Source organism: Shewanella scandinavica, assembly GCF_031932065.1.
Lineage (GTDB): Bacteria > Pseudomonadota > Gammaproteobacteria > Enterobacterales > Shewanellaceae > Shewanella > Shewanella baltica.
Window position 1 is genome coordinate 1 of the sequence record NZ_JAUOES010000012.1, and the last position, 57,671, is coordinate 57,671.

The 57,671-nt window shown below is 46.5% G+C and carries 52 protein-coding genes, 1 rRNA gene and 1 other RNA gene (1 of these 54 running past the window's edge); 36 read left to right on the plus strand and 18 right to left on the minus strand.

All coding sequences use genetic code 11. The features are described from left to right. Positions 1–9 precede the first annotated feature (9 nt). Positions 10–125: ribosomal RNA gene (gene rrf / locus Q4Q50_RS12030) — 5S ribosomal RNA — on the plus strand. A gap of 310 nt (positions 126–435) precedes the next feature. Then, the gene (locus Q4Q50_RS12035; RefSeq protein WP_259214572.1) at positions 436–1,710 is read left to right on the plus strand and encodes a CinA family nicotinamide mononucleotide deamidase-related protein; all 1,275 of its coding nucleotides are present in this window, start codon (positions 436–438) and stop codon (positions 1,708–1,710) included. A gap of 124 nt (positions 1,711–1,834) precedes the next feature. On the opposite strand, the gene Q4Q50_RS12040 is transcribed toward Q4Q50_RS12035, so the two are convergent. Both Q4Q50_RS12040 and ppc read right to left on the minus strand, forming a co-directional pair. Beyond that, entirely contained in the window at positions 1,835–2,380 is a 546-nt protein-coding gene (locus Q4Q50_RS12040) for a YceB family lipoprotein (RefSeq protein WP_006083555.1), read from the minus strand. Continuing rightward, the gene (ppc, locus tag Q4Q50_RS12045) at positions 2,380–5,049 is read right to left on the minus strand and encodes a phosphoenolpyruvate carboxylase (protein WP_006084518.1); all 2,670 of its coding nucleotides are present in this window, start codon (positions 5,047–5,049) and stop codon (positions 2,380–2,382) included. Before ppc ends, Q4Q50_RS12040 begins: the two co-directional genes overlap by 1 nt. Positions 5,050–5,673: 624 nt before the next feature. Between ppc and argC the strand changes: the two genes are divergently transcribed. The 5 genes from argC (at position 5,674) to argH (ending at position 11,161) form a co-directional block, all read left to right on the plus strand. Next, positions 5,674–6,654, plus strand: a complete 981-nt coding sequence (argC, locus tag Q4Q50_RS12050) for an N-acetyl-gamma-glutamyl-phosphate reductase (protein ID WP_311899491.1) — start codon at positions 5,674–5,676, stop codon at positions 6,652–6,654. A gap of 31 nt (positions 6,655–6,685) precedes the next feature. Further along, a complete protein-coding gene (argB, locus tag Q4Q50_RS12055) occupies positions 6,686–7,468 on the plus strand; it encodes an acetylglutamate kinase (RefSeq protein WP_311899492.1) in 783 nt (260 codons plus the stop codon). Between the two features lie 12 nt (positions 7,469–7,480). Beyond that, on the plus strand, positions 7,481–8,386 hold the full coding sequence (locus tag Q4Q50_RS12060; protein WP_106649099.1) for an ornithine carbamoyltransferase: 906 nt from the start codon (positions 7,481–7,483) through the stop codon (positions 8,384–8,386). A gap of 59 nt (positions 8,387–8,445) precedes the next feature. Further along, entirely contained in the window at positions 8,446–9,684 is a 1,239-nt protein-coding gene (locus Q4Q50_RS12065; protein WP_311891934.1) for an argininosuccinate synthase, read from the plus strand. Between the two features lie 109 nt (positions 9,685–9,793). Next, on the plus strand, positions 9,794–11,161 hold the full coding sequence (argH, locus tag Q4Q50_RS12070; RefSeq protein WP_311899493.1) for an argininosuccinate lyase: 1,368 nt from the start codon (positions 9,794–9,796) through the stop codon (positions 11,159–11,161). 100 nt (positions 11,162–11,261) lie between these two features. Here the strand turns inward: argH and Q4Q50_RS12075 are convergent, their stop codons facing one another. Then, positions 11,262–13,796, minus strand: a complete 2,535-nt coding sequence (locus tag Q4Q50_RS12075; protein ID WP_311899494.1) for a penicillin-binding protein 1A — start codon at positions 13,794–13,796, stop codon at positions 11,262–11,264. Between the two features lie 188 nt (positions 13,797–13,984). Here Q4Q50_RS12075 and Q4Q50_RS12080 point away from each other — a divergent pair, with 188 nt between their 5' ends. The 9 genes from Q4Q50_RS12080 to Q4Q50_RS12120 all read left to right on the plus strand — a co-directional run bounded on the left by Q4Q50_RS12080 (position 13,985) and on the right by Q4Q50_RS12120 (position 23,020). Then, positions 13,985–15,064, plus strand: a complete 1,080-nt coding sequence (locus Q4Q50_RS12080; RefSeq protein WP_311899495.1) for a pilus assembly protein PilM — start codon at positions 13,985–13,987, stop codon at positions 15,062–15,064. Next, positions 15,052–15,636 (plus strand): PilN domain-containing protein, encoded by a 585-nt coding sequence (locus Q4Q50_RS12085; protein ID WP_006083546.1) that lies wholly within the window; start codon positions 15,052–15,054, stop codon positions 15,634–15,636. The genes Q4Q50_RS12080 and Q4Q50_RS12085 overlap by 13 nt, the downstream gene beginning before the upstream one ends. Then, on the plus strand, positions 15,633–16,259 hold the full coding sequence (locus tag Q4Q50_RS12090; protein WP_311899496.1) for a type IV pilus inner membrane component PilO: 627 nt from the start codon (positions 15,633–15,635) through the stop codon (positions 16,257–16,259). Before Q4Q50_RS12085 ends, Q4Q50_RS12090 begins: the two co-directional genes overlap by 4 nt. Then, positions 16,259–16,774, plus strand: a complete 516-nt coding sequence (locus Q4Q50_RS12095) for a pilus assembly protein PilP (protein WP_259214582.1) — start codon at positions 16,259–16,261, stop codon at positions 16,772–16,774. The genes Q4Q50_RS12090 and Q4Q50_RS12095 overlap by 1 nt, the downstream gene beginning before the upstream one ends. A 21-nt stretch (positions 16,775–16,795) precedes the next feature. Next, positions 16,796–18,847: a type IV pilus secretin PilQ gene (locus Q4Q50_RS12100; protein WP_311899498.1), complete on the plus strand. Its 2,052-nt coding sequence runs from the start codon at positions 16,796–16,798 to the stop codon at positions 18,845–18,847. A 216-nt stretch (positions 18,848–19,063) separates the two neighbouring features. Then, positions 19,064–19,579 (plus strand): shikimate kinase AroK, encoded by a 516-nt coding sequence (gene aroK, locus Q4Q50_RS12105; RefSeq protein ID WP_006083542.1) that lies wholly within the window; start codon positions 19,064–19,066, stop codon positions 19,577–19,579. 9 nt (positions 19,580–19,588) lie between these two features. Next, on the plus strand, positions 19,589–20,665 hold the full coding sequence (aroB, locus tag Q4Q50_RS12110) for a 3-dehydroquinate synthase (protein WP_259563706.1): 1,077 nt from the start codon (positions 19,589–19,591) through the stop codon (positions 20,663–20,665). A gap of 18 nt (positions 20,666–20,683) precedes the next feature. After that, positions 20,684–22,132, plus strand: coding sequence for an AAA family ATPase (locus Q4Q50_RS12115; protein WP_311899499.1), 1,449 nt, complete (start codon positions 20,684–20,686; stop codon positions 22,130–22,132). Positions 22,133–22,180: 48 nt separating this feature from the next. Next, positions 22,181–23,020 (plus strand): Dam family site-specific DNA-(adenine-N6)-methyltransferase, encoded by an 840-nt coding sequence (locus Q4Q50_RS12120; protein WP_311899500.1) that lies wholly within the window; start codon positions 22,181–22,183, stop codon positions 23,018–23,020. Positions 23,021–23,038: 18 nt separating this feature from the next. Here the strand turns inward: Q4Q50_RS12120 and Q4Q50_RS12125 are convergent, their stop codons facing one another. Beyond that, entirely contained in the window at positions 23,039–23,224 is a 186-nt protein-coding gene (locus Q4Q50_RS12125) for a DUF2970 domain-containing protein (protein ID WP_311899501.1), read from the minus strand. Further along, the gene (locus Q4Q50_RS12130; RefSeq protein WP_311899503.1) at positions 23,224–23,589 is read right to left on the minus strand and encodes a hypothetical protein; all 366 of its coding nucleotides are present in this window, start codon (positions 23,587–23,589) and stop codon (positions 23,224–23,226) included. The genes Q4Q50_RS12125 and Q4Q50_RS12130 overlap by 1 nt, the downstream gene beginning before the upstream one ends. Before the next feature lie 276 nt (positions 23,590–23,865). Between Q4Q50_RS12130 and rpe the strand changes: the two genes are divergently transcribed. The 3 genes from rpe to trpS are packed head-to-tail and all read left to right on the plus strand — an operon-like array spanning position 23,866 to position 26,278. Further along, positions 23,866–24,540, plus strand: a complete 675-nt coding sequence (gene rpe / locus Q4Q50_RS12135; RefSeq protein WP_006084504.1) for a ribulose-phosphate 3-epimerase — start codon at positions 23,866–23,868, stop codon at positions 24,538–24,540. Between the two features lie 2 nt (positions 24,541–24,542). Beyond that, a complete protein-coding gene (locus Q4Q50_RS12140) occupies positions 24,543–25,220 on the plus strand; it encodes a phosphoglycolate phosphatase (RefSeq protein ID WP_311899504.1) in 678 nt (225 codons plus the stop codon). A 59-nt stretch (positions 25,221–25,279) separates the two neighbouring features. Then, positions 25,280–26,278: a tryptophan--tRNA ligase gene (gene trpS / locus Q4Q50_RS12145; protein WP_259582929.1), complete on the plus strand. Its 999-nt coding sequence runs from the start codon at positions 25,280–25,282 to the stop codon at positions 26,276–26,278. Between the two features lie 63 nt (positions 26,279–26,341). Here trpS and Q4Q50_RS12150 read toward each other — a convergent pair whose 3' ends face one another. Beyond that, a complete protein-coding gene (locus tag Q4Q50_RS12150) occupies positions 26,342–27,214 on the minus strand; it encodes a LysR substrate-binding domain-containing protein (protein WP_006084499.1) in 873 nt (290 codons plus the stop codon). Between the two features lie 120 nt (positions 27,215–27,334). Between Q4Q50_RS12150 and Q4Q50_RS12155 the strand changes: the two genes are divergently transcribed. Next, a complete protein-coding gene (locus tag Q4Q50_RS12155) occupies positions 27,335–28,219 on the plus strand; it encodes a DMT family transporter (protein ID WP_106649114.1) in 885 nt (294 codons plus the stop codon). Between the two features lie 92 nt (positions 28,220–28,311). On the opposite strand, the gene dolP is transcribed toward Q4Q50_RS12155, so the two are convergent. The 4 genes from dolP to Q4Q50_RS12175 form a co-directional block, all read right to left on the minus strand. Further along, entirely contained in the window at positions 28,312–28,878 is a 567-nt protein-coding gene (dolP, locus tag Q4Q50_RS12160) for a division/outer membrane stress-associated lipid-binding lipoprotein (RefSeq protein WP_106649115.1), read from the minus strand. Then, positions 28,875–29,468, minus strand: coding sequence for a phosphoheptose isomerase (locus Q4Q50_RS12165; protein ID WP_006083530.1), 594 nt, complete (start codon positions 29,466–29,468; stop codon positions 28,875–28,877). Before Q4Q50_RS12165 ends, dolP begins: the two co-directional genes overlap by 4 nt. 109 nt (positions 29,469–29,577) lie before the next feature. Further along, positions 29,578–29,904, minus strand: a complete 327-nt coding sequence (locus Q4Q50_RS12170) for a YraN family protein (protein WP_006084496.1) — start codon at positions 29,902–29,904, stop codon at positions 29,578–29,580. After that, the gene (locus Q4Q50_RS12175) at positions 29,901–31,805 is read right to left on the minus strand and encodes a penicillin-binding protein activator (protein WP_311899506.1); all 1,905 of its coding nucleotides are present in this window, start codon (positions 31,803–31,805) and stop codon (positions 29,901–29,903) included. The genes Q4Q50_RS12170 and Q4Q50_RS12175 overlap by 4 nt, the downstream gene beginning before the upstream one ends. A gap of 88 nt (positions 31,806–31,893) precedes the next feature. Between Q4Q50_RS12175 and rsmI the strand changes: the two genes are divergently transcribed. The 5 genes from rsmI (at position 31,894) to Q4Q50_RS12200 (ending at position 34,598) form a co-directional block, all read left to right on the plus strand. Beyond that, complete coding sequence (rsmI, locus tag Q4Q50_RS12180) at positions 31,894–32,736, plus strand: 16S rRNA (cytidine(1402)-2'-O)-methyltransferase (protein WP_006084494.1); 843 nt, start codon at positions 31,894–31,896, stop codon at positions 32,734–32,736. A 65-nt stretch (positions 32,737–32,801) separates the two neighbouring features. Next, positions 32,802–33,153, plus strand: an RNA gene (gene rnpB / locus Q4Q50_RS12185) — RNase P RNA component class A. Between the two features lie 360 nt (positions 33,154–33,513). Continuing rightward, positions 33,514–33,837, plus strand: coding sequence for a DUF883 C-terminal domain-containing protein (locus tag Q4Q50_RS12190; protein ID WP_259512494.1), 324 nt, complete (start codon positions 33,514–33,516; stop codon positions 33,835–33,837). A gap of 9 nt (positions 33,838–33,846) precedes the next feature. Beyond that, entirely contained in the window at positions 33,847–34,356 is a 510-nt protein-coding gene (locus Q4Q50_RS12195; protein ID WP_311899508.1) for a hypothetical protein, read from the plus strand. Further along, positions 34,350–34,598 (plus strand): hypothetical protein, encoded by a 249-nt coding sequence (locus Q4Q50_RS12200; RefSeq protein WP_220776805.1) that lies wholly within the window; start codon positions 34,350–34,352, stop codon positions 34,596–34,598. Before Q4Q50_RS12195 ends, Q4Q50_RS12200 begins: the two co-directional genes overlap by 7 nt. 65 nt (positions 34,599–34,663) lie before the next feature. Here the strand turns inward: Q4Q50_RS12200 and Q4Q50_RS12205 are convergent, their stop codons facing one another. Together Q4Q50_RS12205 and Q4Q50_RS12210 are read right to left on the minus strand one after the other, a co-directional pair. After that, positions 34,664–36,310, minus strand: coding sequence for a BamA/TamA family outer membrane protein (locus Q4Q50_RS12205; protein ID WP_311899509.1), 1,647 nt, complete (start codon positions 36,308–36,310; stop codon positions 34,664–34,666). A 191-nt stretch (positions 36,311–36,501) separates the two neighbouring features. Further along, positions 36,502–37,722 (minus strand): threonine/serine exporter family protein, encoded by a 1,221-nt coding sequence (locus Q4Q50_RS12210; RefSeq protein WP_006083522.1) that lies wholly within the window; start codon positions 37,720–37,722, stop codon positions 36,502–36,504. A 157-nt stretch (positions 37,723–37,879) separates the two neighbouring features. Between Q4Q50_RS12210 and Q4Q50_RS12215 the strand changes: the two genes are divergently transcribed. The 3 genes from Q4Q50_RS12215 to gntR all read left to right on the plus strand — a co-directional run bounded on the left by Q4Q50_RS12215 (position 37,880) and on the right by gntR (position 42,303). Continuing rightward, complete coding sequence (locus tag Q4Q50_RS12215; RefSeq protein WP_063884632.1) at positions 37,880–38,290, plus strand: MAPEG family protein; 411 nt, start codon at positions 37,880–37,882, stop codon at positions 38,288–38,290. A gap of 215 nt (positions 38,291–38,505) precedes the next feature. Beyond that, the gene (locus Q4Q50_RS12220; RefSeq protein ID WP_259544928.1) at positions 38,506–40,914 is read left to right on the plus strand and encodes a YgiQ family radical SAM protein; all 2,409 of its coding nucleotides are present in this window, start codon (positions 38,506–38,508) and stop codon (positions 40,912–40,914) included. Positions 40,915–41,304: 390 nt separating this feature from the next. Next, a complete protein-coding gene (gene gntR / locus Q4Q50_RS12225; protein ID WP_259521855.1) occupies positions 41,305–42,303 on the plus strand; it encodes a gluconate operon transcriptional repressor GntR in 999 nt (332 codons plus the stop codon). 53 nt (positions 42,304–42,356) lie between these two features. Here gntR and gntU read toward each other — a convergent pair whose 3' ends face one another. Beyond that, positions 42,357–43,700 (minus strand): gluconate transporter, encoded by a 1,344-nt coding sequence (gene gntU / locus Q4Q50_RS12230; protein ID WP_006083518.1) that lies wholly within the window; start codon positions 43,698–43,700, stop codon positions 42,357–42,359. A gap of 85 nt (positions 43,701–43,785) precedes the next feature. Between gntU and Q4Q50_RS12235 the strand changes: the two genes are divergently transcribed. Beyond that, positions 43,786–44,346, plus strand: a complete 561-nt coding sequence (locus Q4Q50_RS12235; RefSeq protein ID WP_006084481.1) for a gluconokinase — start codon at positions 43,786–43,788, stop codon at positions 44,344–44,346. A gap of 459 nt (positions 44,347–44,805) precedes the next feature. Here Q4Q50_RS12235 and Q4Q50_RS12240 read toward each other — a convergent pair whose 3' ends face one another. The 4 genes from Q4Q50_RS12240 to speFL all read right to left on the minus strand — a co-directional run bounded on the left by Q4Q50_RS12240 (position 44,806) and on the right by speFL (position 50,085). Continuing rightward, positions 44,806–45,960, minus strand: a complete 1,155-nt coding sequence (locus Q4Q50_RS12240) for a porin (protein ID WP_012588781.1) — start codon at positions 45,958–45,960, stop codon at positions 44,806–44,808. 118 nt (positions 45,961–46,078) lie between these two features. Continuing rightward, on the minus strand, positions 46,079–47,398 hold the full coding sequence (potE, locus tag Q4Q50_RS12245; protein WP_311899514.1) for a putrescine-ornithine antiporter: 1,320 nt from the start codon (positions 47,396–47,398) through the stop codon (positions 46,079–46,081). Positions 47,399–47,484: 86 nt separating this feature from the next. Beyond that, on the minus strand, positions 47,485–49,647 hold the full coding sequence (speF, locus tag Q4Q50_RS12250; protein ID WP_012197746.1) for an ornithine decarboxylase SpeF: 2,163 nt from the start codon (positions 49,645–49,647) through the stop codon (positions 47,485–47,487). 321 nt (positions 49,648–49,968) lie between these two features. Beyond that, complete coding sequence (gene speFL, locus Q4Q50_RS22385; RefSeq protein WP_100199882.1) at positions 49,969–50,085, minus strand: leader peptide SpeFL; 117 nt, start codon at positions 50,083–50,085, stop codon at positions 49,969–49,971. A 470-nt stretch (positions 50,086–50,555) separates the two neighbouring features. On the opposite strand from speFL, the gene Q4Q50_RS12255 reads away from it, so the two are divergent. The 7 genes from Q4Q50_RS12255 to Q4Q50_RS12285 all read left to right on the plus strand — a co-directional run bounded on the left by Q4Q50_RS12255 (position 50,556) and on the right by Q4Q50_RS12285 (position 56,975). Next, the gene (locus Q4Q50_RS12255; protein WP_311899517.1) at positions 50,556–51,095 is read left to right on the plus strand and encodes a YbhB/YbcL family Raf kinase inhibitor-like protein; all 540 of its coding nucleotides are present in this window, start codon (positions 50,556–50,558) and stop codon (positions 51,093–51,095) included. A 24-nt stretch (positions 51,096–51,119) separates the two neighbouring features. Next, entirely contained in the window at positions 51,120–51,878 is a 759-nt protein-coding gene (locus tag Q4Q50_RS12260; protein WP_259567062.1) for a helix-turn-helix transcriptional regulator, read from the plus strand. 49 nt (positions 51,879–51,927) lie between these two features. Next, complete coding sequence (locus Q4Q50_RS12265) at positions 51,928–52,284, plus strand: YkvA family protein (protein ID WP_311899520.1); 357 nt, start codon at positions 51,928–51,930, stop codon at positions 52,282–52,284. Between the two features lie 187 nt (positions 52,285–52,471). Beyond that, positions 52,472–53,869: a hypothetical protein gene (locus Q4Q50_RS12270; protein WP_311899521.1), complete on the plus strand. Its 1,398-nt coding sequence runs from the start codon at positions 52,472–52,474 to the stop codon at positions 53,867–53,869. Positions 53,870–53,871: 2 nt separating this feature from the next. Continuing rightward, complete coding sequence (locus tag Q4Q50_RS12275; RefSeq protein ID WP_006083507.1) at positions 53,872–54,909, plus strand: acyltransferase family protein; 1,038 nt, start codon at positions 53,872–53,874, stop codon at positions 54,907–54,909. A 95-nt stretch (positions 54,910–55,004) separates the two neighbouring features. Continuing rightward, positions 55,005–55,610, plus strand: coding sequence for a hypothetical protein (locus tag Q4Q50_RS12280; RefSeq protein WP_311899522.1), 606 nt, complete (start codon positions 55,005–55,007; stop codon positions 55,608–55,610). Positions 55,611–55,838: 228 nt separating this feature from the next. Next, a complete protein-coding gene (locus tag Q4Q50_RS12285) occupies positions 55,839–56,975 on the plus strand; it encodes a GGDEF domain-containing protein (protein WP_256613132.1) in 1,137 nt (378 codons plus the stop codon). Positions 56,976–57,159: 184 nt separating this feature from the next. Here Q4Q50_RS12285 and Q4Q50_RS12290 read toward each other — a convergent pair whose 3' ends face one another. Next, positions 57,160–57,671, minus strand: the 3' portion of a protein-coding gene (locus Q4Q50_RS12290; protein WP_006083498.1) for a YSC84-related protein. The gene runs 73 nt beyond the window's last position; only the last 512 of its 585 coding nucleotides appear in the window; its start codon lies beyond the right edge, outside the window; its stop codon occupies positions 57,160–57,162.

The window sequence follows — 57,671 nt, forward strand, 5'->3', positions numbered from 1 at the left end:
CAGAATTTGCTTGGTGACAATAGCCTTGTGGAACCACCTGATCCCATCCCGAACTCAGAAGTGAAACGCAAACGCGCCGATGGTAGTGTGGGGTCTCCCCATGTGAGAGTAGGTCATCGCCAAGCGCCTAATTATCTCATTGAGATGTAACGAAGCCAGCTGAATAAGCTGGCTTTTTTGCGTCTGCAATTTGTGAAATCAACCTAGTTTGTTTTCAATTTATAAATTTCTCTCCTATTTTCTTTCCAAAACTCCCTCTTTCACGCTCCACGACATTAATAATCCATGCCGTTTGGATTTTATTTCAGCAGTTATTCTGACAATGCTTCGATTTCGCTACAGCGATCTGAGTTCTAGATCGCGCCTAGCTATTGCTATTAGTTAAGCGGTTACTTACCTTATGATTTAATTTGTTGGGGTAGATAAGGATCTGAGATGAAGTTAGAGATGATTTGTACTGGGGAAGAGGTGTTGGCGGGACAGATTGTTGATACCAACGCCGCTTGGTTTGCCAGTACTATGATGGAGCATGGTGTCGAGATCCAGCGTCGAGTGACTGTCGGCGATCGCCTCGAGGATTTGATTGCAGTTTTCCAAGAACGTAGCTTACATGCCGATGTTATTCTCGTTAATGGTGGTCTCGGGCCGACGAGTGATGACATGTCAGCTTTAGCGATGGCGAAGGCAAAGGGCGAACCTTTGGTCGAGAATGCGGAGTGGCGTGAGCGTTTAGAAGACTGGTTTACCCGCAATAACCGTGAAATGCCCTTAAGTAATCTCAAGCAAGCTATGCTGCCAGCCTCAGCTGTGATGGTTGATAACCCAGTGGGAACCGCCTGTGGCTTTAGAGTTAAGCTTAACCGCGCGTGGTTATTCTTTACACCGGGCGTGCCTTTTGAGCTTAAGCACATGGTTACAGAGCAGTTTGTGCCTTTTATTCGCGATGAGTTTAATCTTGATTCCAAGGTCGCATTAAAGAAATTATTAACGATAGGCCAAGGTGAGTCGGCGTTGGCGGATAAGTTAGAGCCATTAGAGCTGCCAGAAGGCATTACTATTGGTTACCGTTCTTCTATGCCGCATATTGAGATTAAGATTTTTGCCCGTGGCGAGAAGGCGATAGCGGTATTACCTCGCGTCGCAGGGCACATCAAAATGGTGCTGGGCACTGCGGTAGTCGCGGAAGACAAAGCCACTCTTGCCGAAGAAATTCATTATAAGTTACTCAACTCAGGCTTGACCTTAAGTGTTGCAGAATCCTGCACTGGCGGCATGATCACCAGTCAGTTAGTTGATTTCCCTGGTAGTTCATCTTACTTACAGCATGGATTAGTGACTTACAGTAATGAATCTAAAGTGCGCGTATTAGGCGTCAATCCTTCAACATTAGATGATCATGGCGCTGTCTCCATTGCGACTGTGGAAGAAATGGCAAAGGGGGCAAGGCAAATATTGGACAGTGACTATGCGCTGGCAACCAGTGGTATTGCGGGACCCGATGGTGGCACAGACGAGAAGCCTGTGGGCACTGTGGCGATTGCCTTAGCAACTCGCGGCGGCGTTTATAGTCAGATGATCAAGCTACCACGACGTTCGCGGGATCTGGTGCGTAGCCTAAGTGCTGCGGTGGCTTACGATATGTTAAGACGTGAGCTTTTAGCTGAAGCCGTGATTGTCGATTATCAGTCGATTGGGCGATTCAGTAAATAACTTTTTATACAAGCTTGAAGATTATACAATCTTTAATATTATTGGTTTACGTCAGTTTAAACGTATTAACAAAAATGCTCCCGAGGGAGCATTTTTTATGGCGGATGATCCACAAAATAATCAGTTATTTAGTGAACTTAAGCACTAATTTGCCTGGGGCAACTTGAATGCTTTCGGTCATCTTCGCCATCAGTGCTTGGTTACTGTCCTTAGTATCAAGCACATATACAGGCTGGTTTTCTAAGAATTGTCTTAGATAACCCATCACCTGCGGTGTGGCACTGCTGATCGCTTTTTCAATATCTTTTGGTGTTGACTCCACTTTAACTAATTCGAGCTGGCGCAGATAGACACTGTGCGTTGCGCTGTCATACCAAGGCTTGGCCTCAAAAGTCGTCGTGAGTTTGGCACTCAATGGAAAGATTGGATTCTTAATTGATACTTGAGTTGCAGCACTTACGCTCATAGTGTCAGGTTTTGCACCTAGCCTGACACTGATGTCGTTAATGCGCACTTCTGCGCCAACTAATTGATTGCCTTGTTTAATCTCAAAATGAATCTCTTTACTGAGGTACTGCTCCATTTCGTGCTCGCTGATACTGTACTGCGAGACGCAGCCGCCAAGCAGTACAGTCAGTCCCAAGCAAATCGTGCGGGAAAGTTTTTTCATTAACCAGTGTTTCTCATTCCCGCTGCCACACCTGCAATAGTCAGCATTAGCGCTAGCTGCACATGTTCAGACGCGGGAGTTTCTGTTGTTTCCTTACGTGTCCGCGCTAATAGCTCGGTTTGTAAGAAGTTTAATGGATCGATATACGGATTTCGCAGTTTTACTGACTCGCGATTCCACGGCGTATGCGCCATTAAGCTATCTGATTTTGTCAGTTCAAGCACGACTTTAATGCCCAGATCTAAGCGTTGGCGCAAGGTTTCGCCTAAGTGATGCAAGTCTTTCGGTACTAAACAGGTTTCGTAGTAGCGGGCCAAATTAGGTTCCGCTTTGGCGTAGACCATTTCTAGCATTGAAATGCGAGTGCTGAAGAAAGGCCATTCCCGTTCCATCTCTTGTAATAAGCCCATTTCGCCGCGTTCACAGGCGGCTTGTAGCGCTTCACCGGCGCCAAGCCATGCAGGTAACATCAAACGGTTTTGCGACCAAGCAAAAATCCATGGAATAGCTCGTAGGCTTTCAATCCCACCATCGACACGACGTTTAGCTGGGCGGCTGCCGAGTGGCAGTTTTCCTAATTCCACTTCTGGTGTTGCCGCGCGGAAATAAGCCACAAAATCAGGTTCATCACGCACTATGCCACGGTAAGCGCCCACTGATTCTTCAGCGATACGTTGCATGCAATCGCGCCATTCTTGTTTAGGCTCTGGCGGTGGTAGTAGGGTTGCTTCCAATACGGCCGAGGTATACAAGGCCAAGCTTTGAACCGCGAGTTTTGGCAAGCCAAACTTGAAGCGGATCATTTCGCCCTGCTCAGTGACACGAATACGGCCATCTACCGACCCCGGAGGTTGGGATAGAATCGCTTTGTGTGCTGGACCGCCGCCGCGACCAATGCTACCGCCACGGCCATGGAATAGTGTGAGCTTGACGCCCGCTTGTTTACAGACCGCCACTAACTGCTCTTGAGCGTGATACTGAGCCCAAGCCGCCGCCATTACGCCGGCATCTTTAGCAGAGTCAGAGTAGCCAATCATCACTTCTTGCATGCCCTTGGTATAACCACGATACCAGTCGATATCGAGTAAATCGGTAATACAGGCAGCGGCGTTGTTTAAGTCGCTTAAGGTTTCAAATAGCGGCACCACGCGCATTGGGTGCGAACAGCCCGTTTCTTTGAGTAACAGTAAAACCGTTAATACATCCGATGGCTTACCCGCCATCGAAATCACATAGGAGCCAAGTGCTTTAGCCGGATGTTTAGCAATTAAACGACAGGTATTAAGCACTTCGGCCACATCGGCTGACGGCTGCCAGTTACTTGGGATCAGTGGACGACGGTTGCTAAGTTCGCGTAATAAGAAGGCTTGCTTCTCAGTTTCATCCCAATGGTTGAAATCACCCATGCCGAGATAGCGAGTTAATTCGGCGAGCACATCGCTGTGACGGCTGGCGTCTTGGCGAATGTCGAGTCTGAGCATGTGAATGCCAAAACAGGCGAGACGACGGAGAATATCAAGTAATAGACCGTTGGCTATTAAGCGCATACCGCAGTCGGTCAAACTCTTATAAAGCATTTCTAACGGCGCTTTGAGATCGCTTTCTTGCCAAATCAGGCTCGACTTATCGACTTCAGGATTGTGGCCTTCGATGCGTGCATTTAAATAATCTATGGTGTCACGCAGTCTTTGACGAATAGATCGCAACACGTGGCGGTATGGCTCGCAGCTGTTGTTGGTGTAAGCCTTTAACTCATCATTGGCTTCTTCCATCGACAGCTCGCCAACCAGTAGGACTATGTCTTTTAAGAATAATCTGGCGGCGGCATGGCGGTTGCGATCGAGCACCTCTTGGGTGACTTTCGCGGTAACAAAGGGGTTGCCGTCGCGATCGCCGCCCATCCAGCTTGAAAAGCGCACTGGCGCGATATCAATCGGTAATTGCTGACCCGTGCGTTGTTGCACTTGGTCGTTAAGCTGTCTTAAGAAGTCTGGCACCGCATGCCAGAGTGACTCTTCAATGGTTGATAATCCCCAGCGGGCTTCATCAACAGGTGTTGGGCGCTCACGGCGGATCTCATTGGTGTGCCAAATTTGCGCGATTAATTGGCGAAGGCGCAGACTGATTTGCTGACGCTCTCTATCTGATAATTGATCGTTTTCTTGCTCAGTTAAGCAGTCGACAATGGCGGCGTACTTTTGGATCAAGGTGCGACGTGAAATTTCTGTGGGATGCGCTGTCAGCACTAGATCGATATCCAGTGTCTTAAGGCAGTCGAGCATTTTCGTTTGGTCTACACGGCCATTTAACATGCGGCCTAGCAGCTGTTCCACGGGATCAGGCACGCAGACGAGTTCGTCACAGTTGCGGCTAATTGTATGAAATTGTTCAGATAAATTAGCTAAGTTGAGGAACTGGTTAAATGCCTTTGCAAACGGAACTAATTCTTCGTCTGGCAGGGCGGTGAGTAACTCGAGCATTTGCTCTCTAGCGGCTTGATCGCCCCGGCGTGAATCTTTAGCAAGTTTACGGATCTGTTCAACCTTCTCGAGAAAAGAGTCCCCGAGGTGGGTGCGCATAGTGTCACCGAGGATTTGTCCTAACATACTCACGTTCGATCTTAATGACGCATACATATCGGTCATATTGTCTGCCTTGGTTACAACCATAGTTACTCCGAATAGAAAAACATGAAAATCCTGCCGTACATTTAGCCCGTTAGCACAATACCTATCACTTGGGGCAATGGTCAACAGCAGAACTTATAACTTATACGACTGGCTTATCTAATATGCAACTAATCGCATTGATCGTTGAGGAATATTCAATATAAATGCGAAGCTACGCAATATTTTTTGATGATTAGCGTAAGTGAATATGAAGTGCATCATTTTCTGTTTTGCAGGCATGTATCTTAGCTGTTAATAAAAAGGACTGATTTTGGCGCAAATTTGCCCTAGATAACTGAGTTATTAACGAGTTAGCTGAACGGATGATAGGCGGGCGAGATCTGCATTTTAGTAAGAAATACAAAAATAAATTAAAAATATATATTCACATATATTGCATAAGTAGATCTTTGTGGTAGTCTAGCCTGCAGTTGAGATGAGTCACCCCCTGTGACCTGTAGAGTAAATATCATGATTCAGAGCATTAACCTGACAGTGAATAAAATAACAACCAATTACGATTTCCTGCGACGATAATCTTGTCATCATAGATACGCGCAGTTGCGTGTACGCTATTCATCTATTCTTTAAGTTTGTTTGATTCGGTTAATAAGACAACAACACATGAAAAATATCGCCATTATTGGCGCCAGTGGTTACACAGGCGCACAACTGACCGCTTTAATCCATGCAGAAGCAGAACTGACGATTCAGGGTTTGTATGTTTCTGAAAACAGTTTAGATAAAGGTAAGCCTTTAGCGGATTTGTACCCTAGCTATAGCCATATCGCATTAACGCTGTCGCCATTGTCCGATGACGCTAAGGCAAAAATCGTTGCCGAAGCCGATGCCGTGGTATTAGCGACTGAGCATTCAGTGAGCTTACATTTAGCCGCTTGGTTTTATAGCCAAGGGTTAGCGGTATTCGATTTAAGCGGTGCTTATCGTTTCAGCGATGTGGCGCAATATCCTAAGTGGTATGGCTTTGAGCATGAATATCCTGAAGTTTTAACCAAAGCCGTATATGGCCTTGCCGAATGGAATGCTAAAGAAATCGCGGCGACTAAGATGATTGCCGTGCCAGGTTGTTATCCAACCGCATCACTTACAGCGTTAAAACCGCTGGCGAGTTTACTGACATCGGCTTATCCGGTGATCAATGCCGTAAGCGGCGTAACGGGTGCGGGCCGTAAGGCGCAGTTACACACCAGTTTTTGTGAAGTGAGCCTGACACCTTACGGCGTATTAGGCCACAGACATCAACCCGAAATCGCCACTCAGCTTGGTCAAGAAGTGATATTTACCCCGCATCTTGGCAACTTTAAGCGTGGCATTTTAGCGACTATTACCGTGCAGCTAAAACCAGGCACTACGACTGCCGATGTGGCAGCGGCCTATAGCGTATATGCCCAGGCGCCATTGGTCACCGTGAAGCATAATCAGTTCCCTAAAGTGGACGATGTGGTGCTGACACCTAACTGCCACTTAGGTTGGAAGTTTGATGAGAATAGCGGTTACTTAGTGGTAGCCAGTGTAATCGATAATTTGATGAAAGGTGCTGCCAGCCAAGCGCTGCAATGCATAAAGATTCATTTTAACCTTTAATTGTTCATCCTTATTTAAGAGAGTCGTCAAGATGTCTACAAACAACTCAGTATTAGTTCTTAAAGTTGGTGGCGCGCTGCTGCAGTGTGAAATGGGGATGGCGCGGTTAATGGATACGGCTGCGGCTATGTTAGCCAATGGTCAGCAAGTGTTGATGGTGCATGGCGGTGGCTGTTTGGTGGATGAACAGTTAGCGGCTAACGGCATGGAAACCGTCAAGTTAGAAGGTTTACGGGTGACTCCGCCTGAGCAAATGCCGATTATTGCCGGCGCACTTGCGGGCACTTCGAACAAGATCCTCCAAGGCGCAGCCACTAAAGCTGGGATTGTGAGTGTGGGCATGAGCCTCGCCGATGGCAATACTGTATCGGCAAAGATTAAAGATGAACGTTTAGGCTTAGTGGGCGAAGTCACGCCAAACGATGGCACTTATCTTAAGTTTATCCTCGCCCAAGGTTGGATGCCGATTTGTAGCTCTATCGCCATGATGGACGATGGCCAAATGCTTAACGTCAATGCTGACCAAGCTGCGACGGCCTTAGCCAAATTAGTGGGCGGCAAGTTAGTGCTGCTGTCGGATGTGTCTGGTGTGCTCGATGGTAAAGGCCAGCTCATTCACAGTTTAAATGGCAAGCAGATAGCAGACCTTGTTAAACAAGGTGTGATCGAAAAGGGAATGAGGGTCAAAGTTGAAGCTGCGCTCGAAGTTGCACAGTGGATGGGGCAGGCGGTTCAAGTTGCCTCGTGGCGTGATGCAAGCCAATTAATCGCATTAGCAAAAGGTGAAGCCGTAGGAACACAAATCCAACCATAAGTGGAGTAGGTTATGAAGCATTTACTATCGATAAAAGAGTTAACCCAGCAGCAGTTACTCGATCTGATTGCCTTGGCAAAAACGATCAAAGCTAATCCGGCTGAGTACCGCCACGCGCTGGATGGCAAGAGTGTGGTGATGTTATTTGAAAAGCCCTCGCTCAGAACACGCGTTAGCTTTGATATCGGTATTAATAAGCTCGGTGGCCACTGTTTATACCTAGATCAACAAAATGGTGCGCTAGGTCAACGGGAATCGGTTGCTGACTTTGCTTCTAACTTGTCTTGCTGGGCCGACGCAATTGTGGCGAGAACCTATTCGCACACCACCATTGAACAATTAGCCGAGTTTGGCACAGTGCCCGTGATCAATGCCTTGTCGGATCTTTATCATCCTTGCCAAGCCTTAGCTGACTTTTTAACACTGGCAGAGCAGTTTGAGGATGTCAGCAAAGCTAAATTAGCTTATGTTGGTGATGGTAATAATGTCACTCACTCGCTGATGTACTGTGCGGCTATTCTCGGTGCCACCATGACAGTGATCTGCCCAGCGGGTCACTTTCCTGATGGCTACGTAGTGGCAGAAGTGCAAGAGCTTGCTAAGCGATATGGCGGTAAGCTGGTACTGACTTCAGATATCGATGCGATTGAAGGTCACGACGCTATTTATACCGATACTTGGATTTCAATGGGCGATCCCACTCCGCTAGCGGATATCAAAGCGAAGTTTGCACCATACCAAGTCAACAAAGCTTTGATGGCGAAAGCGGGCGCTAACTTCTTTATGCATTGTTTGCCCGCCCACCGTGGTGTAGAAGTAACAGATGAAGTGATGGACGGTGCAGGCTCCTTAATTCTGCAACAAGCCGAAAATCGGATGCATGCCCAAAATGCGGTACTGGTAACCTTATTTAGTTAAATTAACCCTGTTTAGCAGCCTGTTTTCTCCTTGAGAGAAACGAGTCATAGGAATTTAAGATGTCTATCGAGATAAAAAATACTGGCGTGAAAAAAGTGGTTTTAGCCTATTCGGGTGGTCTAGATACCTCGGCCATTATTCCTTGGTTAAAAGAAAACTACGATAACTGTGAAATCATCGCATTCTGCGCCGATGTCGGCCAAGGCGAAGAAGAGCTGGTTGGCTTGACTGAAAAAGCCTTAGCTTCGGGTGCTTCTGAATGTCATATCGTCGATCTAAAAGAAGAATTCGTTAAAGAATATATCTACCCAACGATTGCGAGCGGGGCGATTTACGAGGGCACTTATTTACTCGGAACATCAATGGCGCGTCCTATCATTGCTAAGGCGCAGGTTGAAGTGGCGCGTAAAGTAGGCGCCGATGCTCTGTGTCACGGTTGTACCGGTAAAGGGAACGATCAAGTGCGTTTCGAAGGTTGCTTCGCCGCATTAGCACCTGATTTAAAAGTGATTGCACCATGGCGTGAATGGACCATGCAGAGCCGCGAAGATCTACTGGCCTATTTAGCTGAACGTGACATCAAGACGTCAGCCTCAGCGACTAAAATCTATAGCCGTGATGCCAACGCTTTCCATATTTCCCATGAAGGTGGTGAGTTAGAAGATCCATGGAACGAGCCAAGCAAAGGCGTATGGACGCTGACAGCCGATCCTGAAGATGCACCGAACAAGCCTGAATATGTGTCGCTAGAAGTAGAACATGGCCGTGTGACTAAAGTGAATGGTGAGGCATTAACACCTTATGCTGCGCTGATGACATTAAACGCCATTGCTGCACCCCATGGTGTGGGTCGTATCGATATCACCGAGAACCGCTTAGTGGGTATGAAGTCCCGTGGCTGTTACGAAACACCCGGCGGCACTGTGATGTTCGCAGCACTACGTGCGATTGAAGAGCTGGTACTCGACAAAACTAGCCGTAACTGGCGTGAGCAAGTTGCCGCACAAATGGCGCATTTAGTGTATGACGGCCGTTGGTTCACGCCTCTGTGTAAGTCACTGCTGGCGGCATCTGAGTCATTGGCTGAGTCAGTTAACGGCGAAGTTGTGGTTAAACTCTACAAAGGCCAAGCGACGGCAGTGAAGAAACGTTCACCTAACAGCTTGTACTCTGAAGCATTTGCCACTTTCGGTGAAGATCAAGTGTACGATCAAAAACATGCAGAAGGCTTTATCCGCTTGTACTCGTTAGCGAGCCGCATCCGCGCACTCAACGCTAATGACGTTAAGGGTAAGTAATAGGCCGTTAAAGAGGGCGCCTAGCGCCCTTTTTTGTTTCTAGGTTTTGATCCGGTTTTTTGATTCAGATGAGTCGATTTCAAATCAGCAGTGTGTAAGGGGAGTTAGCATGGCTTTATGGGGTGGAAGATTTCAGGGCGAAACCAGCGCGCTATTCAAATTATTCAACGATTCGCTACCCGTGGATTATCGCCTGTTCGAACAGGATGTGGTCGGTTCTATCGCTTGGGCCGATGCGATTGCTAGCGTCGGTATTATTACTGCCACTGAATGCAGCGACTTGAAAAAAGCGCTCAATGATTTGCTGGTGGAAGTGAATGGCGATCCAGCGATTATTCTCGCCTCGGGCGCCGAAGATATTCACAGTTTCGTCGAGTCTGCCTTGATTGCCAAAGTGGGCGATCTCGGTAAGAAGCTGCACACTGGCCGTAGCCGTAACGATCAAGTTGCCACCGATTTAAAGCTTTGGTGTCAATCCGAAGGCAAAGCATTACTCGCGCGCCTTCACAGCTTACATGCTGAATTACTGGCGTTGGCTGAGCGTGAGTTTGATGCGGTAATGCCTGGTTACACTCACTTGCAGCGCGCCCAACCTGTGACATTTGGCCACTGGTGTTTAGCCTATGTAGAAATGACTGAGCGGGATATCAGCCGTTTAGCCGATGCGTTAACCCGTGCGAATACCTGCCCATTAGGTTCTGGCGCCCTTGCTGGCACCGCCTATAAAATGGATCGACATGCACTGGCTGCCGCGCTGAACTTTGCCTCGCCGACGCTCAATAGTTTAGACAGTGTGTCAGACAGAGACCACGTGGTAGAGCTTTGCTCAACGGCATCGATCAGCATGATGCACTTAAGCCGTATGGCTGAAGATTTAATTTTCTTTAACTCGGGCGAAGCGAACTTTATTTCCCTTAGTGATGAAGTGACCTCGGGTTCATCTTTGATGCCACAAAAGAAAAATCCTGATGCATTAGAGCTTATCCGCGGTAAAACGGGTCGGGTTTATGGCAGTTTAGTAGGCATTCTCACCACCATGAAAGCGCTGCCTTTGGCATACAACAAAGATATGCAGGAAGATAAAGAAGGCCTATTTGACGTAGTTGATAGCTGGGCAATTTGCCTCGATATGGCGGCGTTAGTGTTATCGGGTCTGAAAGTTAATCGTCCTAATGCGCTGTTAGCTGCGCAGCAAGGTTATGCCAATTCTACTGAGCTTGCTGATTATCTCGTATCTAAAGGTATGCCATTCCGTGAGGCGCACCACGTTGTGGGTGAAGTAGTTGTTGCCGCGATAGCGAAGCAAATTCCGCTGGAGGATTTCTCCTTGGCAGAGTTAAAAACCTTTGCCGCTATCATTGAAGATGATGTCTATCCCAACCTGACTATTGAAGCCTGTTTAGCGAAACGCGATGTGCTTGGTGGTACAGCTCTGCCGCAAATTCAGCAGGCGATCGCGGCTAAAAAAGCCCGCTAAGGCAAGTTGTTCAAATCAACAAGCCAATAAAAAACGCGACTTTAAGTCGCGTTTTTTATTGGGTCATTATCCGTATAGGCAATGACTTTCTATGAGTCGTTTATTGGAATAGATCGTCAGTTGGCGCATCGATGAAGATGTTATTTTCATCCTGAGTTTCGCTGATGTATTCCTTCGGCTCAGTGCCCGAGATGAAGTATTCGAATGCGCTGGTATAGTCGGTTTTACGCGTGAGTTTACCTGTCGCTAAATCGATCCGTACCGATACAATGCCTTCTGGTGGAATCGATGTGGTTTCAGGTGTGCCTTGTAAGACACTGTTCATAAACTCGTTCCAACCCGGACCTGCCGTTTTCGCGCCCGCTTCGGCGCCGGTGATCTGATCTTTCTCTGCGCTTGCATTCCATGCAGTTCTGCCCAGTTGTCGACCGTGATCGTCGAAACCGACCCAGAACGTACTGGTGAGCACAGGGCTAAATCCACTGAACCACGTATCGCGAGATTCGTTGGTTGTACCTGTTTTACCCGCAATATCATGGCGTTTAATCAATCTTGCAGCACGCCAAGCCGTACCTTGCCAACCAGTGCCGTGACTCCAGTCACCGCCACCCCAGATCACGCTTTTTAACGCTTCGGTGATGAGGAATGCCGTTTGCTCTGAAATGATCTGTGGTGCAAAGCGACCCGTTTGCTCGAAACACTGGGCAACGGGCGCACTCGGTTCTGTGCTACTATCTCCACTAACACTGAACGCCATAGGATCGCTCGGTGTAACAGGTTGGCTAAGGCTTTGGCTAGGTTTACAGGCCAATGTTGGATTGGCTTTTTCAATCACATTGCCGTAGGCATCTTCGACGCGATCGATATAGAAAGGCTCGAGTAAGAAACCGCCGTTAGCAAACACGTTAAACGCAGTAACCACTTGTAATGGTGTTACTGAAGACGAACCTAAAGCTATCGACTCGTTACGCGGTAAGTCATTAGGATCGAAACCAAACTTAACCAATTCTGCAATGGTGGCATCGAGCCCAACATGGCGCATTGCACGTACAGACATCACGTTAATTGACTGCGCTAAGCCAACACGTAAACGGGTTGGGCCGCCATAGATATCTGGCGAGTTTTTAGGGCGCCATGCAGTACCTTGGCTGATATCGGGTTTATTGATTGGTGCATTGTTAATTAGGGTTGTTAAGGTAAAGCCTTTCTCTAACGCTGCAGCATAAATAAAAGGTTTAATGTTTGAGCCTAATTGCCGTTTCGCTTGAGTGACGCGGTTGTATTGGCTTTGGCTAAAGCTATATCCGCCAACTAGAGATCGAATCGCACCATTTTGTGGGTCGAGTGACACAGTCGCGCTGGCAACTTCTGGTACTTGCGATAACTGCAAATATTGGCCGTTATCACGGATCCAAATACGTTCACCGACCTTGAGCATGTCAGAGGCTGACTTAGGAACGCTGCCTTGACGCTTATCGGTAATAAATTTACGCGCCCACTTCAGACCATCCCAAGCAATGATTTTAGTTTCGCCCTTGGCGGTCATGACGCTGGCTTGTTGATCTGCCACGCTGATGACGGCTGCGGGTTGCAGTTCTTGAATCGAAGCCACCTTAGCCAGTTCAGCCTTGATTTGAGCTTGTTCTGGTTTCTCGTCTGTCCACAACACAGCGGCAGGACCACGATAGCCATGACGCTCATCATAGGCATAAACGTTATTGCGTAGCGCTTGTTGAGCCTTCAGTTGTATATCCGATGAAATGGTCGTGTAGACGTTGTAGCCATTGGTATAGGCTTCTTCTTCACCGTACTTTTGTACCATATAATCCCGTGCCATTTCTGAAATATACGGGGCATAGAGATCAATTTCGGCGCCATGGTATTTAGCAACCAGCGGTTCTTGTAGTGCGGCTTGGTATTCGGCTTGGCTGATGTAACCTACTTCATTCATACGCATGAGGACGACATTACGGCGAGCGACGGCACGAGAAGGTGAGGTCACAGGGTTGAGTGTTGAAGGCGCTTTGGGTAAGCCGGCGATCATACTCATTTCTGAGAGTGTAAGATCTTTAACATCTTTACCAAAATAAACCTGTGCAGCGGCACCAACACCATAGGCGCGTTGGCCTAAGTAAATGCGGTTCACATAGAGTTCTAAAATCTCATCTTTGGTAAGTAATTCTTCAATGTGATAGGAGATAAAGATCTCCTTCACTTTACGAATAATCGTTTTGTCGCGGGTTAAGAAGAAGTTACGTGCGACCTGCATGGTAATGGTACTCGCACCTTGCTTCTTCTCTCCTGTGGTTAGCATAACTAATGCTGCACGAAGTACGCCAACAGGATCAATACCACCATGTTCGTAAAAACGCGCATCTTCAGTTGCAATAAATGCTTGAAGCAAGGGTTTTGGTACTTCGTCTAGCTTCAATGGAATGCGACGCTTCTCACCAAATTGTGAAATAAGTTTGCCGTCACTGCTGTAAATGCGTAAAGGTGTTTGAAGTTGCACATTTTTTAGTGTTGAAACATCCGGCAAATCCGGCAAAACATAAAAGTATGCTGCCACAATGGCGCCTACGCCTAAAAGGGCTAGACTGAATAGTGCTATAACAATACGTTTTAACCACTTCACCAAAATTTATCCTAATGTTCCGTTAAGTGCGACAGTATATAAGGCGTACACCTCTTGGTGAAGTAAAAACGTGAGAAGCCTAAAATAGCGTTTGTAAAATGACGAAACATTCGATACAAGTAAGTATAACAAGTTGATTTTGTGCTAATCTCTTTTACTGAAATATAAATAAAAAAGTGACAATGGATATGCTTTCAAATTTATGGAAGCGTCAGGCTCCGCAGATGGTCGGAATCGATATCGGTTCCCATGAAGTTAAGGCCATTTTGTTGAGTAAGACTGCTGATGGATACAAGATAGTGAGTCATGCGGCGGTACCTATTAAAAAGGGGGCCGTTAACGATCATGATATTCGTGATGCTGATGCCGTTGTCGAATGCCTTAGGCAAATAAAACGTAATTTACCTAAATCGGTTAAATATGCTGCGGTTTGTGTTTCAGGCTCTGCTGTGATGACCAAAGTGATCTACATGGATGCTTCGCTGAGCGAGGAAGAAATGGAGGCGCAGATAGAAATTGAAGCCGACAACCTTATTCCGTATTCACTCGATGAAGTCAGCATAGATTTTGAAACCCTCAGCGTAAATAGTACAGATCCAACCAAGGTAGATGTGTTGTTGAGCGCATGCCGTACTGACAACATTGATGTCAGAGTCGATGCGCTCGATAGTGTTGAACTTGAGGCCAAAGTTGTTGATGTCGAGGGTTATGCTTTAGGCCGCGCAGCAGAATTGATTCTGGCACAACTACCCGAAGGGGCGAAACATAAGGCCGTCGCTATGGTTGATATCGGCGCGAATATGACCACTTTCTCTGTAGTTGAAGCGGGTGAGACGACTTTTATTCGCGAGCAAGCCTTCGGTGGTGAGCAATTTACTCAGTCAATTTTATCTTTCTATGGCATGTCCTACGATCAAGCTGAGAAAGCAAAAGTTGAAGGCGACCTACCACGAAATTATATGTTTGAAGTCTTGTCACCTTTCCAAACTCAGCTATTACAACAAATAAAACGTACGCTACAAATCTATTGTACTTCGAGCGGTAAAGATAAAGTCGACTATCTCGTATTATGTGGTGGGACATCTAAATTAGAAGGTATGGCAAACTTACTGACTAATGAATTAGGGGTTCACACTATTATCGCCGATCCATTTCAAGGATGTTTGCACGCCGATGAGTCGGTTAAAAGTATGCTGCAACCTACAATCAGCAAATATATGGTTGCTTGTGGCTTAGCATTGAGGAGTTACGGTCAATGGCGAACATAAACCTACTCCCTTGGCGAGAAGAGGCGAGAGAAAAACAAAAGCGCGATTATATTGGTATTTTAGCTGCGGTATTTTTAGCGTCGGCGATTTTAGTCTATGTTGCAGTATCTCTATTGGACGTTATGACTGATGAGCAAAAAGCGCGTAATAGTTATTTGCAATCGGAGATTGGCCTGCTCGAGACACAAATTTCTGAGATTAAGAAAATTACCGAGCGCAAGAAAGACATCGAGCGCCGCACTGAAATTATTCTGAATTTACAACAATCCCGTAATTTGCCTACTCATGTGCTAGATGAGCTAGTGCGAATAGTGCCCCCTGGAATATACCTTTCTAGCTTAGAGAAAAAGGGCAGTTTGTTGTTGATAGAAGGGCGTAGCGAATCAAATAATAACGTTGCCAATATGATGCGTAAGGTGAAAACCTCTGAATGGCTAACCGATCCGAATATGCAATCGATCGTGACCCAAAATGAAGAATTACGGCAATTACAGCGATTCAGTTTAAGAGTCACGATTAAAGGCGCGAATGTGGGTGAGCCTGAGAAAATGACAAAAGGAGCGAGTAAATGAAACTCGATCTAAGTCAGTTCAATGATATCGACTTTGAAAATATTGGTGGCTGGCCAAACCAAGTTAAAACCTTTTTCGCGGTCCTATTAGCACTTTGTGTTTTTACTGCGGGTTATTTCTTAGTCGTTTCAGATTCGGTTGATACTTATACCGCAGAGCAAGATAGGGAATTACAACTCAGAGATGACTTTAAGAATAAGTATCAACTTGCTGCAAATTTAAAGCTCTATCGTGAGCAGTTAGCAACGATGGAAGTGCAATTTGCCGAGTTACTGAAGATGCTGCCCTCTGAAAATGAAATGCCTGGTTTGCTGGACGATTTAACCTTCGTCGCTACCGATGCAGGTCTTCGAATTCAGAGTTTAGATTGGGAGCCTGAAATTCAGCGGGATTTCTATATTGAGTTTCCCATTAAAATGTCCGTAACGGGCGATTATCACCAACTAGGTAATATGGTGAGCGGTGTAGCAAAACTTCCGCGTATTGTCAGCCTTCATGATTTTACCATTAAGCGCGATGATGCTGGCAACTTAGCAATGGACATTTTAGCCAAGACCTATCGCTTTAAAGAAGGGGCTGAATTACCGCCTGAAAACGCTGCTAACAAACAGGGGAAGAAATAATGAAATTCTTACCTCTATTAGCTTTGAGCATTTTTTTAATGGGTTGTGTTGGCGATCGCAGTGATTTAGAGCTATTTGTTACTACAACCAAAGCACAACACGTTGCTCATATTCCTCCTTTAAAAGAGCCGCCGAGATTTGAGCACTTCGCCTATCAAGCTGAGTTAATGCGTAGCCCTTTTGTACCTCCTTCGCGTGAATTAACGGAAGAGGTTGTCGATACCAGCAAAGATTGTTTACAACCGGATTTAAAGCGTCGAAAAGGGCGGTTAGAAACTTATCCTTTAGATAATTTAAAAATGCGCGGCACCTTAAGTGAAGCTGATACGACTTGGGCGTTAGTTGAAACAAATGACGGCAGTGTTTATCGGATGGGTGCTGGTGAGTATTTAGGTCTGTTTAATGGACGCATTTCTAAAGTTACTTCACAAAATGTCGAAGTAGTAGAATTAATTCCAGATGGTTCTGGTTGTTGGTCCGAAAGGACAAGCAATTTAGAACTTTCTGGAGAATAACGAGCGAAGGATGAGGGAATAATGAAATCTTCTGCCGCGATAAAAGTCCCGTTATTATCTTCAGGCTTAATCAAGTCTGTCATAGGGATCGCACTGGTATTTGGAATTTTGCCATCGAGTTTTGCGGCAAATCGATTAATGGATGTTAAATACCACGCCTTGGTTGACCATCAATTGGAGCTAGAGCTGGTCTTTGAAGATGCGGTCACTACGCCTGCAATAGACTCAAATGCCTCGCCCGCAGAGCTAGTGCTGACCTTCGATAATAGTATCTCGGGTTTATCTAAGGATCGTTTACCTATTAATCAGGTTGGGGTTGCAGATATCACCACTGAGCAGCAAGATACCCAACTAAAAGTCATCTTAGGTATGTCCAAAGTGAAACCTTACCAAGGTTCAGTAATGGGCAATTCATACCGGCTTACGATTAACGATGAAGTGTCAGGGACTCAAGCCCAAGCTGAAAACCCCTTCGTTAATAGCATTAAAAATATCGATTTCCGTCGTAATGATAATGGTGGCGGTGAGTTATTGGTCTATCTAAATAATCGCTCTGTTGCGGCTAATGTCGAGCAAGTGGGCGCTAAGCTTGAAGTGAAGTTGTATAACACAGATATTAATAACGATCTTCTGTATGTTATGGATGTGAAAGACTTCTCCACACCAGTAAAAAGCTTCGAGACATTTAAAGAAGATTTAACAGCGCGTATTGTCGTTGATATTGCGGGTGAATATGATTTCACTTACAAGCAAGAAGATAATCTCTTTAGACTTTCAATGAATAAAGTCGAGAGAGTCGCCGCCAAGAAAGATGTTAAAAAATACAATGGCCGTGCCTTGTCGCTTAACTTTCAAAATATCCCTGTACGGACTGTGCTGCAAATCATTGCCGACTATAACAATTTTAACTTAGTCACCAGTGATACTGTGGAAGGCAATATCACTTTAAGATTGGATGATGTGCCTTGGGATCAAGCTTTAGAACTAATTCTTCAAACCAAAGGATTAGATAAGCGTATCGAAGGTAATATCTTAATGGTGGCGCCGAGCGAAGAACTGGCAATTCGTGAAAGCCAAAACCTCAAAAACAAACAAGAGGTTAAAGAGTTAGCACCGCTCTATTCCGAGTATTTACAAATTAACTACGCGAAAGCGGTCGATATTGCAGAGTTATTAAAAAGTACGGATTCAAGCTTACTTTCACCACGCGGTTCAGTCGCGGTCGATGAACGTACTAACACAGTGTTAGTGAAAGATACGGCTGAAACGATTGAGAACATTCACCGTTTAGTCGAAGTGCTCGATATCCCCATCCGCCAAGTGTTGATCGAGTCACGTATGGTGACAGTGAAAGATGATGTCTCCGAAGACTTAGGTATTCGTTGGGGCGTTACAGATCAGCAGGGTAGTAAGGGAACCTCAGGCACATTAGAAGGTGCACAGAGTATTGCCAATGGGATTATTCCTACTCCCGATCAGCGTTTGAACGTTAACTTACCCGCGGCAGCCACTAATCCAGCGAGTATTGCCTTCCATGTCGCTAAATTGGCGGACGGTACCATTCTTGATTTGGAATTAAGTGCGTTAGAGCAAGAAAACAAAGGTGAGATCATCGCTAGCCCTCGTATCACCACCTCTAACCAAAAGGCGGCTTATATTGAGCAAGGTGTCGAGATCCCTTATGTGCAGTCGACTTCGAGTGGTGCAACGTCAGTCACGTTTAAGAAGGCGGTGTTGTCTCTACGGGTTACACCACAAATTACGCCAGATAACCGAGTCATTTTAGATTTAGAAATCACTCAAGATTCTCAGGGTAAAACCGTTGATACTCCAACGGGTCCCGCAGTTGCAATCGATACTCAACGTATCGGCACCCAAGTGCTCGTTAATAACGGCGAAACCATAGTGCTTGGTGGCATTTATCAACAAAATCTGATTAGCCGTGTGAGTAAAGTGCCAATTCTAGGTGACATTCCTCTGGTCGGTTTCCTGTTTAGGAACACAACAGACAAAAATGAGCGTCAAGAGCTACTTATTTTCGTCACCCCCAAAATAGTCGGTGAGAAGATCTAAGCACTTGCTATGTATCGACTAAAGCCAGCAGTGATTGCTGGCTTTATTATTACTGTTATACAATTCTTTGCATAAATAGCGCACATGGCTTGCCATAGTAGACCCTAAGCTGAGATAATCCTCGGTCAAGTCTCATAAGAGCAAGGTAACATATAGGTCGGCTTGATGTTGAGTCGATATAGGCATACTTTTCAATAAGATTCAGACGTACAAGAAATGGCTGAAAAACGTAATATTTTTCTGGTAGGCCCTATGGGCGCAGGTAAAAGCACAATTGGTCGCCATCTGGCGCAAATGCTGCATTTAGAATTCCACGATTCAGATCAAGAGATTGAGCAACGCACAGGCGCTGATATTGCTTGGGTGTTTGACGTCGAAGGTGAAGAAGGCTTCCGTCGTCGTGAAGCTCAGGTTATTGCTGATTTGTCTGAAAAACAAGGTATCGTCCTTGCCACCGGTGGTGGTTCAGTACAAAGCAAAGATATCCGTAATCATCTGTCTGCTCGTGGCATTGTGGTTTATCTGGAAACCACTATCGACAAACAGGTCGCTCGTACTCAAAGAGACAAGCGACGCCCATTATTGCAAGTGGATGATCCTCGAGAAGTGTTGGAGAATCTTGCAGAGATCCGTAATCCATTGTACGAAGAAATTGCCGATGTGATTGTCAAAACCGATGATCAAAGCGCAAAGATTGTCGCCAATCAGATCATTGAGCAATTAGGTTTTTAGGCAGAATTTATGAAGCAAATTCAGGTTGATTTAGGTGTACGTAGTTATCCCATTTACATTGGCCAGAATTTGATGAGTGATGGCGAGACCTTGTCTCGCTACCTGCTTAAAAAACGTATTCTTATCGTCACCAATGAAACTGTCGCGCCTTTGTATCTTAAACAGATACAAGAGACGATGGCTTCGTTTGGTGAGGTAGAGAGTGTTATCCTCCCCGATGGCGAACAATTCAAAGACTTAGCACATCTAGATACTATTTTTACTGCATTGCTGCAGCAAAACTATGGTCGAGATTCTGTGCTGGTGGCTTTGGGTGGCGGCGTAATTGGTGATATGACGGGCTTTGCCGCGGCATGTTATCAACGTGGGATCGATTTTATTCAAATTCCGACAACCCTATTGTCGCAGGTGGATTCTTCCGTAGGCGGTAAAACGGCTGTTAACCATCCTCTTGGTAAAAACATGATTGGGGCCTTTTATCAGCCACAAATCGTGCTTATCGATACTTTATGTTTACATACGCTTCCAGCGCGCGAGTTTGCGGCGGGAATGGCGGAAGTCATCAAGTATGGCATCATGTGGGATGCTGATTTTTTTCAATGGCTTGAAGATAATGTAACGGCACTAAAAACCTTAGATGCCCAAGCATTGGTTTATGCTATCTCCCGTTGCTGTGAGATTAAGGCCGATGTGGTTAGCCAAGACGAAACTGAGCAGGGTGTACGTGCTTTATTGAATCTAGGTCATACCTTTGGTCATGCGATTGAAGCCGAAATGGGCTACGGTAATTGGTTGCATGGTGAAGCCGTGTCAGCTGGCACAGTCCTTGCTGCTCAAACAGCTAAGGCACTGGGGCTTATCGATGAGTCAATAGTTTGTCGTATCATAGAGTTACTACAAGCTTTTGATCTTCCTGTTAGTGCGCCGGAATCTATGGATTTCGACAGTTTCATTCAACATATGCGACGCGATAAAAAAGTTTTAGGCGGTCAGATTCGACTGGTGCTTCCAACGGCAATAGGCCGCGCGGATGTGTTTAGTCAAGTCACTGAATCTACCCTTGAACAGGTTATTCGCTGCGCATAAAAACTGTGTGGTGGGCGAGTGACGTTTCAAGGTTCTGTCTTGCTTCCTTCTCAGGAAGCCCTCATACAAAGAATGCATCATGTTGCCAGTTATAGCGATCAGCTACTGGTGCTTTCTGGTGTCAGCGGTTCAGGCAAAACCACCTTAGTGACCGGATTAGCGACCGATTTTGACGAGTCAAATGCGGCATTTGTGATTTGTCCTATGCATGCCGATAACGCTGAAATCCGCCGTAAAATTCTGGTTCAGTTAATTTCATCCCCGATTTTTGACGACGATATTCCCCTCGCCGATACCCTGTTGCGGCTTGCTAGCACGCAAACTAAACCCTTACATATCATTATCGATGATGCGCATTTATTGCCTAAGGCTTTGTGGGCTGAGTGCATTATTCTCAATCAAATTCAGTGTGCGGGTAAGAATATTGCCGTCACACTCACTGTTCCACCGGCATTTTTAGCAGATCTACTTCCACAATTACCGGAGCAGTTACGGCGGCAGATATTGCCTATCAGTATTGAGCCGTTAACCATGCCTGAGCGTGAGGCCTTGTATCAAACGCTACTGAGATACAGCGAACAAAATCCTTTTACGCCAAGGGAAATTGTGCGCAGTCAGCTTGAGAAGCAAACCGGTACGCCGCAGGAAGTGGTTAATTTATTAGATAAAGCCTTGCATAGCGCGCCTGAGAAAACATCTTCCTTGGTGAAATATAAAGCTGTGATGGTGACTGCTGTGAGTATGTTACTCGCCTTAGGCATTTGGTTTGGCGTTACTCAGCCTTTTTCTGAGGAGCAAGCCTTAGAGGCTGCGACTTATCCTGCGATAGATTCACCCGCCTTTTTGTCCTACGGGCAAAAAGTCTTAACGCCGTATTTTACGCTGCGCGCTGAGCAACTGAAGCTCGCCGCGGAGACTGCGAAAGTTATTGAAATCGAGACGGCAGAAGCCAAAACTGAACAAGCCGTTGATCCTTTAAGTGAATTCCACGGTGAAGCGCCACATCCTGTGCCTGACGATGCCGCTTTGGTGAGTGTGGGTGAGGTGAGTAGCAAGTCTTTTGGTGAGGATAAACCGCCTGAAGAGACCAAATCACAAGCCAAAGTCGCAGAGATTCAACCTGTAACGGCTGCGACTGCAAAGGTTGAAAAGCCGATAACTAAAGTATTCTTTGATACGCAAAAGCCGCTCAAGGGTTACACAATACAGATTGCCAGTGTTGCTCAATTGGATACCCTGCGTTCGACACTAAAGAGTATCGAGCATGTCGAGGGTGTTCGCGTTGCACGACATAAGCAACGCTGGGTTGTCCTTGTTGGCAACTACAGCAATAGCAAGTCAGCTTCGAATGCCGCCGCACAATTGGTTAAAGAGTATCATCTCGATCAACCTTGGGTTCGCAAATGGGCCGATTTGAAAGATTATCAACTAGAAGAAAGTCTGCCAAATCGTGAAATTTCAGAATAAACAGAGTACAATCATGGCCTTTATTTTTGTCGGCATTCATCAAGTTAAATGATAAAAAAACACAGAGCCTTCCTTAAGTGGGCTGGCGGTAAATTTAAATTGGTGGATGAATTGGCCAGTTATTTACCTACTGGAAACCGTTTGGTCGAGCCATTCGTGGGTGCAGGATCCGTTTTCTTAAATACGGATTATCCTAGCTATCTGCTCTGTGACATTAATCAGGATTTGATCGAGCTATACCAGATTGTGAAGCATCAACCAGAAGCTTACATTGCCGCAGCTAAGGCGTTGTTTGTTGATGAGATGAATCAAAAAGATGCTTACTATAAGGTGCGGACCGACTTTAATAAATGCCGTGACCCTTTCCAGCGTTCCGTGTATTTCCTCTATCTAAACCGTCATGGTTTTAATGGTTTATGTCGTTATAACCGTAAGGGCGGTTTCAATGTGCCTTTTGGTTCCTATAAAAAGCCGTATTTCCCCGAAAAGGAAATCTGGGCCTTTTCTGAAAAAGCGCAACGTGCCGAGTTTAAATGCATAGGCTACGAAAAAGCCTTCGAGCAGACACGTAGCGGCGATGTGGTTTATTGCGATCCACCTTATGCGCCATTGTCGACTACATCCAGTTTTACGACATATGTTGGTGCAGGTTTTAGTCTAGACGATCAAGCACTGCTGGCCCGTCATTCTCGCCATACAGCACTGGAGCGTGGCATTCCGGTATTGATCAGTAATCATGATATTCCATTGACTCGCGAGTTATACCGCGGCGCTCACTTAGCGACAATCCAAGTGCAACGTAACATTAGCCAAAATGGCAGTGGCCGGAACAAGGTGGATGAATTGATGGCGTTATATGATGAAAACTATGATCCAAAGGAAGATTAGGTTCGACATAGCTTAGGTTTAGCTAAGCACTTGTCCTACGAGAAACATCAGACTTGCCACTAAGACGACTGCCAATACGATTCCCATAGCTATGTAAGGTAATGGTGAGCCCGTTTGGAAGTCTTTTTTTCGATTGTCGTCAGTTTGCACCCCGAAAAAGGCGGCGACGGTACTGTGGAATACTTGCCAGATACGGCTAAGCATTAATAGGCGAGATGCGATGTAGTGGGCTTGAGGTCATCCATAGGTTTATCTTGATGGCCGTGTAATAGCTCAAGCAGATCGACAAAGTGGAACTGACTCGAACGGTTTTTTCCTGTGAGCCACGTTTTCCAGCTTAGGGTTTGTGCTTGATCGGCGCAACGATTATTAGGATGACTACTAGGCAGAGCATTACTGTAACGGGTGTCACTGCTACAAGCGCATGAAGCTGTTTCGGTATTTTCCGTAAGTTTTTCAACGCCAAAAGCTAACGTGGCCACGACAACAGCAGTGAATGCCAACATCATAGATGACTTAAATGTCACTGACTTAACATAGTGTGAAAACAAACTAAACCGCCCCTTCATAACGCTTCCTTTGAAATGAACCAGCATTGCGCCTCGAGTATAACAAACTCGCCTAGTTTATGAACAAAAATTTATCAATTGCCACCAAAATGCTCGAAAATATTAGCTTATTTTACCGAATCCAAGCCCCAATTGACTGCGATAGTTGCAGAATGTGCTGCTTTGCTGACACGGGCATCGCGTATCAATTGCCAGAAATGTAGCTTTAGCTATAGAGGCTTAGCTTGGCTCAGGGTAAAATAAGGCACTTTTTATCCAAATAGCAGCGAGTGTTTTATGCGTCCATTCTTGATTGCTCCATCGATTTTATCTGCCGATTTTGCCCGTTTGGGCGATGATGTAAAAGCTGTGTTAGATGCGGGGACCGACGTAGTGCATTTTGATGTGATGGATAATCACTATGTTCCTAACTTAACGATTGGCCCTATGGTATGCCAGGCGCTGCGTAACTACGGTATTACCGCCGATATTGATGTGCATTTGATGGTCAAGCCAGTTGACCGCATCGTGCCTGATTTTGCTAAGGCGGGCGCGTCTATTATTACTTTCCATCCAGAAGCTTCCGAACATGTCGATCGTACACTGCAGCTGATCAAAGAATGTGGCTGTAAAGCGGGTCTCGTGTTTAATCCTGCCACACCACTGCATTATCTCGACCATGTGATGGATAAGCTGGATGTGATTCTATTGATGTCGGTGAACCCTGGTTTTGGCGGGCAATCTTTTATTCCATCGACCTTAGATAAGCTACGTCAAGTGCGTGCACGTATCGATGCCAGTGGGTTCGATATTCGCTTAGAAGTGGATGGCGGCGTTAAGGTCGACAATATTGCTGAAATCGCGGCCGCTGGTGCCGACATGTTTGTTGCGGGTTCTGCCATTTTCGGCAAGCCAGATTACAAAACCGTTGTTGATGAGATGCGTGCCGAACTTGCTAAAGTTGGGGCATAGGTATGTGGGATAAGATTAAAGCGATAGCGTTTGATCTTGATGGCACGCTGATTGACAGTGTGCCTGACCTAACCGTTGCCACGCAGCAAGCCTTAGCCGAGCTAGGGTTGAAGAGCTGCTCTGAGGCCCAAGTGCGTACTTGGGTCGGTAACGGCGCAGAGATGTTGATGCGCCGCGCCATGACCCATGCCTTGGGATTGGATGTTGAGCAAACCGCGCTTGATGCGGCCATGCCGATTTTTATGCATCACTATCAAGAGAATCTTGAGAAGCACAGTGCGCTGTATAGCGACGTGCATCAAGTACTGCAAACCTTATTCGATGCAGGTTTTAAGCTCGCCGTTGTGACCAATAAACCCTATCGTTTTACCTTGCCATTACTCAATGCCTTTGGGATTAATGACTTTTTCAGCTTAGTGTTAGGTGGCGATACCTTAGCTAAGATGAAGCCCGATCCTTTGCCGCTACAGCACTTATTACATGAGTGGCAATTGGATAAAGAGGCGTTATTGATGGTCGGCGACTCTAAAAACGACATTTTAGCGGCGAAAGCGGCTGGGATAGCGTCAATCGGCTTGACCTACGGCTACAACTACGGTGAAGATATTGGGCTCAGTGGCCCAGATGCCTTATGCGAGCAATTTAGTGAGATTTTGAACTGGGTAAAACCTACTAAGTAATGCGTGTTTACCCGTTTTTTAGTCGATTTTTTATATATAGATAGTGGAGCAATGACGTAATGACCAAACCCATAGTACTCAGCGGTGCACAGCCGTCCGGCGAATTAACCATAGGTAACTACATGGGTGCATTGCGTCAATGGGTTGCGATGCAAGATAGCCACGACTGCCTCTATTGTGTGGTCGACTTGCATGCCATTACCGTGCGTCAAGATCCTAAAGCGTTGCGCGAAGCTTGTTTAGACACCTTAGCCCTGTATTTGGCCTGTGGCGTCGATCCTAAAAAGAGCACAGTGTTTATCCAGTCACAGGTGCCACAACATACGCAATTAGGTTGGGCACTAAACTGCTACACCCAAATGGGCGAGTTGAGCCGCATGACGCAGTTTAAAGATAAGTCACAAAAGCATGCTAACAACATCAACGTGGGTCTGTTTGGTTACCCAGTGCTGATGGCGGCGGATATTCTGATTTATCAAGCGAACGAAATCCCAGTTGGTCAAGATCAGAAGCAACACCTTGAGTTAACGCGTGATATCGCGACTCGCTTCAACAATGCCTACGGCGATACTTTCACCATTCCTGAGCCGTTTATTCCTGAACATGGCGCGAAAGTGATGTCGCTGCAGGAGCCGCTGAAGAAGATGTCTAAGTCAGACGAGAACCGTAACAACGTCATCGGCCTGCTAGAAGATCCAAAAGCCGTGCTGAAGAAGCTGAAAAAAGCTATGACAGACAGTGATGAGCCGCCAGTCGTGCGTTTCGATATGGACAATAAGCCAGGCGTTTCTAACCTGCTGAGTTTAATGTCGGGTGTGACGGGACAAAGCATCGCAAGCCTAGAAGCCGAGTTTGAAGGCAAGATGTATGGCCATTTGAAAGGGGCAGCAGGCGAAGCGGTTGTGAGCATGTTAGAGCCGCTGCAAGAGCGTTACCGCACGATTCGTGCCGACCGTGCTTACTTAGACCAAGTGATGAAAGCTGGCGCTGAAAGTGCGCAGGCGCGCGCCGAAGTGACATTGAAGAAAGTGTACGAGAAGATTGGTTTGTTAGTGTAATCAATCGATATCGATAAATTAAGCCGACGTCAGCGTCGGCTTTTTTGTGTCTGTCTGTTCACCTTAGGCCTGTGATTTTAGCCAAGAGGAGAAGGCGGCAATCGCAGGTTCTGATAAACGGCGTTGCTTACAAAAGAAAGTAAATTCAAATCCGGTATGCACATCGGGAAGATTCAAAGCGACTAAACGCCCCGTGGTGATATCGCCAGCGACCATAAAGTCCGGCGCTAGCGCTAAGCCTTGACCAGCAATCGCCGCCTCAATCGCCATCACAATATGACTAAACACATGCTGTTGTTCGTTATCAAGTGGGATTTGGTGCGCCGATGACCACTTGTGCCAGTCGAGTCCGAGTGGGCCTTCATCGACAACCAGCAGGGCTTGTTGCTGGAAATTATTCAGGCTTATGTCGCGCCATTTAAGGTAGAAATTTGGGCTGCACACTGGGATTAGCCGTTCTTTGTGTAGTAACTGTTGCCAATAGCCGCGTTGATTCAGTTTTCCTGCGATAAAGATATCTGCCGTGCTAGTGCTGAGATCAGGATCTTGGGTGATCATCTCAAGGCGGATTTTTACGCTCGGATATTGGCGGCGAAAATCGGCGAGTCTGGGGATCAACCATTTCACCGAGAAGGAACTGTAAACTGCTAAGCACAGCTGCTGATTGGGCGTGTCGCGCACCTTCAAATTAAGATCACTTAACTCGTTGAATATCCGCTCTAACTCTAGAAATAGTCCGTGTCCCTTCGGGGTTAACTGCAGTTTACGCCCCTGGCGGTCAAACAGTTGTTCGCCAAAATACTCTTCTAATACTCGTACTTGGTGAGAAACCGCACTTTGGGTGATGCACAGTTCATCGGCTGCCTTAGAAAAATGCTGCTGTCGGGCGGCGGCCTCAAACACTTGCAGAGCGCGTAATGGTGGTAGCTTTCTCATTATTTTCAATATCTAAAGGCTTTAGTATGAATTTAATTCATCTAGCATGAGAAAGCATCATTTCAGCTTAAGTTTTGGGAGGATTATCATGCCGCCATTGAGATTTATGGATGTTAAAAAATGCAACGCCCAGTTGTTATCGGTTTGATTTTATTGATAGTAGGTAATCTATTTAGTGCCTTCTATGATGTGTCGATAAAGTGGTTGCCGGACGATGCGAATGCCTCGACTTTCCTTCTTGTCAGGCAAATCTCCTCAGTCTTTATGTTGTTGCCAGTGTGGTTGTATTCACAGCGGCCGATGACGACACATATTTCAGTTCACCTTTGGCGTGCCAACATAGGCTCAGTTGGCGCGCTTTTTTTAATTATTGGCTTGATGGCATTGCCACTCGCGACGGTTAGCTCATTGTTTTACTCGGCACCTTTGATGATCATCTTGATGGGGTATTTTTTCCTGAGAGAGAGGATCACTGCTGCCCAGACCATCTGCACAGGCTTAGGTTTTGTCGGTATTTTGATTATCCTGCGGCCGAGTGAAATGAACTGGTATGGCATTGCTGTGCTATTTTCGGCTTTTACCTTTGCGGTGAATCAGTTAGCGCTGAAAAAAGTGCCTAATGCAGAGCATCCCGTGTTAACGCTGATGTTGTATAACTTGCTGGGTATTCCAGCGACGTTAGTCATTGCGGCGTTTCAGGGCATCGAAGGTTTGAGTTGGGAGCTGGTGGGCGTGGCATTGCTGAGCAACGCATTTTTACTTGTGTATCATTGGTTTTGCGTGCTGGCCTACCGTAAAGCACAGGCAAGCGATATCGCGATTGCGGAATACACTGGCTTGTTATTTATTGTCTTTTTAGGCTGGTTGTTATTCGATGAGTGGTTGGATAACTTAAGCTGGCTCGGCGCTGCTTTGATTGTGTTGCCTTCGTTGTGTTTACCTTGGTTAGGGTCGCTGTTATCAAAATCGACGCCTAAGGTTGCGGATACACTAACGGGTAAATAACGCTGAGCGTTTAAGCCTAAGTATGCGAGTTGACTCGCGACTTAGGCTTCACTGCCCAAATACTCACATTTCAACATACTTGAATTGTAAAGTTACTCTGTATATTCAAATACTTTCACCACTTTACGCACGCCTGCTGTATTGCGGGCGATATCGACAGCTAAATCTGCTTGCGAGCGATGGATAACACCAAGTAAGAAGACTTCACCATTTTCAGTGATGACTTTAATGCGAGTCACATCTAAATCTTTCTCGTTTAACATGCGGCCCTTCACTTTGGTGGTGACCCAAGTGTCGTTGCTGCGTGTAGTGAAAGAAGTCGGGTTGCCAATGCGGATCTGATTGTGGATCTTGCCGCCTAGCTTAAGGTCTTGCACAACCTTGATGGCTTTATCCCTTAACATGGAGTTAGGGGCTTGGCCTATCATAAGCACATTGCCATTGACGGACACGCCAGTGATATTGGTTTGTTTTTTAAGATCTTCTTGCTCTAGCAGTGCGCTAGTTATCCTAAAATCCGTATTAGTATCATCAATCTGTGTCTTAACAGTGCGCTCATCATTGGCCATCATGGCGCCACTCACTGCGCCCACCATAACGGCACCGGCGCAGCCTTGTAGCAGCAAGCAAACCATTAACAGTGGGGCAGCGTGTCTCATTGCTGCTCGTCCTGCGGGAAGAGTGTGCGGTCAATGTTGTCACACAGGCAGTGGATTACCAGTAAGTGCACTTCTTGAATTCGTGCGGTGACGTTAGAAGGCACGCGGATTTCCACATCGCCCACGCTCAGCAGGCCAGCCATAGCGCCGCCATCTTTACCCGTTAGGGCAACGATAGTCATGTCGCGGCTTAATGCGGCTTCCATGGCTTTGATTACGTTACCTGAATTACCGCTGGTGGAGATTGCCAGCAGAATGTCGCCCGGTTGGCCTAAGGCAAAAATTTGTTTTGAGAAAATCTCATCATAGCTATAGTCGTTGGCGATAGCTGTGATGGTTGAAGTGTCAGTAGACAGGGCGATGGCCGGTAAGGGTGGACGCTCAATCTCGTAGCGGTTTAGCAATTCAGCTGAGAAATGTTGTGCATCGCCAGCGCTGCCGCCGTTACCGCAAGCAAGGATTTTATTGCCACCCAAAAGACAGTGCACCATCATCTCGGCCGCTTTGGCGATGGATTCTGGCAGTGCTTCGGCTGCATCGATTTTTGTCTGGATAGATTCAGTAAAGCTGTCTTTAATGCGTTCTAACATGGATAAATCCTTTCAGGATAAAGTGTTGCTATCATGCCATATTTCCACAAGCGTGTTGAGGCACAGACGTTAAAAATAATTTGTGGCGCTACTCTCGCACTATCGGCGCTTAAAAGGCATCGACGAGCCAATGAATTTGATCGGCTTCCATGGCGATGACATCGAAACGACAGGGCACATCGAGCCGATTGAGTTGCAAATAATGGTTGGCCGCTTTGCGAATCCGCGTTATTTGCGCCGCGCTTAAAGCCTGTAATGCGCCGCCATATTGGGTTGCCGAGCGATATTTTACTTCAACAAATACCCAATGGCTTTTATGGCGCATGATTAAATCAATTTCCCCAAACGGATAGCGGACATTACGTTCGACAAAAGTTAACCCTTGCTGTTCAAGGTAACGTTGTGCGTGCGCTTCTGCCTGTTGTCCGAGTGTCATAGCTGGCGGAAGCTGCCTCTTTGGTAACGTCCCCAGCTTAATTGGCGGTTTACTATGCCATCTGGGTTAACCGATAAAGCGCCGCTGCGGCCATTGAATTGGTAGCCCGTAAATGAGCGCATTTGTGCTAAGCGGCCGATCAAGTCCATTGCATCATAACCCATAACAAACAAACGTTTCTGACTGTTATTCCAGCCCGAAAATAATGTGTTAACCATAAGGTTTTCTTCGCCGTTTTGCATCAGCCAAGGTGCATCACTTAAGGTGAGGTTATTTAAATCCTGCGCCGTTTGTGTGCTTTCGTTCTCAACTCGGCTGCGGCTTGAGGTATACAAGGGTACAGGTTGAGTGAATACGCTAAAGTTTACGTCGATAAAGGCCTTGAGCAGAGTCAGATCCTGCGGTGTTGAAATCATATAAATGGCATCAATATCTTGGCGTGAGCGGAAGTCAGCCTGCACTGAGTTACCCAGCAGCTCCTTGATGCGTGCGATACGGGCTTGGCTATCACGTACGCCAAGGGCATCTTGCACTGTGGTTTTCATTTGGTCGCCGCCATCGTAATAATAGACTTCGACGACGTTATCGCTCTTCTTTTTCCACGCTTGAATAAAGCTTTCGGCCATGCGTTTGCCAAGGGCATCGTTACTGGCGAGCAGCAATGGCATAGTGACGCCATCTTGATATAAATGCTCCGCCGCATCGGCCGCCTCTTGTGCGGGAGACAATGCAAAGTAGAACTTATTCGGATCGGGTGTGAACTTATCAACTTGATTTAAAAATAGTTGTGGTACAGGCGCAGCAGGTGCTGCAGCAACCGTATTGGCCGTTTTGTCTGGGTTGGCAGCATTGGCCAGCGCATTAGTGGTGGCAGTATTTGCTGCATTCATCACTTGTATTTGTTCGATTTCAGTCGGTAGTAATGGGCCAATAATAAACTCGGCTCCTGCTGTCAGTGCCTGTTGATAAGCACTCGCCGCATCGTTGGCCGTGTCGTAAAAATTCACTGCGACTTGATCGTTTTGCTTTGCCATATAGCTGGCTAATATACCTTGGCGAATCGCATTGGCGGCGTTCGCTCTTGGACCCGTCAGCGGCAACAGCACGGCAATATTTTTCGGCGTAAATGGTTTAGCGTTTAAGGCTCTATCCAAATCGGCGGGCAGTTTGGCAGCAGCTGGGTGATAAGGATTTTGTTTCTGCCATTCACCTAAGTAGCGCACTAACTGGGTGGGATCGACGGCATAATGCTTAGCGATATAAGCCAGTTGTAACCAGCCCGCAAACACTGGAGTCTTAGCATCTTGGGTAAACGTCTTTATGGTTTGTTCGTGCATCGGCTGCAGCACTTGCCAAATGGTGTTATTCACTTCGTTGGCTTGGGCGGGTGGCAAGTAAGTAGTCAGCAAACTCAACTCGCGCACTTGTTCAATTGGCTGTTTATCCAATTGATATAAATGTGCTTTGAATTGGTGATAGGCCGTCATTTGCCAGCTTGGCAGGCTCCAACTACTTGGATAATTTAAGGTTTTAAGGGCATCACTGTAGGTGGACGTGTGTTCAAGCACTCGTGCAGTTAAGTATTTATGTTCGGCCAGTAATGTAGGGCTCTGAGTTAAGCTCGGTTGTATCGATTTGAGTAGCTTCTGCGCTGCGGCATAGTCATTGGCATTAATATAGGCATGGGCTGCTAGCAGCAGATTAGTATCGCGCTGCTGCGGATCTTTACTATTGGCCGCTTGCGCCAGATAGACATTTGCCGCCAAAGGTGCGGATGCTAATGAGGTAGCCACTGTGGCGGTTGTTCCAGTGGAATTGGGCGATGAAACACCACAACCCGCCAAGATTACCGATAAAATGGCCACGGAAACGAACTTAGTTGTATTCAGGCTTTTTAACACTGGGCTTCACTCTGGTAAGATGCGGCCTCTAGTTTAACCTTCTCTCGCGCTTGACGAAAGTCTTGGCACTGTCATTACAGAGGTATATATGGACCAAAGCGTCGCACTCTACATAGTTCCTACTCCCATAGGTAATTTGGGCGATATGAGCTCACGGGCAATAGAGGTGCTGAATCAGGTTTCATTGATCGCCTGTGAAGACACCCGCCACAGCGGTAAGTTATTGAGCCACTTTGGCATTACCACTAAAACCACGGCCTTGCATGACCACAATGAGCGTGCGCGTGCCCAGTGGATTGTCGATCAGCTTGCCGCTGGACAGTCGATAGCATTAATTTCTGATGCGGGTACGCCGTTGATTTCTGATCCGGGTTACCACTTAGTCTCCCATGTGCGCCAATCTGGGTTTAATGTGATCCCTCTGCCCGGCCCTTGCGCGGCGATTACCGCCTTAAGCGCCTCGGGTTTGCCATCGGACCGTTTTTCTTTCGAGGGTTTTCTGCCATCAAAAGAAAAAGCTCGCGCTGATAAGTTATTGGCACTGAAAGAAGATCCGCGCACGCTGATTTTTTATGAATCACCGCACCGCATCGAGCATAGCTTAACGACTATGGTCGAAGTGCTGGGCGGCGATCGCCATGTGGTGATGGCGCGCGAAGTGACCAAAACCTTCGAAACCTTTTTATCTGGCCCTGTCTCAGAAGTGCTTGCCACCGTAAGTACTGACCCGAATCAGCAGAAAGGTGAAATCGTGCTTATGGTGCATGGCTACCATTTAAGTGATGACGAAGCGATTCCCACGGTCGCCATCAACACGCTCAAGCTGTTATGTGAAGAATTGCCATTGAAGAAAGCCGCTGCAATTGCCGCGCAAATTCATGGACTTAAAAAGAACGCTCTGTACAAATACGGTCTAGAGTCTGATTTATAAGCGCTAAAACGGCCGCGAGCGGATTATCTGTGGTGCATCAGAGTGGCTTAGGCTATAATCCGCGCCGAGTTGGCCAGACAGTCGCCGCGTTCGCAAGAACGGGGAGGAAAGTCCGGGCTCCAAAGAGCGGGGTGCCAGGTAACGCCTGGGCGGTGCGAACCGACGACAAGTGCAACAGAGAGTAGACCGCCTGCCTGATTTATCAGGTCGGTAAGGGTGAAAGGGTGCGGTAAGAGCGCACCGTGCGGCTAGCAATAGTTCGTAGCAAGGTAAACTCCACCCGGAGCAAGACCAAATAGGGTTCCGTATGGCGTGGCTCGCGTTGGAACCGGGTAGGTCGCTTGAGCCTGTGAGCGATTGCAGGCCTAGATGAATGACTGTCCAAGACAGGACCCGGCTTATCGGCCAACTCACCTCATTCAATAAAAAGCCCGTTTGTCGTAATGACAAACGGGCTTTTTGTTTTTAACTGTTGCAGCTTTAAGCGACCGTTACTTGTTAAATAATTAAAAATCAAAGTGTTGAATTCCCCGTCCGTATCCAATCTATATCCTATTTAGTTGTCTGTTCTGTCGCTCTCTTTATCAGCCTTCGCTGCAGGTAAAAATTACCCTATGTAGGTAACATCTACCGTTAACTGAGGGCACGGATATAAAGTATTTTAGTCTAAATATTTGTTTTTATTTGTTTATATCAATTGGCTTAGCCATTGCATTGGTTTATATGCAAAGTGCAGCATTTTGTTGCATTGCACTCAGTTCATCAAGGAGTCTGCTAATGGCCAGTTCAAAAAGTGTATCAGAACAAACTAACAGTAAAGATAGCGGCGCGTTAAATTCGCCAACCACAGCGAAAGCCAGCGAAGTGACGCATCATGCCGTTGACGCTGTGGCAGAGAAAGCCGCTGTTGCAGAGGATACTTTGCGTAAAACCGCCGCTAGCTCGCAGGAAACGCTGGCGCACAAGCAAGAGGAAATCAAACAGCAACTGCAAAGCTCTTACAGTAAAACCCGTGAGCTGGCAGCGCAAAATCCGCTGGCCACCGCCGGGATAGCGTTTGCAGCTGGTGTTGTGTTGACAGCCTTGTTACGCCGTCGTTAGGGTGGGTTTATGCAAAACCGTGCACAGTCAGAGGCGCCAGAGCAAAGACCTGTCCAGCATGCTGAATCTACTGGGCAGCCCGCATCAGCTGCCCAGAATAAGGTGGTTGATCAGGCCATTGAACAATTGGCTGAAATAGCGGCACTGAGCAGCTCGGTGAAGCAAGCCTATATCAATCAGTTAAATTTGGCAGGAAAAATAGCAACGACAGAATGGCAGTTAACGGGTCGCAGCTTGATTATTGCTGCGGCTTTGGTTGTCTGTTTTGGGACGGGTATTACCCTATTCTGGGGCAGTACTTTATTGCTGCTGGGCTATATGCTGTTTCAACTGAGCGGCTCGTTGTTGATTACCGCGAGCGCGTTAGTGGTATTGCAGTTTGTGTTATTGATTTGGTGTTGGCGTAGTCTGAGCTATGTGCTGTCGCAAGCCGGTTTTTCAAAGACTTGGCAGCAGTTACGGTTGTTGTTTTCTACTCAACACTCAGCCAACAAGCAACAGGAAGATCAACAATGCTAGTGCAAAAGTTACTTAAAAAGCAGCAATTAGAGCTCACTGTACTGACGGAGCAAGGTCGGCTGCAGCATGAGTTATTGCAGGTGAGGAAACAACAACTAGCGCAAAGCGGTCGTGCTTTTATTGGGTCGACACCTGGCTTAATCGTCAGTTTTAGCCTTGGCTGTCTGTTTCAAATGCGCCACAACAGCACAGTAAAACTGCTGCGTAGCACCTTTGGTTTGCGTTGGATGACCAAACTCTAACCGCCCAGCCTTCCTATGGCGGTTAGCGTTTGGCTTTGTCGGATTCGCAGTTCCTAAATCAGCGACTAAAAACTGCTTTTTACTAGGAATCGCCATTCCCAGCTGTTGACTGACTCGCCGCCTGTATAAGGGAGTGAAAAATCGATATGGGCGACGTTGCCATAGCTGGAGCGAGAGGAATAAATTCGCGCGCCTATGCCTATGCTCCCCAGTGGACCGCTGACTTCGTTATTCTCGGCAAATTGTCCGCCGGAGGCTTGACCCAGATCGGCAAACACTGCCCAACCCAATTCAGCCAATTGATATAAGTTGATATTGGGGTAATTACGTATCTCGGCGGTCAATAACCACTGATTGTCCCCTTGTTGGTATTCGTTAGGATAGCCGCGTACGCCAGTTTCATCTCCCAGCCCTTTGCTCAGATCCAGATAAGTGTTCTTTGAAAGGCTAGCCCATGCTTTGCCGTAGGCTGTCCACTTAGGATTGATTTGATAGAAGTATTCGGCTTGGATATCGACCTTGTAAGTGTCTTTTTGGGTTGTGCCGATTGTGCTAGTGCCGCCCATTTCTAACAGCCACAGTTGGTCGTCGAACTTATAGCCGCCAGTGCTTTGCCAATTGACGTGGTAGCCGACAGGATTGTTATCTCCTATGTCGTTGGTTTCTATGCCGAGTTGCACATAGTGATGCCAGCCTAAGTTAAAGTCTTCGTTGTTAGATATCAGGTGAACGTTATTCAGTACGTGGAAATCATCTTGGATAAACTCGTATGCGACCCAAGGGTACATAAAGTCCCTGTCTTGAGGCAGCATCGAATTGGGGTAGAGATCTGAATTGGCAAACTCATGTTTGTCTTGGGTAACACCGGTAATAAAGCGAGAAAGATGCTCACTGTTTTTATTGATTAACCAACCATATTTTAGATTGAGGTAGTCGACTGTGTGTTCGAATTCATTTATATCTTGCCCATTTTGTCGAATCGTATCGATACGGTTATCGTCTAAAAACTCAGCCGAATACATGGTATTGGTATCGAGTGAATAGAAGGGCTTACTGACATAAACGTGTTTCGCTTGGCCGTCGCTATTGTCGTAAAACTCGGCAGCAACTGTGCCGTGTTCGATAATGCTCAGCGGAGCTTCGAACGCAAATTTATAGCCATTGCGGGACTCGTTGGACTGGTACTTGAGTCGAGTGCGAATACCTGTTCCGAGTAAGTTATCTTCTTTAACGCCGAAGGAATAGCGAGTGTCGCCACCTGAACTACTCAGGCTCGCAGTTGGCAGTAATGACCAGTTATCCCAGGTTTCGACGACAACGGATTCAACCGTGGGATCGGTATCGGCGAGGGGATCTTTTTCGGCAACATAAATTTTGGCGTCGCGGATATAGGGCACGGCCCGTAATAGCCGTTGCGATTCATCGAGATCTTTCTGGGTGACAGTATCATTTTCGCCGAAGGTCAGTTTATCGAGCACCACGTATTCTTTAGTGTTGATATGCAGGGCGTTCGCCCAGCGGTGGATGAAAAAAGCATCGGGATCGGATTCATCAAAAATAGGATTGTTAACTACGACAATCTTGCTGACTTTTTTGGTTTCTTGAGCTTGTGTTGCGGGATCGGCGAGCTTAGCGTCTTCTGCTTGGGCAGCACTGATAAGGCTGCCAACACAACAAGGTAGGATGCATGCATACTGAATGAATTTCTGCATAAAAGACCACTCCCATGAAATTGACGACTGCAGCGAAAACAACTTCACTCTGCAATTCACAATTTAATAACACATGGAAAGTGGAGGTTAGTCAAGAAAACATTTTAATAAGTTTCTGATTTTACTTAAGGTTAGCTTAAGATTGTCTTGAGGCAGCGGCTGGGCGCGGGCTCCAGCCGAATTCACAATTGTTACAATGTTCGCCTTGGTGGCACGGCGACGTTGGCAAAAATCAATCCCGCGATCAGCGACATAAAAATCAAAAAGATTTGCGAGCCAATATGGGATTGATTGAGCATAGTCTCACCTGAGATTAAGGCATTGAGTCCGATATAGGTTTTACTGCCGGGCACTAAGATGACTATGCCTTGCAAAAGAGCAATGGAGGCAGGGGCTTTCATCCAGCGGGCGAAGAGGTTGGAATAAATCCCGACAGCCAAGGCGCCAAAGAAAATGCCCACCGAATCACCAAAATAATGCCCGCCGAGCATGGCCGAGAAAAACGCCACTATCCCTGCTAATACGCCCCAAGGTGAATCTTGCATCCGTGCCTTGAAGATAAACACTAACGCCATAGATAAAATCGGCACCGCCGACCAAATTGCCCAGCGTGGCAAGCCTTCTGGCTCGATATGAATCGCTTCGCCAAACACGGCTTTACCAATAGCCATGCCGAGCACTGCGCCAAAGTACAGCTTAAACAATTGCATAATCGCATCCATGATGCGCGCCGTGCCGGAAATCAAATCCCGCGCAGCGAGTTCGGCCAAACCTAAGGTTAATGCTAAGCCGGGAATAAAAATAATGATCGATGAGAGGATCACCACCGGGATATTAATGTTGGGATCAATACGCGCTATGCCGCAGGCGGCGATGGCGCAAAGAATGGTGGCGAAGGGTTCAAGCACTTCGGCCATGCGTGCCGAGCGTTCGGCGCGGTATACCAAGCCATAGACAAATAAGCCTAATAACCCCGACCAAAATACATCGTTCCAACCTGTGCCCATCAACATGGCAAAGGCAGCGGCTGAAGTACCAAAGGAAAAACAGGTTAACACTGGGCCATAGGGATTGGGTTTGTTGGCGATTTCTTCTAAGCGGTCTAAGGCCTCGGCCAAGGTGCGCTTGCCCGAAGTTAATTCATCGACTAATTCATCGGTGCGGGCGAGTGAACCTAAATCGAGTTCGCCGGGCTTCACCCGAGCGGCATGGTTATATTCTTGATCTGTATCGTGTTGTAAAACGAAGGTCATCGAAGTTGGCGAGATAAGGAAGTAGCCTTCGATACCTAAGGTGCGCGCAACGGTTTGTAAGTGGGTTTCTAGGCGATAAGCGGGTGTGCCAAACTTATGCAATGCCTTGCCTAGCTTGATGATAAATCTGCGTTTTTCGATAAACTCGTCGTTATCCAATCGGGGTATTCACTGTATAAAAAGTTGTAGGGATTAACGCGCGCATATTAACCTATCTTGTCTATAAAAGGTTAACGGCTTTTAACCTTAATACAAATAAATTGCTGAATTTTTGCAGCTCGGGCTATAGTCAGCTTTTTGATAAGGGGAAATAGATATGTCTTTGATGGTAACGGGTCTTTACGCTAGCCTCACTGGGCTATTAATTGTCGCTTTAGCCTATCGCGTAGTGAAGGTCAGAAAAAGTCACAAGATTGGCCTAGGGGATGGCGGTAACAATGCGCTTGCCTTAGCGAATCGCGTCCATGTAAACCTGATCGAAAATGCGCCTATCGTATTGATTCTCATGCTGGTGGCCGAAGCCGGTGGCTTACCCGTATTTTATCTCCACTGCTTTGGAACTGTGTGGATAGTGGCGCGCCTACTCCATGCTATCGGTTTAACCCAAGGCCAAGGCGGTTACCATTTTGGACGTTTCTGGGGCGTATTGCTCACTTGGATAGTGATCATCAGTCTGGCGTTGGTGAATTTGCTGCATTTTGCTCAAGGTTTAGGAAAGGGTCTCTAGGTTCGCAGGTTTGGGCGGTCAGTTCCGCCCTAAGCCATATCCATAGCGGATTTAGGGGTATTACACTTCCGGCTCAAATACCCCTGAAAATGCCTCGAGTGGTGTTTTTTTAATCGCATCTATCCTCCATTCCCTGCTATACTCCGCGTCCCTAAATTGGCGTAACTTATTTTCGTGGCGCCTTTATTTGACATTACGTTTTCGGGTCACAATCCATGCAAGTTGAATCCACACTCTTTAGTCATCCCAAGTATTGGGCCACGGGCGACAGCACTGCGCCTTTCTTACCTATGTCCCGCAAGGAGATGGATAAGCTTGGTTGGGATAGCTGTGACATCATCATAGTCACAGGCGACGCTTATGTGGATCACCCAAGCTTTGGCATGGCAGTGATCGGCCGTATGTTAGAGGCCCAAGGTTACCGAGTCGGCATTATTTCCCAGCCCGATTGGTCGAGCAAAGACGCCTTTATGCAATTGGGTCGTCCAAACCTGTTTTTTGGCGTCACCGCCGGCAACATGGATTCGATGATCAACCGTTACACTGCTGACCGTCGCTTACGTTCTGACGATGCTTATACCGCCGGCGATATTGGCGGTAAGCGCCCAGATCGCGCTGTGACTGTGTACACCCAGCGTTGTAAAGAAGCCTTTAAAGATGTGCCTGTGATCATTGGCGGTATTGAAGCCAGTTTGCGCCGCATCGCCCATTACGATTATTGGTCGGACAAAGTGCGTCGCAGTGTGATTTTCGATGCCAAGGCTGACATTCTGATGTACGGCAACGCCGAGCGTCCTTTAGTTGAAGTGGCACGCCGCTTAGCTGCCGGCGAACCGATTAGCTCGCTGCACGATGTGCGCGGCACTGCGGTTATCCGTAAAGAGCCGCTGCCCGAATGGCGCGGTATGGACTCGCGTAAGATTGACCAACTGCACAAGATAGAGCCGCTGCCGAATCCTTACGGCGCCGATGATGTGGGTTGTGCTAACTTGTCTGGCCCGTCGGATGTGAAGATATTCGATAACGAAGCACCTAAGCCAATTAGCGTTCAGCCGCCTAAACCTAAGCCATGGGATAAAACCTATGTGCTGCTGCCAGCGTTTGAAAAAGTCTCCGAAGACAAATATTTATATGCCCATGCTTCACGGATTTTGCACCAAGAGCAAAATCCAGGTTGTGCCCGTGCGTTATTCCAACCCCATGGCGATCGCGCCGTTTGGGTGAATCCGCCCGCATGGCCGCTTAATACCGATGAGATGGATGCCGTATTCGATTTACCTTACCAGCGCATTCCTCATCCTATCTATGGCAAGGAAAAAATCCCTGCCTATGACATGATCAAGACTTCTATCAACATCATGCGTGGTTGCTTTGGTGGTTGTTCTTTCTGTTCGATTACCGAACATGAAGGCCGAATCATTCAGAGTCGTTCACAAGAATCGATTGTTAAAGAAATCAAAGATATTCAGGAAAAAGTGCCAGGCTTTACTGGGGTAATTTCCGATTTAGGCGGCCCAACCGCCAACATGTATCGTTTAGGTTGTACTAGCGAAAAGGCCGAAAAAACCTGTCGCCGTCTTTCTTGTGTGTTCCCATCGATTTGCGGCCACTTAGGCACAGATCATAAACACACTATCGACCTGTACCGCGCGGCACGTGCGGTACCTGGCATCAAGAAAGTATTGATCGCCTCTGGCGTGCGTTACGACTTGGCAATTGAAGATCCGGCTTACGTTAAAGAGTTAGTGCAGCACCATGTGGGCGGCTACTTAAAAATCGCCCCTGAGCATACGGAAGAAGGTCCGCTCAGCAAGATGATGAAACCTGGCATGGGCGCCTACGATAAGTTTAAAGAATTGTTCGATAAGTTTTCGAAGGAAGCGGGCAAAGAGCAGTTCCTGATCCCTTACTTTATTTCGGCGCATCCGGGCACGACCGACGAAGATATGGTGAACTTAGCGCTGTGGTTGAAGGAACGTAAGTTCAAGCTCGACCAAGTACAGAACTTCTATCCGTCACCGATGGCGAATGCGACCACGATTTATCATACCGAGTTAAACTCGCTGAAAAACGTCAAGCACACCAGCGAAGTGGTATCAGTGCCGAAGAAAGGGCGCCAACGTCGTCTGCACAAAGCATTGCTGCGTTATCACGATCCTGCGGGTTGGCCATTGATCCGTGAAGGGTTAACTGCCATGGGGCGTGAAGACTTGATCGGCAATAGCCCACATCAATTAGTGCCGCCAGAAGGTCGAAATGAGCGCGGACCTAAGTGGATGAAAGATGCCAACCAAGGCCAAAAAGCCTTTACGCGCTTCTCGGGTAATCAGTTTGATGACCGCAAGGGCGATGGCAAATCTAAAGGTGTGGCGAAAGGCGGCGCGCAAGCTCAGGCTGGTGCTGAATCGAAACCTGCCGCTAAAGGTGGAAAACCCGCAGCGAATGGGGCTAAGCCAACCGGCTCTAAACCTAGCGGAGCCCATTCGAGCCGTCCGGGAGCAAAAGCGCCCTTCGGTCAGTCTGGTTTTAAGGCCAGCGGCTCTCAGGCTAAAGGTGGAAGTCCATCAAAAAGTGGTGGTAAACCAGCAGGTAAGCCCGCTCAGGGTCGCCAACAGGCTAAGTAATCACTTTTAGCTATCACAATAATGTACAAAGGCCGCTCCAGACATGAGCTTGGAGTGGCCTAGTTAGCACGATCATCCTGCGATACTCTCCTTTTTTACAATCCTTTTTGATTTCGCCACAATTTTTCCAGTATGTTTACCTTAGCTCAGTCTGAAATAAGTTAATGCATATACGTGCTAGCACTTGAGCTTTTTGTTATCAGCCCCTCATCATCTTTACCGATAAATGCTTACAATGAGCGGCGCCGCGATAAAATAGTCCTAACTGGTATCGCAGGGCGAACTATTATAAAATCTCGTCTGATGCTTATGTCTACTATTTGTTTATATTCGATATTTTAGCTATACATCTCACCCATACCCGCGGCTTGTTAACTAACATTAGATACTATGAATAAAAAGCGTAGACCCACTCTTCAAGACGTTGCCGATCAAGTTGGGATCACCAAAATGACGGTGAGCCGCTATTTAAAAAATCCAACAAGGGTGGCGCAAAGCACTCAAGAAAAGATAGCTATCGCGCTAGAAACCTTAGGTTATATACCTAATCGCGCGCCGGAAATTTTGGCGCAAGCAACCAGCCGCGCCATTGGCGTGTTAGTGCCGTCGTTAACCAACCAAGTGTTTGCCGAAGTGCTGCGCGGTATCGAGAATGTGACTGGAAAACGCGGTTATCAAACCATGCTGGCTCACTACGGATATCAGGCAGAATTAGAAGAGGAGCGGGTGGCATCACTGCTTTCTTACAATATTGATGGCTTACTTTTATCCGAAAGTTACCACACGCCGCGTACCGTGCGAATGATTGAAACGGCGGGCATTCCGGTCATTGAAATGATGGATAGTGTGTCGCCTTCAATTCAACAGTGTGTGGGGTTCGATAACACAGCAGCTGCATGCGAAATGGTTAAGGCCATGATTGCACAAGGCTATCGCCACATTGCTTATCTAGGCGCGCGCATGGACATTCGCACTCAGCTTAAGATGCGGGGCTACGAGTTAGCGATGCAGGAAGCCAAGCTCACACCTTTGACGATGACCACCAATGAGGCTTCATCGTTTTCCTTGGGTGCGTCGTTATTACAGCAAACCTTAGCGAAATATCCCTATGTGGATAGCTTTTTCTGCACTAACGATGATCTAGCGGCGGGGGTGATATTTGAGTGTCAAAGACAAGGCATCAAGATCCCAGAACAAATAGGCGTTGCAGGGTTTCATGGCCATGATATAGGGCAATCCATGACGCCAAAATTGGCGAGCATTATTACCCCAAGAAAGGAGATAGGTCGAATTGCTGCCACTGAGTTATTAGACCGATTAAATGGCAAAGAGATAGCTGAATCGGTTATCGATCTGGGTTATCGCATTGATCTAGGGGAAACATTGTAGATTTCCCCTCGATCTTTCGCTTAACGGCTAATACTTGTCATCACTGGCTAGCGTTAGAGAAACGCAGAGATGATGACTGCGACTATGCCGCCCGTCGTGCCGATAATGGTCTCCATTACCGTCCACGTTTGCAGCGTTTGTTTTTCTGATAATCCAAGAAAACGATTGGCGAGCCAGAAGCCTGAGTCATTAACGTGCGAGAGCACAATCGAACCACCGCCAATGGCAATCGTAATCGCTGCCAATTGAGCACCATCTAAGTTCAATGGTTCAAGTATCGGGATGATAAGGCCGCAAGCCGTTAACATAGCCACTGTTGCCGACCCTTGGATCACGCGCACCGAAGCCGACAAAATAAATGCCAGTATCACAATCGGTAATCCCGAACCTGCCAACATATTCCCTAAAGCATCGCCGACACCTGAATCAATCAGTACTTGCTTGAACACGCCGCCAGCACCGGTGACGAGAATAATAACCCCAGCAGGTTGGAGCGCACTGCTGCAGATTTCCATGATGCGGTCATTGGGAATATTACGTCTCACGCCCAGCACATAAAATGCGATTAAACAGGCAAGCAGAATGGCGGTGAAAGGATGACCTATCAAGGCGAGCCAATTATGCAGATCGGATTTTTCATCAATAAAGCGCGACACAACTGTCTTTAAACCGATAAGCAGCAGTGGAAAAATCACAATACTGATTGAGAGCGCGAATGAGGGGATAGGTCCACCTTCTCGTTCACCTTTTTCTTGCTGCTCGTGGGCTGGTAGCTCAACATGGACTTTTTGCGAGATGAGACTGGCAAAGAGTGGACCGCCTAGAATCATTGCAGGAATCGATGCCAGTAGACCGAAGACTATCATGTAGCCAAAGTCGGCATTGAGCTGTGAAGCGACCAAAATAGGCCCAGGTGCAGGGATAAGAAACGCCTGACAGGTGGCAATACCCGCGAGCAACGAAATACCAATTTTAACGACGCTGCCGCCCCCTTTACGAACCACGGCAAAGGCGATGCCAATCAGTAGTACCACAGCAACGTCGAAGAAGAGGGGTAATGCACAGATAAAACCAGTAAAGGTCATCGCCCAGTGGGCTTTGTCGTTACCAAATTTATTCAGCAGTGTATGGGCTATCTGATCTAGTGCACCAGTCTCTTCCATGACGCGACCAAACATCGCCCCCAAAGCGACCACCACCGCCACAAAGCCCAGTGTTCCCCCCATACCTTGTTGAATAGTATTAGTGATATCGGCTGGGTTCATGCCAGAGAAAAGACCGGCAATGATCGACACCAGTATCAGTGATACCACTGCATGTAATCTCACTTTCATCACTAAGAACAGTAGCAGGGCGATTGAACCCAGCGCTGTCAGAATCAATGACATATCAGACATAAGAGGACTTTTCCTTGTTAGTTAAGTTGTCCACATTTTTGTAGGTTACCGGTAACATGTTACCCGTAATATGATAGAGTGGGAAGTGACTAAATTCGAGAATTGGCATGAGGTTAACAAAGTGACTGAGAGAAAAAAAGGCAATAGCTATGTGTTCATGGGCGTCTCTAGTTGTGGCAAATCTTCGATTGGTGCTGCGGTCGCAAAGGCGTTAGAGACGAAATTTATCGATGGTGATGACCTGCATCCTAGAGCCAATATTATCAAGATGAAATCTGGCTCACCGCTTAACGATAGCGATCGCGCTCCTTGGCTTGAGCGCATCAACGATGCTGTGTATAGCATTGAACAAAAAGGTGAACAGGGGGTGATTGTCTGCTCTGCGCTGCGTCGTCAGTATCGTGACTTAATCCGTCAGAACAACAGTAAGCTGGTGTTTATTCACCTATATGGTGATTTTGAATTAGTCAAAGAACGCATGTTTGCCAGAAAAGCCCACTTTATGCCGATTGAGCTACTCAAGAGTCAGTTTGACACGCTGGAGATGCCTGCGACCGATGAAGCTGATGTTATCCAAGTGAGCATAGATGGCACTTTCGAAGAAGTCGTGCAGCGCTGTATTCAGGCGATAAATGGCGAAGTATAGACAAACGTCGGTTATTGGAACTTAACGCGAGGCTTGTCTGCTTTATCATGATGTTGCAGATTAGCCTTTAAAGCGAAGGGGTAGCTGAACGACAGTCGTCGGCATTAATAAGTGCCGCTGAAGGTCGAAGCAAATCTGGAGCTAGCCGCTCGAAATTGAAAAAAAACCACTCCAGAAACTGACTTGGAGTGGCGTAGAGATAATGGTAAGCCTGCGGTACCATCCAATGAGTGTTACGGCGAGCGTTTGTAGACGAAACGTGCGCCGCACCTCAGCCTCAAATAAGCTCACGCATATGAGCGATGACGCGAGCTGCCTGTCCTGCAAAACATGGTTAATTGAACATGTGATTAAAACAGCCACTGAAGACTGTTATTTAAAATAGTCCCGCTATATATGACCAAGGAATGCCAAAGTTGAATGAGCGCTTTAGCCACCTTGGTCAAATTCCCTTGAGCCTTAAAAGAAGTAATTAATCCCGACTGCGAAGCTGTTGTCTTCCTGCGCTTCAAGCGCGGTATCATCCATATCACTGAAATCTAACTTCATTTCAGCAAACATCACAGTGTCGTTGCTATAGCGATAGTGCAGACCCAGCATGGCAAATTGGCGGGTCCAATTACCTTGGATGGGCGTAGTTGCATCTGTGTCTAAATCTAAATAACTGAGCACGACCATAGGCACAAAACCGTTGTCGAATTGATAGGCCGTCATCAACTCGGCACCAGTGGCGTCGTAGAGATCACCATTGACCAGTTCATTACTCTTACTTTGGTGAGCGTTAAAACCCACATAGAGACCGCTGGCTTCGCGTCCTTCGGCATAGTGGTAGTAGTCACCATACATGGCACCAATACCGATGATTTCATTGGTTTCATCGACTTGGGTATTACCTAAGTGGCCTTCAAAATCACCGCGGTTAAAGCCTGCGAGTAGCTTGAACTTGTCGGTTGCCGCATAGGTGATGCTGGCGCCGTAACTGCTGTCGAAACTCAACTCAGAGTTACTCATTTCGCTGCCGTCATCATTTTTTAAGCTGACATCGCCATTGGTTTTGGCTGCATATTGCAAGGCGATTTGCACTGGGCCGACACTATTGCGGTAAATAAAGGCGGAGTCGGCACGGCCAGTGCCGGTGAGGCCGCCATCGCCAAAGGTGTAAGCACCAACGCTGTAACCTGCGAAAACGTTGGGTAAATCTGTGGTGCCGGCGACATCGTAATAGGCGCCCCATTGTTTACCAAAGCTCAAACTCCCCCAGACATCGTGGGACATGCCAACATAACCTAAGCGGTTATAGAGAAAATCATCGGTCTTTTCGGCGGCAAGTTTGCCCCCTTGCATCACTAGGCCATCGTCGCTGGAGACCATATTGATCCCCCATTCTGTGGTGGCGAAGGCGGTCCAGCCGTTTCTCTCACTGCGCTCGAAGCTAAATCTTAAGCGTGATGAATCGTCGATAACCGAGGTGTCGTGGCTGTCATTCAGGGCGGCAAACCCCAACCAACCGGTTAAATCTAATGTATTTTTTTGATCTTTATAAAGCTCAACCGCCTGACTGCTGGTGGCCGTTAATAGCATAGGTAACACTAAGGCGAGACAAGTCTTATTCATAAATCCCCCGATAATGAGCAAGTATTCTCCAGGGGATCATAGGCTTGGCCTATGATCCCTGAGTAACCGTTCTTTTAGATGGTGTGATTAATCGTTTTCGATAATGCGCTAGCCGGATTTAGGTTGGACGCGTATCGGCAACGGGTGCTTTGTTTGAGATCACGCCGAAGATAGTCCAACCGAAGAAGGTGGCCATGGCGCCAAGCATTACTGCGGTTTCGCCTGAGCTATACAGGGCATAGAAGCTATATAAGGCACCGATCACGGCAATCACGTTGGCAATACGGGCTTTATTAACTGGTACTTTTTGCTGTCTTTGCATTATGCCAAGGGCGGCCATCGATAGTATGTAAGGCACAATGTTGGTGACGACGGCGAGGTTAACGAGTGCTTCGAACTGTTTGCTCAGTGATGGGCTAATAGTCATCAGAGATAAAACGGTTTGAATACAAACGATAATGGTCATACCCCAAATTGGCGCATCGGCTTTACTGACTTTAGAGAAGATTTTAGGGAAGAATCCTTCATCGGCAGAGGCTTTAAACACTTGGGCAATAGTGAACTGCCAACCTAGCAGCGAGCCAGTACAAGAGATAATGGCGCAGGCCATCACGATTTTACCGACCACAGGGTTAAACATCTGCGCGAAGGCTAAACCGAAGGGCGCGTTTGACATGGCAAGTTCGGCGTTTGGCACAATACCGGCAATGACGTTAGTAGAGACGATATAAATTACCGCCGCGCCTAAAGTACCGCCCATTACTGCGATAGGGACGTTTTTCTCTGGATTATCGACGGCTTCGGAGTTGGCACAGGCCGATTCTAAACCAAGGAATGCCCACAAAGTCATGGCGATAGAACCGCCTAACGCTTTGAAGAATGGCATATCATGCGGGTTCCATGCGCCTTTATAGAGGTCGATATCAAACCAGAACCAACCAATTAAAGACACGCCAATCACGGGCAGAATAATCCCCCACACAGTCACGCTACTTACGCGACCTGTGATACGGGCACCACCGAAGTTAGCAATCGTTGCCAGCCAAAGTACGCCAATGGTTGCAAGACAAATGGCCATCGGGCTTAGGTTTACATCGAGCAGCACGGCGGCATAACCCACGGCTGAGATCGCAATGGCGACGTTGGCGATGAGCAGTGAAACGGCATAGGTGTAGTTAGCCATAAAGTTGCCTGAGCGGCCGAAGGCATATTCGGCATAACCGCCCATACCACCGGATTTCTTACTGAACATACCGCACTTGGCAAAAGCGTAGGCGAGGGCAGTTGAACCCGCCGCTGTGACTAACCAAGATAAAATCGAAATAGTACCGACTTGAGCTAATTGGGTTGGCAGCATAATAATGCCCGAACCCATCATGTTGACTATGGTGATAATAGTTAATTGGACGACGCCAATTTTATTTTCTGATTTACTCATACTAATAACCTAATGTAGGTGACTTATTATAGGGAGTATGAAATTGACTGCAGAGCGGGGTTAATAAACTCTGCAGTCAGTTTTCATTATTTATTTAGTACATAGCCCATTGCTTGAATTTTGCCGTCAGGAGTGTTTTCGAGATAAACACCTTGTAGTTCTGGCGAGAATCCAGGTAATAAGTTGATACCTTCTTCGAGAGCTTGGAAATAACGTTGAACAGAGCCACCCCATATTTCACCTGGTACCATACATAACACACCTGGTGGGTAAGGAAGTGCGCCTTCTGCGGCGATTCTTCCCTCAATTTTTGATAGTGGGACTAATTCGACTTTGCCACGAATAAACTCTAGGTTTGCTTCCTGTGGATCCATGACTTTGGTTGGGAAATGCGCTTTACGGAACATTTCTTTCTGCAGTTGTTTTACATCATGGCTGACATAAAGATTGTGCATTTCTTGGCAAAGTTGGCGGATGGTATAGTCTTGATAACGCGCTTTATTCGCGTTATAGACGTTAGGTAAAACTTCAGATAATGGCGCATCTTCATCGACTAATTTCTCGAATCGAGATATTTGCGAGACCAGATGTTGCATCTTGGCCATATCTTCCGCAGGCGTCATCAGGAATAAAATCGAATTTAAGTCGCACTTCTCAGGAATAATATTATTTTCCCGTAAGAAGTTAGCCAAAATAGTTGCTGGAATACCAAAGTCGGTATATTTACCGGTTTCTACATCTATGCCTGGTGTTGTTAATAGGAACTTACAAGGGTCAACGAAGTATTGGCCTTTGTCATAACCTTCGAAGGAGTGCCATTTCTGACCGGGTTCGAATTCGAAGAAACGTAAGTCATCGGCCATTTGTTCAGTTTCATAGTCTTGCCATAGGCGACCATCTATCATGGTTGGCACGAATGGCTTGATATATTTACACTTTTTCAGCAGTAGCTTACGTGCTTCGATGCCGGCTTTTACCGCTTCGCGCCACAGGTAACGACCACTCGCGCCTTCGTGCATTTTCGCGTTCACATCTAGCGCCGCAAATAATGGATAGAAGGGACTGGTAGAGGCATGCATCATAAAGGCGTTGTTGAAGCGTTTATGGTTGCAATATCTATCTTGGCCTTTGATATGTTTATCTTTTTTATGGATTTGCGATGTTTGCGAGAAGCCCGCCTGCTGTTTATGCACCGACTGAGTCACGATAATGCCAGGATCTTCAGCGGTCAGTTCGAGCAAGAGTGGCGAGCAGTCATTCATCATAGGGATGAACTGTTCGTAACCGACCCAAGCCGAGTCAAATAAGACGTAATCACATAGATGACCAATTTTATCAATTACTTGGCGAGCATTGTAGATGGTGCCGTCATAGGTGCCGAGTTGGATTATCGCTAAACGGAAGGGGCGTTTTTCATCGGCTCTTTCTGGGGCGACTTCGCGAATTTGATCTCTTAAATAGGACTCTTGGAAGCAATGAGCGTCGATACCACCAATAAATCCGAAGGGATTACGTGCGGTTTCTAAATAAACGGGTGTTGCACCAGCTTGGATTAACGCGCCATGGTGGTTTGATTTGTGGTTATTGCGGTCGAATAATACTAGGTCACCTTTAGCAAGCAGCGCATTGGTCGCCACTTTATTTGAAGATGAAGTGCCGTTAAGTACAAAGTAGGTTTTATCGGCATTAAAGACTTTGGCAGCATATTTCTGCGCTGCCAGTGGTGCGCCTTCATGGATCAATAAATCACCCAATTTTACGTCGGCATTACACATGTCGGCGCGGAAAATCGTTTCGCCAAAAAAGTCGAAGAACTGACGACCCACAGGATGTTTACGGAAGAATTGTCCGCCTTGGTGACCTGGACAAGCAAAGGTGGAATTACCCATCTCAACGTACTTTTTCAGTGTGCCGAAGAAAGGAGGTAATAGCGCTTGCTCATATTTATCGACCGCAGTTTCAACCTGTTTTCCGTAGAAGTCAGTGTTATCGCCGCAGAGTTCAAATACCCCAGTAATAGATGAGCAAACATCGTCTGGGAAAGTTTCTTCGCAGCAAACTGAAACGAAAATCGGTAGTTTCAATCCGGTGTTTTTAATCTTTTCAACAATACCATTTCTAACATCATCAACAGAGACTACAGCCGCGCCCACATCGCAAAAATCTGTGGTTAATACATTGACGACTTCTCTGTCGATATCGAAACAAGATCTAACAGATAAGCTAGCGGCTACTTTTAATGATTTCATAGTTAATTTCCCTTTTACTTTTTAAAAAATAGATACAAGTGTGCCTATACCTAATTAAAAACATTAATGGCATAAAAATTAGATATAGCTATTCCGTGCGCAGGTTAGATGTGGTTATGCCAATGTCGCGAAATAAATAAAAGTTAAAATATATTTATTGGGCGTGCAAATAGCTTAGCCGCAGTAAAACTGCACTGATAAAAGAATGCTTTGATAGTGACGCAAGATAATAAACCAAAAAAAGACAGTACATTAAGTGTTTGCAAAAATTAGAGCAATAGCACTTTAGACCTGTTTGTTGGCCTACTACCTGCGCTGAGATTAGCGGAGGAAGATAAAGGAGTGATCGAAATAGTCACGTTGACTAGGCATCATGATATGCCGCGTGCGCCGGATATGCGCCATGATTTTAGATTTCCTCTTCATATACGACTCCATTATGACTTAGAGAAAATAGTTAGGTTTTTATTACGGAGTGAAGTTTATATGTGAGTTATAAATAAAATCATGACCTATGTCTTACTTTTTAATATTCAGTGCTTAAATTTAACTTATTTAATCGATATTAAACTGAGTCAATCATACTTAAGTATCTTTATCTAAATTATGAAAGTAAATATTGTCAGTGTTATTTAAATAATGATTTTTGCATAAAACATCTTATTCTTTTTTTCTGATTTTAATTAAAGGGCTGTAGTAATAGGCCTCTTGATTTATACCGTGCGGCGAACTTGCATGGTTATGCATAAATTCTCTTTACAAAATCACATGCATGCTGAAAGATTGCAAAAATGACAGTTTTTTTCTCACATTTGAGCATTTGGGGCAGAAAGTTGCCGTTTTAGGGCAGATGTGATCTTTTGGATTGACGTAGATTAGTCAGGTCGAAACATCAATGGGAGATAGACATGAATAAATGGTGGCTAGGGGCGAGTTTAGTATTGGGCTTATTTGGACAGGCACATGCTATGACGTTAACGAGCAAAGATATGAGCGAGGGCAATAAACTCACATCGCAATTAGTATTTAATGGTTTCGGTTGCCAAGGTGAAAACATTTCGCCGCAACTGACTTGGACTGAAGTACCTGCGGGGACGAAAGCGTTTGCGGTGACGGCTTATGATCCTGATGCGCCAACGGGCAGCGGTTGGTGGCACTGGGCGGTATATAACTTACCCGCAGCGCAAACATCACTGGCGCAAGGCGCGGGTTCGCATGCAGATGCACTGCCCAAAGGCGCTATCGCTTTGAAGAACGACTTCGGCACCACTGACTTTGGTGGCGCTTGTCCGCCCGAAGGTCATGGCGTACACAGGTATGAATTCACTGTGTGGGCATTGCCCAGTGCATTAGATCTGCCAAAGGACGCTAGCCCTGCATTATTAGGCTTTATGCTCAGAGCACAAGCCTTAAGTAGCGCCAAGTTGACTGCGGTATATAACCGATAATCCATTGATAATTAGGCTGGTGTCATGATCCGTTTGTTTGAATATGATTCGAAGCAGGCACAATCTTTATCTCAAGTACCTGTGCATCAGCCGTCGATTATTCGGGTTATCCATGGGGAAAAGTCTTTACTCTGGCAAGATGAATCCGTTTTGGTGGGCCAAGGTCAGTTACTGTTAATTCCTGCGGGTTCGCATATCAGCTTTGTGAATCGGCCTTTTCATGGGCGCTATCGGGCGGTACAGTTATTACTCCCCCACGATTTGCCCCAAGGCATTTTATCGAGCACGGCCGATTGGCGCGATCCTATGCCAGTCCAAAACGTATCGCGCGCGGTGGACTTAGCTTGGAATGCGTTATTACAGAGTTTGAGCTTGTCTCTGGCTGATTCTGTTCAGCTGCATTATCTGGCTGCGTTACTGCTCAGTTTGCCTGATAAACGCAGTGTGAACTGGTTGTATGGCCACACGCAACGCAGCGTGACTCAAGCGGCCTTGGCTTTGATGAGCGTGAGTCCTTCGGCTCCATGGCAGCAGGAGGAGATTGCCGACAAGTTACACATGAGCACGGCCAGCCTTAGGCGTAAATTGGCGTTAGAAGACACCAGTTTTAGGCAGTTGTTAGTCGAAGTCCGGCTGAGCCATGGTTTGGCCATGCTGCAAAACTCGGGCGAGCCATTACTACAAGTGGCCTTAGCCTGTGGTTATCAATCGGCGGAAAAGTTTTCCTTACGTTTTAAGCAACAATTTGGCCTGACCCCTGCGGCTTATCGTCGTACACTGTGAGGAGGAATAGATTGATACTCAAACAATCTCAAGCTGCAGGAGCGATATAATGGCGGATGAGCAATTTACCGACAGCGGATTTTGGAACAAGGTTAAACTCTTTAGCCGTCAGGCGGGCAGGGAAGTGATCGAGCGTGCCCTGTGGCTTTATTATGCGGCGCAGCAGCCAAATACCCCTAAATGGGCTAAGTCTGTCATCTTCGGTGCCTTGGCGTATTTTATTTCTCCCTTAGATGCGATCCCCGATCTTACGCCTTTAGTGGGCTTTACCGATGACTTAGGTGCCCTTGCCGCAGCTTTGACTATGGTGACCTTATATATTGATGACGAAGTGAAATCCCTCGCGGCGGATAAACTGGCGCTCTGGTTTGGCGATAAACCGACGGAACCTAAGGCTAAAGCCTAATGTGCTCGCCAAGACCTAAGTGATGCTAAATTGCGCTAAAAATATGATTTTATTAGGAGTCGTGGATTTGGTTTTTACTTAGATTTTCTGGGGTAAAAATATTTTTTTGCAAACGTTTCACTATTGCTTGATTGCGCTATATGCTAGCGCTGTTTTGTAAACCCCTTGTGTTTGTTTAGGCAGATAAATGAAAAATATTATGGTAGTGATCCTATGGTTTTTAGGTGTCTCTGCCGCTACCCCCGCGTTTGCCGATGAGGCCTCTCCGGAACAACTCGCCCGTCTTTATCTCGATTTTATGGCGCAGAATAGTCGCCAGAGCGAAGCTTTGTGGCCGGGTTTTCGCCTCGAAGATAAAGTGCACCTCTTTAGTTATGGCGGCAACGTCTGGCTGCGTCAGCCCGGTGGCGAAATCATTCAAGATAATAGTGTCTTAGAGTCAGTCAACCTGCAGTCTGGTTTGTCTGTTAATTTCGGTTTTCCGCAATATCAAGGTCAGCCAGGGGTACTAATCCAACTCGAAGCGCCGAACATCCAATTTACTGCCGACACTAAGCCCACGGATTTAGCCTTTTTAATCTGGGCCAGTAATGGCCTGCATGAAGCTTTTCACTTTTATGCGCAATCCGAATGGCGAGTTTTAGAAGAGGGCAGGCGTTACGAGGGCGAAGTGTTTCCGCTCAGCCTCGATGCCCGTTATTACCGTTTACAGTTGTTTGATGCCTTAATGGCGGCGCTGGCACAACCCGAGCAGCAGTCATTACACTTGAGCCATGCGGCCTATTGGTTGCAGCAATGGCGTCAAATTGCGCCAAACGAGGATAGAGTCGGTTACATCAACGACCTCGTCGAAGGCAGCGCTAAGTATGTGGAACTGGCTGCTGGCGCACGTATCTTAAGCCAAAATCAAACCTTACTCGGTTATCAGCAAATACTGACCCAATATGTGCACGACTATTACCAGCAGAGGAAAATGTTGGGTGGTTGGACGGCGGAGGCGGAAAACATCGGTGCTCTGGCGGGCATATTGTTGGATAGCACTCAAGACCCTTATGTGTGGAAAGAGTCTGTCATGTCGGGCATGTTACCGCTAGATTTACTGTTAAATCGCGTGAAACCAGTGCCGCCGGTGGAAAGAAAAGACAATAAACAGAAGAAGCCGTTACAGCAAATGCTAGCGTATTATCCTGCCACTCAAGCGAAATTGTCGCAGCTATTATTGAATGCGCAAGACGTTAGAGTACCGTTATTGGTGATGCCGAGCGTGAGCGATAGCAGTAGTTTTATTGATGTGGGTGATGTGCGTTCTGGTTTTTATGTTGTGCCGTACCAAGATGAAATGACGCAAGCCTATCTAGGGATGAGCGCGCAATTTAGTAACTTGTCAGTGAGTGGCAGTCCATTACTCGATGTTCCTGTACAAAATTATTGTGAGGGCATTGAGGCTGCAACTCTGTTACCTTTGGCATTCCCCTTTCAGCGTGAGGGTCAGTATCTGGTATTCAATGAAGCAGAAGTCCATGGAACTATTAGGGTTTCTGCGAGTGTTGTTGATGGAAGAACCCTCTACTGTGCGATGAATTAATAATGAGAAAAAATCAGCTCGAATTTACTTACATGCGTGGCATTGCGATTATCTTTATCGTGCTTGGCCACAGTATTTACAACTCTGGAGAAGGTTTCCCGCTGCTGTTGGAAAACCTATTACGCGGTGGCACGGCTTTGTTCGTGTTTATCTCAGGGTACTTTTTCCATCGTATTTTTTATAAGGATTTCGACTACAGCAAGTTCATGAAGAACAAAGTACAGAACGTACTTTATCCTTTTTTAGTCGTGTCTCTGATCGGTTTATTCTGTTTGTGTTTGCGCTGGATTTTTATGGAGCACCAGTCGCTCGACAAACTCTTGCTGAGTATTTTTTACACAATACGTAACGGTTATATCCTGTATCCGCATTGGTATATTCCATTCATCATGGCGGTATTTTTATTTTCGCCAATATTTTTGTGGTTTATCCGTTGCTCACAGCAGATGCGTTGGACGCTATTTGTACTGAGTTGTGTGGTGGCTATTCTGCTGCATAGACCCATAGGCAACGTCAATTTCATCCACTCAGTGGTGTATTTTATGCCTTTCTATTTGATTGGTATTTTATATTCGCAAGATGAACATATTGTGACGCGCTTTGGTTCTATCTTTACTGCCCTCGCGATGATTTTTTTAGTGGTGAGCTTAGTCGAGCAAACTTACATAGTGCAGCATATTGGTAACTACCATAAGGCTCCGTTTGAATATAACGGTATCGATTGGCAGTTTATTCAAAAACTCTGTTTATGTGTGTTAGTGCTGAATTTCTGCGAATGGTTGTCGGGGCGCAGTCGATTGCCTTGGTTAGTGGAAGTGGCTGAGATGAGTTTTGCGATTTTCTTTATTCATCCGCTGTTCGACATGATGTTTAACGCCACTGCGACCTTAATGCGTTACCGTTTACCGCCGGGATCTTGGGTCACTAGCGTGCTCTTCTCTGCGGGGATTTTTATCTTCCTGATGATGGGAAGTATTATTACGGCTCGCTTTATCAAGAAGCGTCTCGGTAATCGTTCGCGTACTTATATCGGCTGGTAATCACTTGGCTTATCGTCACTAACACTAGGGAAAATTCAGTTTGAATTTATTTCCTAGTGTTAGGGTGTTTTTCATCTAAAAAAATGGAGAACATGATGAAGTCCAGAATTGCCCTACAGAGTCTCGCGCTCGCCAGTTTGTCTTCGATTGCCTTACCATCCATAGCGGCTCAAGCTGAGCCCATATCCACTGAGACCCAGAATGCTTTCTTCGCGCAAATTGCCGCCCATTGTGGCCAAGCTTTTGCGGGCAAAGTGGTTTCGGGTGACACTGCGGACTCGGCCTTTAGCGGTAAGTCTTTAATTATGCACGTGCGCGAATGCAGTGACACTGAGCTTAAGATCCCGTTCCATGTGGGTGATGACCATTCACGTACTTGGGTGCTGACTAAAACGCAGCAAGGGCTTAAGTTGAAACACGATCATCGCCATCAAGATGGCAGCGAAGATGCTGTGACTATGTATGGCGGCGATACCATGAATGATGGGACAGTGCTGAAACAATCGTTCCCCATTGATAGGGAATCTATCGACAACTTCGTTAAGAATGGGCTAACCCAGTCGCTCACGAATGTGTGGCACATGGAAATCACCCCAACGACGTTTAGCTATCAACTCACGCGCGAAAACCGCGATTTCAAAGTCGATTTTGATCTCACTCAACCCGTCGTATTACCGCCAAAACCTTGGGGGCATGAGTAGTTTAGCTGGGCCTATAATTGGGCTGATGTTGCTATAATTTGATGTATTTCACTTTATTCTATGTATTTCATTTGTGATTTGCTTTCAGCAGAAACCTTTGCTGAAAGCATGCTTTGACATTCTCTATCCGGCTCCTTATCAGCATTGCGGAATTACTTATTATCGTATGAGTATCGACTCTGATACTATTTCTATCTAAACCTAGACATGAACTTATCAGTCCAAAACATGATAGAACTCGATTCTCCAACGCTAATCATCGCACAAGCTATTGTTCAATGGCTGCTTGCAATATTACTGATGGCTGAGAGGGGAATGGATAAAGGGACAAAGTACTGGGTTATTGCACTGTTTATCCACGGGATTGCTAACTTACTGCTGTTTTCTCGTCCTTATTTACCTCCCGTTATTGCGGTTATTTTTTATAATTTTTGCGTCACTACTGCGTTTTCATTCAGTTATCTGGCGTTTGCTCGCTTAGTGGGTAAACAAGCGCCGCTTTGGCTCGTTTTATTTCCCATATTCGTGATGATCCTGACTATGTCTATTTATATTGATGACATAGCCATGCGAGTTATTTTTGCAAGTATTATTACGGGTACTCAATTGATCTTAATGGCATTTATTTTAACGAGAGGCAATTGGTATGGAAGTGAAAAGCTAAAGGGCTGGTTGATGTATTCTACTGGCTTATTCGGGGTAGGCTTTATCGTAAGAGCCTTATTTTGTTATGTAAAACCTGAATTATTTATTCATTTAGTCGCCAAAAGTTCTTTTCAGAGTGGATTAGTGATTGCTGGAATGATTTATATCATTTTCAGCACGGTTGTCATTCTGTTAGTTAGATTGGATAGATTAAACAAAGAGTTATCCACATTAGCTTCGCAGGATAGTTTGACGGGTTTATTTAACCGAAGGGCTTTTATGCATAATGCGACGAGTATCATCGCCAGTGAAAACTTTCCCGTTAGTGTGCTTATGTTAGATCTTGATAATTTTAAGAAAATTAATGACGTACACGGACATAATGTCGGCGATACTGTGCTTAAGCTTTGTGCTGATGCTTTGCAAGATGGACTAAAGCAATATGGCATTATTGGCCGTTTCGGTGGCGAAGAGTTCGCCGCCATTTTACCCAGAGCAGATAGCGAACAAGCATTAGTTGTATCCGAAAAACTTCGATTAGCTATTGAAACAATTAATGTAAATCCAGATATACGGTTATCAATTAGTATTGGTGTGGCGACGTCTAGTAGTGTTTCGAGTATTGAGCCTTTGCTTATTCGGGCTGATAAGGCTTTGTATGAGGCTAAATCTAAAGGTCGCAATCAGGTAATTCATGCAGATCTGTTAGCACTTAATTAGTTTTTTATTCAATGGCTTATTTATCCTGTTATTTCATGTATTCAGCCTTTATACGACCAAGTCACTTGGGAACAAGCTAAAAGTGGTTTCAAACATTGTTTACTTCTATCTTAAATCATAACGTTATAAAAAAAACGGCGAGCACTGAGGCTCGCCGTTTGAGTTAACCGTTTAATGGTTCGTGTTAGTTAGCTTTAGGCTCGAAGCTAAAGGCTTGACCCGCAAGCGCTGCTTCAAACATCAAACCGCCTTTCGCTGCAGTAAATACCGCCATGCCGTTAATGTACGAGCCACTGGCCGAGCGATTTCCTCCCGATTGGCCTGCGCCTGCTGAGTTGCCTGTGGTTCCCGCTTGAGCACTTGCGCCCATGTTGATGGCAACCGCCGAGGCTTGGGCATCAAACTCGAAACTGCCGCTCGTGAAGGCTTCATAGGATTTAGCATCTTTAAAGAAGATGATCTCGCTGTAGGCTTGTCCACCTAATTGAAAACCGATGGATAATTGAGTCAGGCTCGAATCACCCATATAAACACCGCCTTGATAGACTCGGCCCTTGCCATAGGCTGCGCCAATGCCTATGCCGCCTTTACCCACAGTCGGGAATAACGCATAGCCATAGGCTGTGTCGAAAAACTTACTGGTTTCTTTCGCTTTTTGGAAATTGACTACCGCCTGATCATAGCTTTCATCCGCAT

What these genes read in the sequence shown, in the direction of transcription:
- Q4Q50_RS12035 (WP_259214572.1), top strand. Translation starts at nt 436, where the DNA reads ATGAAGTTAGAGATGATTTGTACTGGGGAAGAGGTGTTGGCGGGACAG.
- Q4Q50_RS12040 (WP_006083555.1), bottom strand. Translation starts at nt 2,380, where the DNA reads ATGAAAAAACTTTCCCGCACGATTTGCTTGGGACTGACTGTACTGCTT.
- ppc (WP_006084518.1), bottom strand. Translation starts at nt 5,049, where the DNA reads ATGGTTGTAACCAAGGCAGACAATATGACCGATATGTATGCGTCATTA.
- argC (WP_311899491.1), top strand. Translation starts at nt 5,674, where the DNA reads ATGAAAAATATCGCCATTATTGGCGCCAGTGGTTACACAGGCGCACAA.
- argB (WP_311899492.1), top strand. Translation starts at nt 6,686, where the DNA reads ATGTCTACAAACAACTCAGTATTAGTTCTTAAAGTTGGTGGCGCGCTG.
- Q4Q50_RS12060 (WP_106649099.1), top strand. Translation starts at nt 7,481, where the DNA reads ATGAAGCATTTACTATCGATAAAAGAGTTAACCCAGCAGCAGTTACTC.
- Q4Q50_RS12065 (WP_311891934.1), top strand. Translation starts at nt 8,446, where the DNA reads ATGTCTATCGAGATAAAAAATACTGGCGTGAAAAAAGTGGTTTTAGCC.
- argH (WP_311899493.1), top strand. Translation starts at nt 9,794, where the DNA reads ATGGCTTTATGGGGTGGAAGATTTCAGGGCGAAACCAGCGCGCTATTC.
- Q4Q50_RS12080 (WP_311899495.1), top strand. Translation starts at nt 13,985, where the DNA reads ATGCTTTCAAATTTATGGAAGCGTCAGGCTCCGCAGATGGTCGGAATC.
- Q4Q50_RS12085 (WP_006083546.1), top strand. Translation starts at nt 15,052, where the DNA reads ATGGCGAACATAAACCTACTCCCTTGGCGAGAAGAGGCGAGAGAAAAA.
- Q4Q50_RS12090 (WP_311899496.1), top strand. Translation starts at nt 15,633, where the DNA reads ATGAAACTCGATCTAAGTCAGTTCAATGATATCGACTTTGAAAATATT.
- Q4Q50_RS12095 (WP_259214582.1), top strand. Translation starts at nt 16,259, where the DNA reads ATGAAATTCTTACCTCTATTAGCTTTGAGCATTTTTTTAATGGGTTGT.
- Q4Q50_RS12100 (WP_311899498.1), top strand. Translation starts at nt 16,796, where the DNA reads ATGAAATCTTCTGCCGCGATAAAAGTCCCGTTATTATCTTCAGGCTTA.
- aroK (WP_006083542.1), top strand. Translation starts at nt 19,064, where the DNA reads ATGGCTGAAAAACGTAATATTTTTCTGGTAGGCCCTATGGGCGCAGGT.
- aroB (WP_259563706.1), top strand. Translation starts at nt 19,589, where the DNA reads ATGAAGCAAATTCAGGTTGATTTAGGTGTACGTAGTTATCCCATTTAC.
- Q4Q50_RS12120 (WP_311899500.1), top strand. Translation starts at nt 22,181, where the DNA reads ATGATAAAAAAACACAGAGCCTTCCTTAAGTGGGCTGGCGGTAAATTT.
- Q4Q50_RS12125 (WP_311899501.1), bottom strand. Translation starts at nt 23,224, where the DNA reads ATGCTTAGCCGTATCTGGCAAGTATTCCACAGTACCGTCGCCGCCTTT.
- Q4Q50_RS12130 (WP_311899503.1), bottom strand. Translation starts at nt 23,589, where the DNA reads ATGAAGGGGCGGTTTAGTTTGTTTTCACACTATGTTAAGTCAGTGACA.
- rpe (WP_006084504.1), top strand. Translation starts at nt 23,866, where the DNA reads ATGCGTCCATTCTTGATTGCTCCATCGATTTTATCTGCCGATTTTGCC.
- Q4Q50_RS12140 (WP_311899504.1), top strand. Translation starts at nt 24,543, where the DNA reads ATGTGGGATAAGATTAAAGCGATAGCGTTTGATCTTGATGGCACGCTG.
- trpS (WP_259582929.1), top strand. Translation starts at nt 25,280, where the DNA reads ATGACCAAACCCATAGTACTCAGCGGTGCACAGCCGTCCGGCGAATTA.
- Q4Q50_RS12150 (WP_006084499.1), bottom strand. Translation starts at nt 27,214, where the DNA reads ATGAGAAAGCTACCACCATTACGCGCTCTGCAAGTGTTTGAGGCCGCC.
- Q4Q50_RS12155 (WP_106649114.1), top strand. Translation starts at nt 27,335, where the DNA reads ATGCAACGCCCAGTTGTTATCGGTTTGATTTTATTGATAGTAGGTAAT.
- dolP (WP_106649115.1), bottom strand. Translation starts at nt 28,878, where the DNA reads ATGAGACACGCTGCCCCACTGTTAATGGTTTGCTTGCTGCTACAAGGC.
- Q4Q50_RS12165 (WP_006083530.1), bottom strand. Translation starts at nt 29,468, where the DNA reads ATGTTAGAACGCATTAAAGACAGCTTTACTGAATCTATCCAGACAAAA.
- Q4Q50_RS12170 (WP_006084496.1), bottom strand. Translation starts at nt 29,904, where the DNA reads ATGACACTCGGACAACAGGCAGAAGCGCACGCACAACGTTACCTTGAA.
- rsmI (WP_006084494.1), top strand. Translation starts at nt 31,894, where the DNA reads ATGGACCAAAGCGTCGCACTCTACATAGTTCCTACTCCCATAGGTAAT.
- Q4Q50_RS12190 (WP_259512494.1), top strand. Translation starts at nt 33,514, where the DNA reads ATGGCCAGTTCAAAAAGTGTATCAGAACAAACTAACAGTAAAGATAGC.
- Q4Q50_RS12195 (WP_311899508.1), top strand. Translation starts at nt 33,847, where the DNA reads ATGCAAAACCGTGCACAGTCAGAGGCGCCAGAGCAAAGACCTGTCCAG.
- Q4Q50_RS12200 (WP_220776805.1), top strand. Translation starts at nt 34,350, where the DNA reads ATGCTAGTGCAAAAGTTACTTAAAAAGCAGCAATTAGAGCTCACTGTA.
- Q4Q50_RS12205 (WP_311899509.1), bottom strand. Translation starts at nt 36,310, where the DNA reads ATGCAGAAATTCATTCAGTATGCATGCATCCTACCTTGTTGTGTTGGC.
- Q4Q50_RS12215 (WP_063884632.1), top strand. Translation starts at nt 37,880, where the DNA reads ATGTCTTTGATGGTAACGGGTCTTTACGCTAGCCTCACTGGGCTATTA.
- Q4Q50_RS12220 (WP_259544928.1), top strand. Translation starts at nt 38,506, where the DNA reads ATGCAAGTTGAATCCACACTCTTTAGTCATCCCAAGTATTGGGCCACG.
- gntR (WP_259521855.1), top strand. Translation starts at nt 41,305, where the DNA reads ATGAATAAAAAGCGTAGACCCACTCTTCAAGACGTTGCCGATCAAGTT.
- gntU (WP_006083518.1), bottom strand. Translation starts at nt 43,700, where the DNA reads ATGTCTGATATGTCATTGATTCTGACAGCGCTGGGTTCAATCGCCCTG.
- Q4Q50_RS12240 (WP_012588781.1), bottom strand. Translation starts at nt 45,960, where the DNA reads ATGAATAAGACTTGTCTCGCCTTAGTGTTACCTATGCTATTAACGGCC.
- potE (WP_311899514.1), bottom strand. Translation starts at nt 47,398, where the DNA reads ATGAGTAAATCAGAAAATAAAATTGGCGTCGTCCAATTAACTATTATC.
- speF (WP_012197746.1), bottom strand. Translation starts at nt 49,647, where the DNA reads ATGAAATCATTAAAAGTAGCCGCTAGCTTATCTGTTAGATCTTGTTTC.
- speFL (WP_100199882.1), bottom strand. Translation starts at nt 50,085, where the DNA reads ATGGAGTCGTATATGAAGAGGAAATCTAAAATCATGGCGCATATCCGG.
- Q4Q50_RS12255 (WP_311899517.1), top strand. Translation starts at nt 50,556, where the DNA reads ATGAATAAATGGTGGCTAGGGGCGAGTTTAGTATTGGGCTTATTTGGA.
- Q4Q50_RS12260 (WP_259567062.1), top strand. Translation starts at nt 51,120, where the DNA reads ATGATCCGTTTGTTTGAATATGATTCGAAGCAGGCACAATCTTTATCT.
- Q4Q50_RS12265 (WP_311899520.1), top strand. Translation starts at nt 51,928, where the DNA reads ATGGCGGATGAGCAATTTACCGACAGCGGATTTTGGAACAAGGTTAAA.
- Q4Q50_RS12270 (WP_311899521.1), top strand. Translation starts at nt 52,472, where the DNA reads ATGAAAAATATTATGGTAGTGATCCTATGGTTTTTAGGTGTCTCTGCC.
- Q4Q50_RS12275 (WP_006083507.1), top strand. Translation starts at nt 53,872, where the DNA reads ATGAGAAAAAATCAGCTCGAATTTACTTACATGCGTGGCATTGCGATT.
- Q4Q50_RS12280 (WP_311899522.1), top strand. Translation starts at nt 55,005, where the DNA reads ATGAAGTCCAGAATTGCCCTACAGAGTCTCGCGCTCGCCAGTTTGTCT.
- Q4Q50_RS12285 (WP_256613132.1), top strand. Translation starts at nt 55,839, where the DNA reads ATGATAGAACTCGATTCTCCAACGCTAATCATCGCACAAGCTATTGTT.